Source organism: Marinomonas vulgaris (genome assembly GCF_018145875.1).
Taxonomy (GTDB): domain Bacteria; phylum Pseudomonadota; class Gammaproteobacteria; order Pseudomonadales; family Marinomonadaceae; genus Marinomonas; species Marinomonas vulgaris.
Map to the genome: position 1 here is coordinate 1 of NZ_JAGSSV010000022.1, position 42,414 is coordinate 42,414.

General features: G+C 46.3%; 2 protein-coding genes and 2 tRNA genes. 1 reads left to right on the forward strand and 3 read right to left on the reverse strand.

Going from position 1 to position 42,414, the window contains the following annotated elements:
• The coding region (locus J9B83_RS13145; RefSeq protein WP_211537296.1) for an LEPR-XLL domain-containing protein at nt 1–40,586 on the reverse strand (40,586 nt) is incomplete at its 3' end.
• A gap of 411 nt (nt 40,587–40,997) precedes the next feature.
• Here J9B83_RS13145 and J9B83_RS13150 point away from each other — a divergent pair.
• Nucleotides 40,998–41,750, forward strand: a complete 753-nt coding sequence (locus tag J9B83_RS13150) for a SapC family protein (RefSeq protein WP_211537297.1) — start codon at nt 40,998–41,000, stop codon at nt 41,748–41,750.
• Nucleotides 41,751–42,183: 433 nt separating this feature from the next.
• Here the strand turns inward: J9B83_RS13150 and J9B83_RS13155 are convergent.
• Together J9B83_RS13155 and J9B83_RS13160 are read right to left on the reverse strand one after the other, a co-directional pair.
• Nucleotides 42,184–42,260, reverse strand: a tRNA-Met gene (locus tag J9B83_RS13155).
• 75 nt (nt 42,261–42,335) lie between these two features.
• Nucleotides 42,336–42,412 (reverse strand) — tRNA-Met (locus J9B83_RS13160).
• Nucleotides 42,413–42,414: the final 2 nt, after the last annotated feature.

Here is a 42,414-nt window from a genome sequence, read left to right on the forward strand (position 1 = left end):
GTGCTGCTGTCCGTCGCATCGCTGGCAACACGGCTCACGGTGGTCGTTACGTCGCCAATGGTCAGACCATTGATTTCGGTGACGAAAATTCCGTCTGCCTTCGCGCTGGCCGCTAAGGTACCGACCGCGGTGTTGAACACGTTGGTGCTGATGCCAATGCCGCTGCCTGCGGTCATCATTAAGCCGTTGGCGGTGATCAAACTATCGCCGTCGATGTCCAGGATGTCAGTGCCGGCAATGAGATTCAAACTGCCTGCGCCCAGGTTAACGATCTCGGTCGTGATGTTGCCAGAAGTCGCTTCAAGACGCGCATCGCTGTTGTTCGTGGTGATGGTCGCGCCGTTAGACATGGTCACATTATTGGCCGCTAACACATAGACAGTTTTCGCTGTGCCTGTGGTGTTCAGTGCTGCATTGAGCAACACGTCTTGACCGGCGTTCAAACTGATGTGGCCTGCGCTGCTGGTCACGTTGGCGTTCAAATTCAAATCAGAACTTGTGCCATTAGCTTTCAACAAGACATTGCCAGACGCCGCGATGCCGTTACCTGCATTCGTACCCGCATTAACCGTTAAGTCACCCGCCGTTACCGTGATCACCAAGCCACCATTGCCGGTGGTAACAAGATCTTCTTGCGTACCACTGGTTGCTGTGCTGCTGATTGTTGCATCGCTGGCAACACGGCTCACGGTGGTCGTTACGTCGCCAATGGTCAGACCGTTGGTTTCCGTAACGAAAATACCGTCGCCTGCTGCGCTGGCCGCTAAGGTACCGACCGCGGTGTTGAACACGTTAGTGCTGATGCCAATGCCGCTGCCAGCGGTCATCATCAAACCATTGGCGGTGATTAAGCTGTCGCCATCAATATCATTAATGTCTGCACCGGCAATGAGATTCAAACTGCCTGCGCCCAGGTTAACGATCTCGGTCGTGATGTTGCCAGAGTTCGCTTCAAGACGCGCATCACTGTTGTTCGTGGTGATGGTCGCGTCGTTGGACATGGTCACATTATTGGCCGCCAACACATCGACAGTTTTCGCTGTGCCAGTGGTGTTCAGTGTTGCGTTGAGCAACACGTCTTGTGCGGCGTTCAGGCTGATATGCCCTGCGCTGCTGGTCACGTTGGCGTTCAGAACCAGATCCGCTGCCGTGGTGGCTAGCAAGACATTGCCAGACGCTTTGACTTCATGACCAGAAGCTACCGTTAAGTTACCACCAGAAACCATGACCAATTGTGCTCCACTGGTCAGGCCAGATTGTGCCACGTCTGTCGTTGAAGTAGTGACACCACTCGTGTTCATTGTGCCAATGGTCAAATCAACGCTGCCAACGCTGATGCTGTCAGTTTCCGTTATAAAAGTGCCTGTGCCGCTTACTGTGCTGATGGTTGCTACTGTGGTGGTCAAGTGACGATCACTTGTGCCAATGGCATTTTTAGCATTCAAACGTAGGTTAGTCGCCGTGACGTTCATGGTGCTGCTCGCGGCATTAATGATGCTGCCGGTATCTGCAACCAAGCTCACGTTATCTGCCACCACATTACCCACTGTTAGGTTGGTGGCGGCGTTCAAACGCGCTGAGCTGTTGGTCGCTGTAACGGTCGTGCTTCCTGCTATCGTCAGAGCACCAGATTCAGCGTCTAGGGAGATGGTGCGACCGGTTGATGAAATATCAGCAGAAACACTAAGATTAGTCTTCGCATTTAATACGATATCGCCCGCGGCTGTGGTCACACCCGATAGTGTCGAAGTTACAGGACTCGCAACACCACTATTATCTATTGATTTCACGTCTACCGTGACTGAGCCTACTGTCACTGAGCTGGTATCTCGGACGAATACACTACCATTAGCCGAGTTAAGTGCCCATGTAGTAACGGTAGTTTCGATCGCGTTGCTGCCTTCACCCATACCCTCATGCGCATTAATAGACAAGCCTTTTGCGATCACGTTGGTGCTCGTGACTGGTGCTTGGTTGTCCAGTATTTGGCCTTCGGTGCTGTTCAGCGCCACGTCGCCAGTAGTGCCAGCGTTGATCAAGCTTAGGTTGATGTCATTCACCGCGTCTAGGCGTACATCACCACCCGAGGTGGAGATGCTTGAGCCAGAGGTCATGGTGATTGCGTTTCCAGCTTGAGCGTAAACCGTTGTGCCTGTGGTGGTAATTACACCCGCAAGACCTGACAATAAAATGTTTCCTGAGTCAGTAACGCCCTCTTCTACGGTCGCGATTAGATGGATATTACCTGTTCCACCGACCACTTGACCTTGTATATTGAGGTTGCCTTCACCCGCATTCAGCAAAATAGAACCTGATCCATCTGCGTTAATCGCTCGATTATTAGCTGAAGAAGTACCTTTATTAACTGTTAAGCCGTTGGCTTCAATCACCACCGAACCACCAGATGTGGTCGTCACATCTTCTTGAGTTGCATCGGTTCTCACTGAATCCGTCACGGTGCCATCGGATTTCACTAGGTTAACGCTAATGGCTGCGACGGTATCAATGGTTAAAGCATCGGTTTCGTTGATAAACACACCGTTGACTCGTGAACTCGCGGTGAGTGTGTTTACGGTGGTGTCGATGGCATTTACAGCAGAGCCATCGTTGCCTATACCCACTGTCGCGTTTAGACGTAATGTGTCGGCAATAATGTCTACATGGCTATCGCCACCATCTAAGATGCTGCCAGCCACCAGGCTGATATCACCCGTAGTGCCCGCATTTAAGCTTGATATGGTTAGGATATTAGAGGCTGTTGACGCACCTGTAGGTTTAGCTGCATAACGGATATTGCCATTATCGGTTGTTGTCTGAGTGCCATCGGCCATGGTGATCGCTCGCCCAGCCAAGACATCAATGGTGTTGCCTGATGTTGTCGTACTGACATCGGCGTTTTGCAACACGTCTTGACCCGCATTCAAGCTGATGTGCCCTGCGCTGCTGGTGACGTTGGCATTCAACGTCAAGTTGGAGGTTGATCCGACTGCACTTAACAACAAGTTACCGGTTGCGGTAACCGCGCCGCCCGTTGCTGTTGTAATGCTTTCTGCAGCAACAATCACAAGGTTACCGGCGCTGTTGAGGTTGCTTTGTGCGTTATCAGCTGTCGCCGTTAATGTGGTGCCATCGGTGCCAACTTGTTGGACGTTAATCGCGTTTAAAGTACCGACTTGCAGAGCATCTGCTGCGGTGATGTACAAGCCACCGGTTCCTGTGCCTTTCACGTCTGCCGCCAATGTCGCCACGTTCAGCTTTAGGTGATTGGTGCTAGTACCGGCGCCATTTCCATCGGCGGTTCCTGTGGTCACGATGCGTAATTCATCGGCTGTTAGGTTATTAGTGTCACCGTTAGCATTGGTGATGCTGCTGGCGCTTAAGCTGATATCGCCCGCTGTGGTCAGTTGACCCAGAGCAAGCGTCGTATCTGCAACATAACGGATATTGTTCGCACCGCTGGCCACCGCGCCATCTTTCATGTCGATCGCATTGGCTCGGACATCGATCGTACCTGCACCCGTTGTCGTCATGTCACCGTTGGCGTTTTGAGTGAAAGTATCACTGCTCACTACGCTGATATGACCGGAGCCTGCGTTTAATCCCGCATCCAGTGTGATTTGACCAGTGACATTCAGAAGCACATTGCCGCTGCCTGTCGCTGTTACGCCCGCTGACCCGTCAGTGCCATCATTGACCGTTAAACCACCTGTGTTAACCGTTAGCACGATTGCGCCATCGGCTGTTAGGTCTTCTTGAGCACTGTTTTGATCCGCCACACCCGCTTGTGCGTTCACACGGCTGACGTCGAAGTCAACAGTATTAACAATAAGCGTGTCGCTTTCTGTGACAAACACACCACCGGCACCCGCTTTAGCGGTTAAGGTCGCGACTGTAGTATCGATGTGGTTTGTACCAGAACCGATAGCAGCACCTGCCGTCATGATCAGACCATTTGCGGTGATGTTGGCATCCGTTGTATTGGCCGCATCAACGATAGAGCCTGATGTTCCAGTGATCAGCGCAACGTTGCCCGTACCGGCAGTAATAGTGCGCAGCGCGATACCATTAGTTGTCGTATCGTCAGTCGCATTGGCATTATTCGCTTCTAAACGAATATTACCGTTGTTACTGGTAATGCTCGTTGCAGCCGCCATGGTGATGTCGTCACCAGCTTTCAGGTCAATGGTTTGATTCAGCGTTGTCGCACCGATGTTCGCGTTGACCAAGATATCTTGGCCTGCTTCCAAGCTAGTATGGCCAGCCGTGTTGGTGACCGTACCGCCCAAGGTCAAATCAGAACTCGTGCCATTGGCTTGCAGCAATAAATTACCAGCTGCGCTTACAGTTCCACCGTTAGCAACCGTTGCTGTTGTAATGCTGCCTGCAGCGACAATAACAAGGTTACCGGCGCTGTTGAGGTTGCTTTGTGCGTTATCAGCTGTCGCCGTTAATGTGGTGCCATCGGTGCCAACTTGTTGGACGTTAATCGCGTTTAAAGTACCGACTTGCAGAGCATCTGCTGCGGTGATGTACAAGCCACCGGTTCCTGTGCCTTTCACGTCTGCCGCCAATGTCGCCACGTTCAGCTTTAGGTGATTGGTGCTAGTACCGGCGCCATTTCCATCGGCGGTTCCTGTGGTCACGATGCGTAATTCATCGGCTGTTAGGTTATTAGTGTCACCGTTAGCATTGGTGATGCTGCTGGCGCTTAAGCTGATATCGCCCGCTGTGGTCAGTTGACCCAGAGCAAGCGTCGTATCTGCAACATAACGGATATTGTTCGCACCGCTGGCCACCGCGCCATCTTTCATGTCGATCGCATTGGCTCGGACATCGATCGTACCTGCACCCGTTGTCGTCATGTCACCGTTGGCGTTTTGAGTGAAAGTATCACTGCTCACTACGCTGATATGACCGGAGCCTGCGTTTAATCCCGCATCCAGTGTGATTTGACCAGTGACATTCAGAAGCACATTGCCGCTGCCTGTCGCTGTTACGCCCGCTGACCCGTCAGTGCCATCATTGACCGTTAAACCACCTGTGTTAACCGTTAGCACGATTGCGCCATCGGCTGTTAGGTCTTCTTGAGCACTGTTTTGATCCGCCACACCCGCTTGTGCGTTCACACGGCTGACGTCGAAGTCAACAGTATTAACAATAAGCGTGTCGCTTTCTGTGACAAACACACCACCAGCACCCGCGTTAGCGGTTAAGGTAGTGACTGTAGTATCGATGTGGTTTGCACCAGAACCAATCGCAGCGCCTGCCGTCATGATCAGACCACTTGCGGTGATGTTGGCATCCGTTGTATTGGCCGCATCGACAATAGAGCCTGATGTTCCAGTGATCAACGCAACGTTGCCCGTACCGGCAGTAATAGTGCGCAGCGCGATACCGTTAGCTGTCGTATCGTCAGTCGCATTGGCATTATTAGCTTCTAAACGAATATTACCTTTATTGCTCGTGATGCTCGTTGCAGCCGCCATGATGATGTCGTCACCGGCTTTCAGGTCAATGGTTTGATTCAGCGTTGTCGCACCGATGTTCGCGTTGACCAAGATGTCTTGGCCTGCTTCCAAGCTTGTATGGCCAGCCGTATTGGTAACCGTACCACCCAAGGTCAAATCAGAACTCGTGCCATTGGCTTGCAGCAATAAATTACCAGCTGCGCTTACAGCTCCACCGTTAGCAACCGTTGCTGTTTCTATGCTACCCGCGGCAACAATTACAAGGTTACCGGCGCTGTTGAGATTGCTTTGTGCAGCGTCAGTTGTCGCCGTTAATGGGGTGCCATCGGTGCCAACTTGATTGACGTTAATCGCGCTCAAGGTGCCGATTTGCAGAGCATCTGCTTCGGTGATGTACAAGCCACCTGTGCCTGTGCCTTTCACGTCTGCCGCCAGTTTCGCTACGTTCAGTTCTAGGTGATTCGCACTGGTACCTGCGCCATTGCCTGCATCAGTTCCTGTGGTCACGATGCGTAATTCATCGGCTGTTAGGTTATTAGTGTCACCGTTCGCATCGGTAATGCTGCTGGCGCTTAGGCTGATATTACCCGCTGTGGTCAATTGACCCAGAGCAAGCGTGGTGCTTGCCACATAACGAATCTTGTTCGCACTGCTGGTCACCGCGCCATCTTTCATGTCGATCACGTTAGCTCTGACATCGATCGTACCTGCACCCGTTGTCGTCATGTTAGCGTTTTGAGTGAAAGTATCATTACTTACCACGCTGATATGACCGGAGCCTGCGTTTAATCCACTGTTCAAATCTAGGTTACCAGCTACGGCCTGCAAGCGAACGTTGCCGGTTCCCTCTGCATTAATCGAACTATCGGTTGTTGTCGTGCCGCCATTGATCTCTAGATCACCAGAAGTCACCGTGATAACCAAAGCACCGTTGGCGCTGGTGATTAGGTCTTCTTGAGTGCCGCTGGTTGATTCGCTGCTGGTAGTCGCATCGCTTGAAACACGGTTCACAGTCGTCGTTACGTCGCCAATGGTCAAACCACTGGTTTCTGTGACGAAGATACCGTCGGCTGCTGCGCTGGCCGCTAGTGTGCCGACTGCTGTGTTAAACACGTTGGCACTGCTGCCGATGCCGCTGCCTGCTGTCATCATTAGGCCGTTGGCCGTGATTAAGCTGTCGCCATCGATATCAGTAATGTCTGCACCGGCAACTAGATTCAGGCGGCCTTCAGTACTTCCAGTACCTACAGAGATGATCTCTGTGGTGATATTGCCTAACGTGGCTTCAATGCGTACATCACTGTTGTTCGTGGTGATGCTAGCGCCATTAGACATGGTCACATTATCTTCCGCTAAGACATCAATGGTTTTATCTTCTGCCGTTGCACTGATAGTTACATCGGCCTTTTGCAACACGTCTTGACCTGCATACAGGCTGATGTGCCCTGCGCTGCTGGTGACGTTTGCGTTCAATGTCAAGTCAGAAGTCGAACCGCCTGCACTTAGTAATAAGTTACCGGCTGCGGTAACCGCGCCTGTTGTCGCTGTGGTCGTGATAGAACCCGCTGTGGCTACCAACACAAGGTCTGCGCCAGACGTTACGTTCGATAGGCTGGCATCTGTAGAGACAGAACCTGTGTTATCTGAATTAACTAGTGTGCCGTCTGATTTGACTAGACTGGTGCTGATAGCCGTCACTGCCAGAGACAGGTCTGTTTGCTCAGTAATAAACAGCCCACCCGTCGTTGCTTCGGCCGCTAATTGAGTCGCTTCAAGTGTCAAATGACGATCAGATGCGGCGATAGAAGTGGCTGCTGCCAAACGTACCGTGTTGGCATATAAATCGATGCCTGTATTGGCATTTGCTCCAGCATCCAGTATCGCCCCGGCGGTACTGATCAAGCTGATCTCGCCCCAAGTAGTTTGCGATGTCAAAGCAGGGGCACCAGAACCACTGCGATCCGTTTCAGCGCGTGCATCTAACTGCCCTACTGTGATGTTACCTGTCGACGCTAAACGAATTTGACCTTCATTCGTGGTAAAGACAGTGCCGTCTGCCATGGTTAGGGTGTTATTCATGCCACTTACTTGGACGTTAATGTCTCCGCTTGTACCACCTGTGCCCGTTGTGACATCGGCGTCTGCGGCAAAGTCCATTAAGCCATTGGCTAACAAACTAATATGACCCGTTGCCGTGCTAATAGCTTGATCGATATCCAGTGCGCCATTTTGTGCTTGCAGCAAGATATTGCCGTTGCCCGCGACGCTCAGTGCTTGCGACAAGGTTAAGGCGCCTTTTATCGCAATGAGAACGACATCGTCGTTAATTGCATCGCTGGAATCCGTTGTTACCGTTGCGCCATCTAAAGCTGAGCCCGCTGTGGTGCTAGCGGCGATGCCTGTTGCAGCCACACGTTGTACGACCACATCATCGACGCTAGATAGTTCCAGTGCTGTGCTGTCGGTGACGTAAATACCGCCTTCAGCAACAGACAAAGCCATGTTTTGCACTTCGGTTTCTAGATGATTTGCACCTGCACCGATGGATTCACCGGCACTCATACGTACGCTGTTCGCAAAGATATCAACGGCTGTGTCGCTGTCAGCAGCCGCGTCTGTAATGGTGCCGCTTGTCGCGTTGACCGCTAAAGAGCCCCAAGTAGCCTGACTCGTTAGGGTGGCAGGGTTCGCATTACGATCCGCAAAGGCTCTAAGGTCTACCTTACCCAGTGCCACGCTGGTCGCGGCATCAAAGCGCGCATTACCGGCGTTGGTTCTTACGGTGGCGTTACTTGCCATGGTGATCGCACCAGAGGTTGCCAGAATATCAATGGTTTGACCGGCCGCTAAGGTGCTGATCAAAGACGCATTAGTACCATTGCCCATGATGACCGAGTGTTGTGCCAGTAAACTAATATAGCCCTTTGTTGATTGAATAGTGTTATTGAGCGTGAGGTTTTTATTCATACCTTGCGCATCAAGACGAACGTTGCCCGTTGTGCCGGTAGTGATGATATTACCGGCCGTCGTTAAACCACCGCCGGTCATAGTTAAGACCACATCGCCGTCGGTGCCGCTCATATCGATGCCGCCGCTTAACACGCTTAAATCGGTGCTTTCTGTAATGAATAGGCCACCGTTATTCGTGTTGGTTGCCGTCAAACCACCAATTTGTGTTTTCAGCGCGGTACCAGATTCACCCATGCCGTTATCGGCAGTCAAAGTGACGGTCGCCGTTTCACCTGATAAGTTGTACGTGCCGTTAAAGCCTGATGTCGCGTGGATATAACCCGTTTGACCGACACCTGTACCTGCAGTGTTACCCGCGGTTAAGCTGATCGCGGTTTGGGCATTGACTGTGCTTAGGGTAATGTTTTGACCGGCGGTGTACGCCACCGAGCCGGCATTGGCGTTGGTTGTCACGCCGTCAGCCATAGTGATGTGCGTGTCTGCCGAAAAGGTAATTAAGCCACCCACACTGGTCACATCACCGCTTTGTGCGATATTCGCAGACTGAGAAGTCAGTGTGATGTTACCTGCGCCCGTTGCACTGATGATTCCCGCATTGCTGTTGGTAATCGCCCCATCGGCCAATAAGGTAATCGCACCAGTCGTTGTGGTGATCACCTGATTGATCGTGATGGTCTTGCCGTCGTCCACACGCTTGTAGGTACTGAGTGTCGGGTCTTGCCCAGAAGCATTGGCGCTACTGGAAGCAACTAAGGTAACCAGTCCAGACCCAGAGCTGATTATGCCAGACCCAGCACTGGCTGAATCCAATACGGTAATGTTGCCATTATCCGTACTGATCACCATATCACCTGAACCAGACGTACTTGTTTGATGGAGACGTTTAATGGACAAGTCACTGGTCACATCTTTTGTATCAATGTAGGTATCAAACGCTTGCGTATGCACGCGGATATCACCGTCGCCCGTGTTAACCACATCTAAGGTGTTGATCGCGGTCCACCAAAGTGATGCACCATCTTCGGCTGTTACCGTTAGGTTGTTAGCAATAATAAGTTCTTGTGATTCTGTGTCAGAAGCGTTACTTGCTTGAGTGATCAAGCCAGATTCAGAGTACAGAGTAATATTGGATAACGCCGTATTGTTTGCATTAGACGCTTCCATGGTGTTGGTAATGGTGATGTTGTTCACCGCATCTAAGGTAATGTCACCCAATACTTGTAAGACAAATTCCTTATTGGAGGAGTCTTCTACTGTAATATTGCTGCCGTACACTTCCAGCGTGTCTCGCAACGTAGGTTGCTGAGAGGCGTTCATAGCACCAATACGTATGTTACCTGACCCGTCTTTCGCATGGCCGTCAACATCCTGATGGCCAATGATGATCTTCGTGAAGCCATCGGCAAACGCTTGAATTTCAGTGTTATCAATATTGAGGGTATTGGATGTAACGCTTGAAGGTGGTGTACCCAACTCAATACCATAACCAATGTTTGCCGTACGCAAGGTCACCGTGCCCGTGCCAACAATGGACTCTTGGCCGCCTATAAGGCTGATTTCATTACCCTCCACCAGCATATTGCCACCACCAACTAGATTGACGCCTTCCTTAAACACGACGCTTTCAGCGCCATAGATGAGTAAACTACCACCGTTGTTCAATGTGATCGCTTGATTAAAGGTCACTGTACCTTTTGCATAAATCACCAAGTCGCCATCCACTTTGACCTCTTGGTCAAAAGCAACCGAATTAGCGAACAGGCCTTCACCAAGGCCTCTAATTGTCAGTTTTTCCAGAGCATCGGTGTTACCGACTTTTGTAGAAACAGTAATGTTCCCTGGTGCTTGAAGCACTAGCTCATCGTTAATGCCATCTGCGTTACCATTTAAATCATGGTTTAAAGAAGAGCCAATTTGCATCGCGCCAGAACCGTCAGAACCTGCCGTCATCACACGCTCAGAATCTGACAATGAACCAACAACCTCTACCGAGTCTCCGATAGTAACGTTGTCTGTGGCACTGGTGTCTGCCGCCAACACATAGGTATGCCCAGACCCATCGACGATCAAAGACGAGTTGCCGTTCAGAATAAGATTGGAGTTAACATAAATTTTACCGCCTGCTATAGGGTTACGTAAAATCAAGTTATCTTGCACTACAACATCGGCACTGGTGCCAGTCTCATCGCCAATGTAGATAATACTACTGGAGTTATAGTCGCCTACAATGATGTCTGAGAAACCATCTTGTAAGCGACCAATCTCTGTGTTGTCTAGGTGTAACAATTCGTTCTCTGTAAAGGAACTCGTTGCAGTCAAGTCGCCCAATAAAATGGCACGCTCCGTATCGACTGTTTTAACCGATAACACAGCACCCGAGGAACGAATATCTTCGGTAATTTCTAGGGTATTCGACACAAGAGAGATATCGTCACCACCCGCATCGACTGATGCAGAGATAGTTTGACTGCCACTTAAAGAACGAATATCGGTTGAGCCACCCTTTGAGCCGGTGGCTTTGGCATCGGTAACGACTGCCACTTCACCTGTAGCAAGGATGGACACATTCTGGCGCTCGGAGCTGGATGCTGTGACTTGCGCCGCATCGATGACGATCGCCATTGGGCTATAAGTAAAACCGGATACTTGTTGTCCAATTTGTTCTTTAGCCGTCATTATTAACTGACCACCAGTCTGCAAATAAGCCCCACCAGCATTACGCAACACTTGATTGTTCGCTAAGTGATTGGCCACTTGATAGGCTTCAATTTTAGCCGTGGTGATGGCACCCGTTGCTGTATCAACAACAAACTTACCGTTTGACAGCGCCCACTCAATTTCAGAGTCAAAATTTGCTCCGACCATGCGCCAGTCAGTGTTCACTAAATAGTCTTGATCATTCAAAATCGAGCCAGCAGGGGTAGACAAGCGAATGTCACCCAAACCGTTCACTCGTATGCCCGCACCCAAGGTGATGTTGCCGCCTTCTGCGGTAATCGCAATGGTGTTGTTGTCTGCAGTGATAGTGCTGATGTCAGCTTGTAAATTCACTGTTGAGGCTTCGCCCGCCGCATATAAGGTGATTGACCCTGTGCTAGCGGTGATGCCATTTTCAAGGATTTGCATCGAGCCATTTAGCGTGCTGATGTCAATCAAACCGTCTGAGCTTTGTGCTACTTTGCTGATGTCTAACGCTGAGGTATTTTCTAATTGAATGTTCCCAGCTGAGCCTGAGTTGGTAAGATCCAAGCTGGCGACGTTCATTTCAATCGTATCGCCAGAACCCACACCATCAGCCGCTGTAACGACTAAATTAGCATTGGCTGCATTGATGTCTAATTGACCATCACCACTGTCGATCACGGCACCGCCCGCATCGATGGTGAAATCACCTACATAAGTCGTGCTGATTTTACCCAATGTAATATCGCTATCAGCCGTTAAGCTGACTTGACCAGTACCGGCTTCAACAATGGTTTGATCGTCCATTGTCAATGCACCTGTGCCAGCGTCCATGGTTAAGGCACCTGATACCGAGCTAATGTCTGCATCCGCTGACAACACCAAATCACTCGCCGCTGTCAGGTTAATCGCCCCATCAACAGAGCTGATTGTATTATTTAGATTAATTGCACCCGCCGAGGTGTTAAGCGTTAAGCTCGCCTCACCTGATAAATCTAACGCGCCGTCAAAGGTAATGGCACCGGTGGAATTAAGCTCAACGGCTTTGCCACCGTTGGACAAGGTGTCGACGATGACTTCGCCAGTATTGTTAAGGCTCACAACACCGGAAGTGGTAGTGACACTTAAACGATCAGTATTAATAGTACCCGTTACAGCACCACCCGCTTCAATGGTCATGTTTTCCATGGCCGCTGCAGTTGGGTTTGCAAATGTGACGGTACCAGTGGCTTTAATGGTGAGTTGACCACCATAACCGGTAAAGCTGTTGATGGTGATATCGCCGTCAACGTCAAGCAACACATCGCCACCTGCCAAATCGAGTTCAGAGATCACTAAATCACTTGATTGAGTAACGGTGACATTGCCCGAACCGGTCATTTTGATGGCTAGATTGTTCACATCTGTAGTGATGGTCAAATCGTTTTTGGCTTCGATGTCTAGGCTGTTGGCCGTGACTAAACCACCAAGCGCTACCCCGCCCGTGGCTTTTAGGTTCACTGCGCCACTGCCAACATTGATGGCTTCTACAACCACTAAATCCTTATCTGCAGAAGTTGTGCCTTTATAATGACCAGCGCTTAAGTTGATTGTCTCGTTTGAAGCTGGGGTAGTCGGTAATCTCACAACAGACAGAGAGCCTTTCGCTTCCAACGCAAAGTTTCCAGCAGAGCGCTCTGGTAAAATCAATACGTAGTCGCCATTAATTGACGAAGTCGCTAGATTCTCAATCGTCACACTGGACGTTAATGTGAATGGCGTATTATTGGCATCGGCGGTTAACGTTAAGGAATGGGCATTGGTGTCCGTTGCCGTTACGGTAGCCACAGCATCAGTATCAGCATCAATTTGATTTTTAAGGCTGGTTAATATGCTGTCCCATGTTGAGCCGCTAGCATTGTATGTGGTGGTGCCAAGCGTTACCGAATAGGTGATAGCCGTTGAAGCACTGCCACTAAAGGTGACGCTAGACTCTTGTTTTTGTATGCTGCCTGCCGTTTGTTGGGTGGATGCGGCTACGACAGAGGATACGGTATTCACCACAGTACGCTCTACAGCCACACCAACGATGTTGAATGCCGTGTTAATCTGATCTGCAACCACAGTTAACACACCATCAACGTTGGACGCTGTTACACTGGTATTGGCGCTAGACTCGTTTATCGCAGTGACGAGCTTATCAATCATGGTCGATTGGGTATCGCCCGATACCGCCGTTACCGATATGGTGGCTAAGGTCGTGTTGTCCGCATTTTGAAGCTCGAAGTTCAGTACATCGCCCGCAACAATTGGTTCGCTAGCGTTAAAGGAGAGTTCTTGTAATTCCGTGGCACTCAAACCCGCTGCTTGTGGCGCAGAAGCTACCGCCAAACTAGGGTCAAATTTCCCCGCTACCTCAATCACGAAATCTTGATTATTGCCTTTACTGATCAGCAAGGTGCCAGCATCGTTGTCTGGCGTCACAGTAAAGCCATCTGACTCCATAGCTGTTACTAATAGAGTAAGAATATTCGCTACTGTTGCGCTTTCAGATCCAAGCGCGCTGTAAACCGTGCCGTCTATAATAACCTGATAAGTTTTTGTCGAATCAATAGTTGTATCAAAGGCCACTAAGGATAATTGAGGCTGGGATGCCGTAGCGGTTTGTAAGCTAATGCTTTGGCCATCAAAAGTGGTTGCGACTCCGCTTTGTGCACTCAAAATACCATTGAGCTCAGATAAGCTGTCTCCAGCTGGTAATTGCGCGTGTTTAACCGCCACATTCGACGCCGAAGTAAAGCTCGACTCCCCAGCTTTCGTGACAATCGTTAGGGTGCGTGCCGACGCATCAACACTGATGCTGTCTGTATCAAATTTATCGTTCGTGGCAATGAGAGACTTAAATTGGCCTAAAACGGAACCCCAATCTGCCGTCACAGCTGGATCCCCTTCTCCTACCACCACAGAATAAGACTCACCCGCTACCTCAATTTGATATTGATAGCCCATTTTTGGTGAAACATCACCGAAGGTAATAACATCTGTTTGAGAAGTAGCCGTAGATGAAGTTGCTACCGGCGTATTACCCACCGCTCCTGCCACACCTGTCGGTGTTACTTCGTTGCCATATACAATGTAAGTTGAACCATTCAACTCAACGCTATAAACAGCATCGTCGCTCACCTGGCTTGGTTGTTTCACTATGCTGGTCAAGGTAAATTCTTGGTTTTCAGTGTTCGCCGTTAGCGTCAGTGTGCGAGTATCAGTATCAAACGTAATATTCGTCTCACCAAACAACGAATGCGAACTGACTAATAGTGCCTCCAAGCCATCCATAACATCAGTGAGGACATCACCACTTTGTGCTACATAGGTAATCGTTTGTGCCTGATGGAGCACTGTCTCTGTATCGTTTGTTGCAGTGACATCACTAAAGCTGAGGGAGTATTCGGTTCCTGCTGTAACGGTATGAACCGAAAAAATCACTTCAGATTGCTGCGCTTGCAGATTTCCTGCTTCCGTTACCACTACTGGACCGTTAACCATATACTCGGTTAGATTTTGATTTTCCGTTTCAATCACACTCGGTGAACTCAATGTGAAACTTTGATTTAATTCGCCAGTAACATTAATTTCATTCGTAGTTGAGTTAACCGTCGCCGTTAGAATAGAAGCTTGAGCTTCTAGTTTATAAGCCAACGCATTCATTAAGCTGGTCAAACTAGCTTCAACAACGTTGTCATTAACATTGTCATTCACGGCAACTCTGATTTCTTCACCGTCAAGCATGACTGAGAATTGCGTGCCAGCCACCGGCGTGTAAGCGGCACTAAAGCGCAACTTACTCTCTTGGGAACGATCGCTTCCCGCTTCCTGAATAAGCTCTGTTGTCGTTGAACCACCTGCGCCGCCCGCATTGGCCAAGCCAGTAGTGGTTTGCGTTGTTTTCGAACTGGTAATGCTGTTACCGGAAGAGGTAGTACGCACTTCAATGGAGGTATTTGTGCCCTTGTCTGAAGCAGAAACTAGTTCTGTGTAATTCTCAGAACCAATGCCTTGGCGTAACACGACTTTATAAGCAAAGGCATCCGCATCGACGTTATCATAAGCTAACTTGTTGGCTGTGACGGTTGGTGTTCCTTCATCCTGATCAACAAAAGCCTCCCACCCACTATCACTGTCAGAACCCTGCTTAACACCCTCGATAGAAACAATAGCAGGCAACTCATAGATGGTGCCTTTTGCATCTAGCGTGATAATGCCTGACGACTTGTTGGCGCCTTCAATTGTTGCCGCTTCAACGCTATCGATGTACAGGTTTTTACCCGCTTTTAGCGTAATGTTGTCACCAGAAGCGGTGTTTTGTACATCTCGCACCCACATGTGACCGCCAGAGGCCACGGTGATGGCACCATCACTGGCTTTCATCGATATAACAAACAGGTCATCCGCCTCACTAATGCTTATGTCACCAGCATTGGTTGACGCGATATCGATACTGTTGACCAATGTATTGGCTTGAATCGCATTACTAGCGGTGATTGATAAATGATCTGCAATAAATACCGATGCACCGTCGGAGCTAATCGAGTCGGCACTAATTTGCATGTTACTTTCTGCACCAACAATGCCACCTGTTACGCTCAAAGTACCACCAATATCTAAAGTGACATTTTGTGCTGAATCATAGTCGCTTAAGCCACCAATAAACCCACTTAAAGCCCAGCCTTCAGTCAAGCCCACATAAATATCACGTAGCGCTCTCAATTCGAAGTTTGTCGCATTAAACGAGGTGGTATTAATGTTGATATAACCGGTATCTTGGCTGCTAACAGTAAGGTTTTCGATACCAACGCCATTCACATCAGTGACTGAAATTAAGTTAGAGCTGCCTTTGGCCTGAATAATCACGGTGCCTATTTCGTCGCTGCCTGCTTTAGCAACAATATCACCACTAATAAGAACGTCTTTTTCTGATATCAGCTCTAAATGATCTTTGACTGTGATAGTGCCATCAATCGATAACACTTCACCGGTTTGAATGATGATGGAGTCTGACGTTAAATCACCTGGCAATTGGCCTTGCTTATTACCATCGGTTAATTTATCGCCGTTTTCAGCAAAAGTGGCAGCTGTTGTGCCAAATAAGAATTTCTCACCCGCTCGATATTCCATCGACTCAGGCGCATTAAAGAATTGGTATAAGTCAACTGTGCCTGAAACAGCGCTAAAGCCAATGCCCTTGGTGTAATCAATCCCTCTGCCTACTTCTGGGTTTTTAACTTGGATGTTGCCTGTTTGACTTTCCAAACGCACATACTCTCCACGAGTAAGCGCAGCGCTATCGACGATTAGATTGTTCTCAGCAATGATTTCCACACGGCTGTTATTGTTGAGACTGGTGTATGCATTTAAAACAACCAAACCGGCTGTTTTTTCAAGGTTGCCATCCATTTCGGATAATAAAATATGCCCATTAGTCGTGTTTGCATCCAACTTATTGAGCGCTACTTCTAAGCCTTCAATTCCCGTTGCCGCAGAAATATTGAGGCGTTGAGCGACAATATCAACACCCTCGTCGCTAGAGCCTTCGGTGATTGACCCTATGGTAGAGGTTAAATTAACGATACCGGCAGAGGCGGTGTTAGTTAAGTTTACTGCCTCCCCAGCTACATTTTCGATCGTGCGCGTTTCGCCCGCTTCAAGGTAAATACCTGCTACCAAAGCATTCACGGCAATATTGCCATTGGCTTGGATAGTGACATCGCGACCAGATTTATTTGACTGAAGCGTCAGGCTGTCTACTGTTACCGCTCCGGTGGTGACCAGTTGGTAAGAACCGTCCATCACTTGGGTATCAAACACGGTGAGTGCTCTATTACCTTGAGACATTTGGTCTTGAAACAAGGAAACATCACCCGTGCGTGTCGTTTTAATGCTGACTTGGTTGACATTGGTGTTCAATACAATCGGCGCCATGGCTTCAATGATCAATTGATCAGCGAAAATATCCGCCGAACCCTCTGCGGCACGATTAACCGTACCTTGCGCATTAATAATCACGTCGCCACGACTTGCCGTAGTGATGGTACCAATAGTCACATCGGCATTAATGGCTGTATCTGAGTTCGTATCGTAAGTCGTCAGGGTGATGTCGTTACGATCTGATGTGCCGAGCGCGGCAACACGCGTTACATTCAAGACGCCCCAGTTCGTTACCTCGATTGCCCCGTCGGCGACTTGAACTTCGTTAAGCGTCAATGTGCCTTTGTTTTGCATGGTAATGTCGCCAGAACCCGTCAACTCTAAATTCGCTTGCGATATCTGAGTGTTCAACAGCATCGCATTATCCGCTACGGCATTTAAAGTATGCGCAGTAATCAAGCCTTGTTTACTTGCCGTGACTGTTTGCTCAAAGCGCCCTTCTACAGCAGATATAGTCACTTCTGACAAAGCGCCACCCGCTGTCAATGCTGATTGATCAAGCGTGATGTGCCCACCGTATACACCGGCCGTTAATTGAATGTTGCTGTTATCTGCTGTGGTGGTTAATTGCGCATTAACATTTGCGGTAATATCACCATCTTTAGACGTGCCTTGACCCGCTTTTAATTCGATTGAGTTATCCGCCAGTATACTGGCTTGCAAGGTCATGTTTGCCCCTGCTGATGCGCTGACTGTTAATGTGTTTTGAGTTCCGTCATCGGCATTGGCCTCTGTTCCGATCTGCCCAAGCAATGTCATGTCTTTCGCAGCATTTAAGTCTATATTAACTGCTGTTAAATAAGCCGCATCGGAAAAGAGAACATTGTTGTTCAATGAGGTAAGCGTTAAATCATTGCCTGCCGTTAGGGTAACCTCTGACTCAAAATCCGCCCCAGTCGGCTTAATACCTTTTACTTGTAATTGACCTTGACTGGAAACCGTCAAATCATTATCGGCTGCCATTAAACCGGTCAGTGTGGCTTTTCCACCTGCTTGAATAGTGATATTGGCCGCTTCGATTGAGTTTCCGGTAAAGCTTGCACCAACACCAGTCACATCTTGTTCACCGACAATAGAGCTCGTTATGGTTTGATCTGCAGTAATTTCTTTCGTTTCCCACACGGTTTGATCTTCAAACGTGGTAACCATTAGATCTTGAGTTATTTCGGCATAAACCGGCATTTTTTCATAGAGCGTTGTGGCGTTATAGACCACTTGATAGCTTGTTTGAAGACGTTGATCATAAATATCATGCCACTCAGACGTCCAATCGTAGTTATAATCTGTAAAGTCTTCTTTTACGTTTGCACTTAATTCTTTACGCATCCGCAATTCTGCGCGAATACGGTCACCCGACCCTGAATCATCGTATTCCACTTTTACTTCAATTTGGCTGTACCCTTGAGCGATATAACTATCAATTTTGCTCTTAGTTATGTTTGGCCCATAGTTGCCAGACTTGCTCTTCGATTCGCGGTCGTGTCCATTCCCAACCATAATAGCTGTCTCAAGACGATTATCGTTTTTCCAACTGCCTTGGTCATAGATGGTTGTCCACCCGAACCTAGGTACATCTTTCTCATCATCGTAATCACCCCAGTTAGAGCCATCATCATTATCAACACGTACCTTGCTTTTATAATTCCAGCTTGACCAGTATTTAAATTCGAAGGCAACCTCTTCATGAGTTTGCGCGTCGCCATCTTGGATTAACGATGAGGTGTCGGTTTCTAACGCGGTGAGGTAATTTTCAACTGCGTACAAGTCATCGGTATAACGTCCATTCTGATAAGGGTTAGTTTGGTCTGTCTCTAAATTACTAGTCTGGAAAAACCAATTTGGATCACGGGCCATAATATTGATGTCCGCATCGGTGCGCCCAGCAATGTCAAATGCACGTTGACCATCAAGACTATAGCTTACCTGCCATAGAGCCTCACCCTGATCATCATAGTCATGCGGCTCATTGTAACCGCTAGGATAACCATCTACAGGGAAGTAATAGTCTGACTGTATTTGCTTGTAGTAGACACCAGCCAAATCTTGATATTGCCCTACATACTCCCCCACAGTAACATTTTCAGAAAGGCCATCTAAATCAGTAGCTGACGTCCAATCCCCATTGGATTCACCATCACGTGTTGTATCGCCGGTTAAGTAGAGTGGATCACCTTGACTGACAATTCGAGAAATATCGTCATAGGCGCCCGTTTGCATGTACACGTACTTATCTTGCCAGCCGTCTACTTTAACGTGGAAGTAGTCTTTGGCATCATTTTGCCAGTCAGGTCCTTCCCAAGTTTCACCTGTTTTGTAATGTGGTTTACCCTCTATTACATCAAAAGCGGTTCCCTTGTAACTGCCGGATAACATGGCATCGGAGTAGCTCATCTCGTAAACAGGCATGTAGCCTAGATGATTTAAAACCGCTTGACGCTGGGCGTCATTGAGTTGAGAAAAGGTTCGATAAGCATCAGATGTGTAAACAGCAGTAACGGGGGTTGCCGTTCTATCGGCAAGGGTAGCACTACTAGCAATACCCGCATTATCCCAATTCACCTGATCATTGAAATAGTCGATGCCTTCGATAAAGAATTCACGAAATTTTTCTCCCTCTGGTGCAGATGCATTGTAATAACCTGTCTGTGTTAGCGTCACATCCATGCTCAGGTATTCGCTGCCCACCTCAACATCTTCTTCATCAATTTGCTCTATAGTGGACGTGGTGTGCCAACTGACTACAGGGACTGGAATAGTTCCTACCTCTACTTCCCGCGTTCCCGTAACAACTTGAATGGTTTCACTGATCACTTGGACGATAGGACGTTTGAGCGTTGTTGCTTCAGCGTTTGCTTCAGCACCAGCTTGAAGTTTGAATTCTCCGCCTGTTTTGATGGTGACATCGCCTGTGGCATTTAAATTACCGGCATCTGTAATTTGCACCAATCCGCTGCTTAAAGAAGCTACATCCATAGCACTCTCAAGAGTAACCCGTGTAGCTTGTGTGTTTACCCCTGCTTGCAAACGAATGTCACCAGCGGAGGTCACACTTCCTGATACGCTTAGTTGCGTTCCGGCATTTAATAACAATAAACCTGCAGAATCGGTTACTTCCACCACTCCGGCAATAGACATCAAAGGCGCGGCCAAATGCACCAATGTATCGCCTTTCACAATGGCAGGAATGTTTTGCGGCGAGGTTGTCGATGTCGCCGCGGACAAGGTCATAGACTCACTTGCCTGCATAAATACCGAAGATTGGTCGGCAGTGGCGTAGGTATATCCACCTGACATTACGTTAATTTGTTTGCCTGTGATTTGGATGTCATCCAATACATCAACCGAACCCAATATGGTGACATTGCCAGATGAAGACTTGATCAATGCCGTGCCCACAATAGACGCTTGTGCATCATCTAGCTGGCCGACCTGACCTTGAATATAAATACCATCGTTGGCTGAAATTTGAATGTCACCACCAACGGCTGTATCCAGCACGCCACCAGAAACAAACTCAACACCCTCTAACACCACAGGTTTTAACCAAACACCAAGTTTGGACGTATGAGAACCTCCTGTAATGGAGAGCTGATCATTGGCATGAATGAGGTTATCGATCGAAACCAACGAGTTGGAAGACAAGGTCACATCTGCGCCCACATCTTCTGCTCGAACCACACCACTTAGCTGTAATTGACCGGTTGAATTGATGGTAACACTTGAATTTGTATCACCTTGAACGTCACCAAAAGTGGCGTCCGATGTAATAGAACTGGCTTTGGTCATCGAAACGCCGACACCATCAGTATCTTGCCCAGCTCGCAGTTTAATTTGACCTGTAGAATGCAAGTTCGCACCGATATCAATCAGAGCATAACCGTTTGCTACATCTAATCCTTCCCCACCAATATATATGGCGGTATCTGCTCTTAAATCCAAAATACCATCTGTACCCGCCCAAGCAGAGGTGTTGGCTTCAAAATCAAAATCGCTCCCTGCTTTAAGACTACCAACTAATGACAGAGAATTGGCATTAAGTTTAATTTGGCTATCATTGGCTGCTGAGTACAATTGCGCATCTGCACCGATAACGATTTGACCAGTCGCTGTCATTTCTAATAGTCGATCCGCTTCTAAAACCGCACCATAAGATTGACTGTCGCCTGCTGTAGGGTTGGTATTCCCCACTAAAATATCTCGTCCAGCTTGCGCGGTGAGTCGCTGACTCGCCGTTGATACACCAATGCTGACATTGAAGACACTCAAGTCACGACCGGCACTCATTAACAAAGAGCCGCCCAAATCAAAATCGCCACTGATTAAGGCATCCTGCGTGGCTTGAATTTCTACTTCGTAATCCAAAAGGCTATCTGTCGCTCGGACGCTTTTCAGTACGCCCTCGATCACAACGTTATTGCCTTTAAGGCTTAATTCACTGCTGGTTTCAATGTTACCCGCTTCTTTTGCAAGCGTTAGCGTGCCACTTTCAGCGATAATGGTTACTTCTGAAAGACCAGCGTTGTCCTGTCCAATATTTGAGTTAATGGTGACATCATTCAGGCCTGTGATCAGAATACGGCCACTGTCGCCCGTTGATAACAATCTAGAAGAGGAGTGAGTGTAGATACTCGTGACACCAGCCTCTACACCCGTTCCTGCGTTGATGATAATGTCACGGTCGGCAGTTAGGTCACCTTTCACTTGGATCGAGCGGCTGGCGTTAATAATAATATCGGCATCACTGCCCGCTGCGATTAAGCTTCCTTCTAATACAGAATCCCCTATGGGGCTGAGTTCAATATTCCCACTGCGCGTTTCTAATGTTCCTAACGCTTGCAACTGTAAACCACCACCAGAGCTGCCACTTAGGAAGTTAATCGCTTCGTATCCAACAATGTGGTTATTAATGATGACTTGACCACCTTCCGCACCGGCTTTGCCTAAGTTCAGTACTGAACCAACTTGACTGGCATCTAGGGCATAGTTGCCATTAGATGAGACATTTTCGGTGGCCACTTGAGTAAAACCTAAACGATCCAAACCAACCGAATCACTTTGCTTAAGGGTAAATTCGTAGAAACTCGTGAGTTTTAAGCGACCATCTTCAAGACGTAATTGAATATGAGTGTCATCAAGTGTTTGTGTTGAATTTTCGGCAGGTGAGCCAGTTAATGATTCAATCACGGTAAACTGGGTGTTATAAAGTGCAGCGTTAATGTCTTCAACCAAGCTACTCGCACCCGAGTTATCTAAAGTATCTTCACGATTAATAGTGACGATACCTGCTACTTTGTGAGTGCCTAAATCGACTTCAATATTAAAGCTGATGTCATCACTGATATCGCCATCAGAAAACTCAATAAACCCATCTGCAAATATTTCATTACTCCAAGCGGCGGCTAATACCGTTAGGTTGCCGGCGGCACTTAGGTTGATAGTAGAGTTTTCTAATCCTGTTTTGAGTTTACTTGTGCCATAAACCACTATCCCTTGATCTTGATAGTTGTCTACGTCTGCTTGAGCGCTGTATCCACCGCGTATATCGATGGTGCTGCCCGCGTATAAGTCACGACCCAAACGAACCTGACCTTGGGTAGCTTCTATGGTGATTATTGAGGCACCATCACCATAAGTGCTTGTTGTGCCTAAATATTCACCACGATCATCATAATGATCCTGAACTTCACCGCCGGCTAAGATACGTCCAAATAATTGCGCATCGTCTGCCGATTTTATGTAAATTTCGCCAGCATCATTATTGGTGACGACTCTCGCACCACCTGGCATCTTGATGCCAATACCGTCGTTATCTCGTCCAGCCCCACCTTCAAGATTAATCTGCTGATTGGCTCGTATTGTACCGCCAACCTCAACTGTACCACCTTCTTCCGTATTAGCTTGGCCACCTAAATACAGCTGTCCACCCGCTTTTAAATCGATAATAGAATCTTCTGTTGACCAATCGATTCCTGGGTTTTCCCCTAGTACACTGTTGCCGCCAGACAAGAGATTGCCTACCAATTCAGCGTGTCCTGTAACGTCTACTTTGACCAAGCCTCCTGACCCGTCTGACGTCAAGCCAGCAGCTGTTAAACCACCAGCAGAGGTGACTTTGAGCGACACATCATCATCCGCTCCCATCACCGATGTGGTGGTAAGTACTACCGATTTACTGGCCGCCACGGCACTGTCAATGTGAATCCGCTCACCGGCTTGAATGAACACATTGGAATCACCTTGACCTGCCCAAGTCACACCCGTGTTACCAACGTCTCCACCGGCCACAACCGTGCCTGTAACAACAACATCGTAAGCGCCGGTTAAGCGAATATCTGTCGCTTCTTGTGAGGTATTCAGGCTGGCTGTTTCTGCAATATAGATACTCTGGCCATCAGAGTTTTGTCCGTCAGCGCTGAATGTAATATTACCGGTAACGTTGGCAAATCCTTCCCAATGTATCCAGCTATTTGTATCGAATGTTAAATCCGAATCAGCGCCATTTAGGTTAATATTACCTCGTACGATGATATCGTTATCACCTGAAATAGTAATATCTTGATTATCCGCTAATGTGGTTAGGGTTCCTGTCAATAGGAAGCCGTAACCGCGCTGGCCCACTAATTCATGGGGCTCTTGAATCAGTACCTTATCAATTACGCCATCATTGTCTTCATCATCTGCAAATACTATGTATTCGTTTTCACCATCGCTAAGCAACCAACGGTCACTGTCGTTATCACTGGCCGTATCTGCTTGATAATGATAGCCATCAATAAATGTCGTCATCAAATGCGACTGCCCTAAGGAAGCATCTGGCTGCACTTTGTAATAAACATTTTGCTGATACCATTCAATATTTAAGGCTTCTAATACGGCAAATTGTTGAGCGCTGGTCAACTTCGTTTGATTTTGTTCCAGCAATTGAGCATCGCTTAACTCTGTACTAAATAATGCGTCGGCAGCAGGAGAAGTACGCTGAGACCACACTATTTCGCTATTTCGATAATCGTAAGCGTCTAATAAACCGTAGGATTCACCTGTTAAACTCGTTTCACCTTGAACAAAACCAAGCGTCAGGTCGTTATTGTTATCGTTAATCCATACTTGACCGTTGAATCGGACATAACCTACTTCTTGCAGCACTAGATTTTGCTGCTCTGTAGAGAGGTCACTCCAAACAACATCATCTGCTGGACTTTCTAAGGAAGCAGCATCCCAATCAATCGCACTAAGCAGAAAATCCGTGCCAACTTCAAGATACGAAACAACTTGTTTTTCTCCAAGCTCAGGATCTGCATCGTAGTTAACTAGAACTTGCTGTTCGTACAATGAGTAACCAAGCTCTTCAGCAACCGTTTTACGTTGCTCGAAAGTAAGCTCTTCAAAATCAGCGAAAGCACTTTCTGGTTCGCCAGGGCCACCCCAGTCAATTAAGTTGTAGTCAACTAGGTTATCAAATGACAAACCGTTAACCATTTTTTCACCTACAAGCGCATCAGCGTTGTAATAAGTAATGCCATCAAACACTTCATAACCAAGACTTGCTGCCACATTTTGTTGTTGTGACAACGTTAATGAGCTGAATGTTGCCTGATCTGAAGGTGCTGAGCCATTCCAAACAATGTCGGTGTTTTCGTAATCTGTTACGACTCCTTGGGTAAACTCCGTTAGTACTCTTTTATCTGTCTCTGCAGACAAGTTCGTGAAGTAATAACCCGTTATTTCTGTTTTATAACCCAAATAGTTAGCAACCAACTCCTTTTGAGCCGTGCTGAGGCGTTCAAAAATAGTATCGTCATCTGGCTGGCTTAATATGCCCCAGTCAATTTCTCGTACATCGTATTCTGGGAAATAACCAAGATACTTGGCTGCATCAATTTTTTGATTGATCGTTAAATCTTTTAGCGTTGTTTCTGCAAGCGGAGCGCCATCGTCTCCCCAAGTAGCATCTTCATTGAAGTAATAGGCTCCAAAAGTACTTCTATAATCATCCAGTTCGCTTTCAAGTTCTTGGCGTTCAAACTCGAATGTAGGTTCTACGGTATACCCTAATGATTGTGCTACCACAGCTTTTTGAGCACTGGTTAAACTATCAAAGCTTGCTGTGGTTTCCGGAACTTCAACACCGTAAGCAGCCCAATCTATTTGGCTATTCGAATAATCAGCTGACTTACCTTGAACAAGGTCTGTTTTGTAGGTACCAGTGTTTGAGTCAAAATAAATTGAACCGGTTAACTTGGTGTAACCCAAGGAGGCCATATGATCAGCCATTGTTTCTGAATCAATCTCACCAACTGTTAAACTTTCATAGAAAGCTTGCGAGTCTTCTTGATAAAAACCACCATTTTCATAGGTTGTATACCCTAACTCTGCGGCTATTTGTGATTTAGCCTCGGTAGATAGGCTAGAGAAAGGTTGGTAGTTAGCTATCGAGGTAACAGAGGCTGTTTGCGAAAGCTGCAAACCTTCACTTTCTAACAAAGTTTGTAAGCTTTGTGAAATGGACCCTTCTTGTAACGCTTCTAGAAGGGTGACATCTGTTGAACTTACCAAGGTGTTACCTGGTAAGGTATCAAAATAATCCGCGTAATCGCTTAGAGTATCACCATAGTTAAGTGTCATACCGGCTGCGGTGGTCACTGACCCTGAAAGACGCAGTTCACCTTGGGTATCAATGGTTAGGTTTGCGTTATCTGCAATTTTGACAGGAATAGGCGTAGAACCTTCATAATCAAAGCGCGCTCCAGCAAGCACAGCGGACCCTGATTCGATGTACAGATATTCATTCGAAAAGAGATTAATCGCTGAGTCGTTTCCACTTGCAAGCAGCACACCGCCTTCAAGCAGGGCGAAGCCAGTACCCGCATTAATGTTCATTTGCGAACGTAGCCCTGAAACCTCCATGCCAGCTGCTGATATAATGGAACCTGATGAAGTTAACTGAAGAATGCCATCCTCTTCGTAAACCTCTACAGAAGATCCTTTATCCGCTGTAATTGAGTTTATCGCTGCGCCATAACCGACTAACCCATCTTGACCCGTAGACCCTGTAACATTAACGTCTAAATTTTCTTGTGCTCTTAACCAACCCGATATCACGATTTGCTCGGTCAAGTTGATGTCAATCTTATCAGCGGCCACACCTGAGTCAGGGGATCCCATGCCATCGTGAATGTTGTTACTTAACACCTCCATTAGACGAGCATTAAATTGGATGTTTTGTGTTGATTGAACATCACCAACAATGTTGATGGTGTCTGCAAAAAAGTAGGCTTCGTCTTCTAGGCGAGCATTAAAGTCAAAACCGCCAGCTTGCGTGCGATCTTCTATGTCTCCAACATACATCACCACACCATCACCACTATGGCCAAGTGTGATTAAATTAAAGCCATTTTTAAGTGCGGACAGGTCGGTCATACCCAAATCCATGAAACCTGTTTGCCCTGCATCTGAATAGTCATGACCATAATAGGATTGGCCGGCAGATCCGATTCGGTAATTTTGTGAGGTGGTTTTTGACTGAATTAGGATGTTGCCCGTTCCGATAACTTGATTGTTACCAGAAATAAAATCTAGATCATCGGCAATTAATCGAATGTTACCGCCGCCGACTACTTCTAAGGCACCGGTTGTTAGAGAAAGCAAGCTTTCTGCTGCGGCTAACTCCACATCTAGCTGACCTGCAGCTATATAGAGACCACCATTAGTTCTATTTCCCTCTAGCAGTGTAAGGCTATCATCTTCACGCAGGGTAAGACCGATGTAATCTCCAGCGCTAGCCAGATTGACTAAGGTAAGGGCTTCTAATTGAGAATAGACGATACCTTTGATACCGTCGGCTTGAATATTAAAATGACCTTGCGGTGCAATTAAATCCGCTTCGGTTAAATCCAGCAAGCCATCTGCTGTGAGGTGAAGATCAACCGCCCCCCAACTTGCAGCATTATCAGACACTATATAAGTATTTGTTGATTCATCTTTGATTTTAACTTGATCTAAAGCATCATCAAACTTAACAACACGTTGGTCGTAACTAAAACCATGATCTTGCATACGCAAAGCTTGAACCGTGGTTAAAGTATCCATCACTAGTTGATCTAAACCGCTGCCACCCGTAATGTTCAGACTACCTAGCCAATCTGCACTAATCGTGTTTTGACCCGCTTTGATTTCAATGTCAACACTCAATCCGTTATCAATACGAACTGTATTCGTTCCGCCCAGAATAGTAAGTTCAGTTTTATTCGCATTGTTGATGATTATGGTGTCATTACCCGTACCAGCAGTAATGGTATTTTTACCCACTCCCATATCAACTACGGCACCGGCTGATCCACCACGGTAGTCATCATTTCCTATTCCACCCAGAAAGGTCATGTTCGCTACATCACCGTTAATGAATGTATCGTTACCTTTACCGCCTTGAATAACACTGCCAGCACGGCCACCAAAAATCATAAAGGTGTCGTTACCAATACCACCGTCTAGTTCAAGTTGCGCATCAACTCCTTGCCCAATTATTAGCGTATCGTTACCTTTGCCACCTACGAATATGATTTTTTCAACGCCTGTATGTTCTTTAGTTTCCCCTAAAGCCCGAACAGAAACGGCACCTGAAATGGCATTGCCTTCGTTATCAGTAATGGCATCAACGGTAAAACCTTCATGGTAAATATCCCCATACAATTTACCGCCGCTATCACCATAACGGTCCACCACATCGCCTGCATTTAAATACAACACATTACCAACTTGTGTTGTTATAACTGGAGGCGCACCCCAACTCCAAGTTTTGCTACCTGAAACCGAGATGCCTGCAACTTTTGCAGCAACATCCAAAGTTGCACTGCTCGCTGTAAGCTCAATTGCCCCACTAAACCCGGCAAGTGTTTCATTAATTTCAAAGAAGCCCATGTCGATACTGATATCAAGCGAACCATATACGCTAGCAGCAAAGAGTGAATCACTAAATGTCATCGACATACCGGCACGCAATTGAATAATGGCTAAATCAACGTTGAAATCAACAGCACCAGTTATTTCAAAATGACCATCAGATTGAATATATCCACTGACATTAACAGAGACAAAGCCAAAGAAATCGATACTTGCTTGGTCTAGTCGAATTTCAAACACATCATCTACTAGACTCATCCCACCTTCGAAATCAATATCAAAAGCTAGAATTTTGATTGCACCATCCAAATCCAGTTTAAAGGTCGTATCACCTTTAATAACATCACCGTCTAAAGTGGTGTAATCGTCTGAACCTGTATTAATCTGCAGTATTGCTCCAGCACTGATACCAATCGCAGCAATACCTAACTCAACTGAGGTTTCCGCCCGCAATGCAAAACGGTCCTCTGTGATCGCCGCATCACCTTCGAAAGCAACAGTACCAAAGGTACCTAAATCCAGTGCCATATCCAGAGACGCTTGGAAGCCTTCGTTATCAATTAACAAATCCATGCCACCGGAGAGTGTTATCGCACCTGCAACCTCAATTTCAGCTGAACCTGAAATACGCAACATTTGCTTATCAATCGCGACGGTTTGAAACTCGCCCGCTAACACCTCTCCGTCATTGTTTAACTTTAATGCTCGAACATTTTGTGATGTTCCAGTCGTGTTTATTTGTAACAGTGCGTAGGCGCTAATTGAGAACACACCAGCGTCAATAATAGTCGAACCACCAATGGCTCCCAACTGTAATGAGCCGTATAATCCAGCATCGCTACCCGTTGCAAAGCCTAAGGTACCCGCTACCGATACTGGTTCAAGTAGCGGCACAGTGCTGGTCATATTCAGGTTAACTTCGGTATTCTCAGTGCTCAATAAGATGGAGAAATCACCCTCCATAGACATAGCACCACCCAATAAACTAAAGTCACCCTCACCCTCTAAGGAAACATAAAAATCGACAGGGTCAGTTTGATTTGGCGGTATATTAGAAATAGTCAGTGTTTCTGAACCGACTCTATCCTGAAAAGCTTCTGGAACGTCATAAATTAAATCTTTACCCGTCGCATTGAGGATAAATTCCATTTTATCAACATTCAGCTCAGCAACACTGCCAAAGCCAATAGAGGCATCCTCTAGCAATGCCTTAGTCGCTACCCCAGAGCTATTAACCATTAACAATACTTGAGCACGCGCTACATCTAAACCAAAGCCATCGGGTCCAATTTTCGCCGATGCGTCAACAAATAAATCGAGCCCTTCATCCGTGATTTCTAGTTCGAACACACCATCAAGATACAATAAATCAAATACATTCATTTCAGCTTCGCCTTGAAGCTGCAACAAACGCTCGTCGAATGACAAGACGATAGGATTTTCGCTGTCGCCGGTTTCAATGTAGTAGCCGGCAAACTCAGGACCATCTTCTTCTAATTGATAAGTAGATTTTGAGAAATCGACAACGGCGCCATCACCACTCACGGTTTGGTTAAGATTTAGGAAGGTGTCTGTAATTTCCGCTGTTAAACCATCAATACCAACAAAGCCACCTTTATCGAGGCTTGCTTGCACAGCGGCGTATACTGCAGGGTCGTCTGATGAAGTATCAAACATGAAGACAGCGCCGACTTCTAAGTTTTCGACCGCCAGGCCAAAGGCACTGCTGTTGGTTACCGTACCGTCTACGCGTTCCGTATCAGGGTTTTCTTCCCAATAGCCACCAATGCCATAGAAACCATACACATTGGTCATGCCGACAGACAAGGAATTCACGTTTCGTGTTTCGCCGTTACTTAACGTAACTGTCTCTGATCCACGCTTAGTAAACGCCATAGAGCCAGACGCTTGCATAACGCCAGCGATATCACCTTGGAAGTATTCGACTTTCGCTTGAATAATCTCTTCGCCGAAGTCCAAGTAAACAGGGTTATCGTCGCTACCTGTGTCGACAATAAGACCTTCTTCTCCCCAATGACCAGTTGCAGAGTTGGTGTTCACGATATTAGTGAAATCCACATAAGGCATTGGAATGAAAAGAGAAGCCGCGGCTACTTGCTTTGGCAGTTTTTCAATCACAGAGGTGTTGATGTTGACTTCGACGTTTTCTACTTTGGCGTCTAAAATAGGGTCCATGCCGATCAACTCAGCACTTTCGACTGTTGCTTTGGCGGCAATATAAGTCGGCATGTAGTCTTTTACTTGATCGGGTAAATCCAAGCTAGCAAAGCCAGACGCCTTCATGACAGCGATACCGAATGTCGTGCTGTCTAATTTAAGACCAACGCCACTGTCTGATCCGCCCACGCCAGCGAAGCCGGTAAGATCATAGCCTCCGATCGTCATGACATCGATGTTGTGTACTATGGTCTCTGGTGCACCAAGGGTACTTAATATGCCAGAATTAACTGCTACTAATTCATAGGTCGTGCCTTTGGAAAAGGCAAGCGCACCGTCTAATTCTAAAAAGCCAGCCACATTAATGTGGGCATCTTGCACTCGTGCTGCTATTTCCAGTGAGTTGTCAAAATCAAGTGCGATGACATCGCCGCCTAAGGTAGCTAGCTCTAGTCCATCTTCGCCATACGACGCTTGGTAATCTATGTAAGGGGTTTCGGTACCCTGTGAACTTTTTCCTCGGTTAGTAGAAACACTAACGCCAGCCAATGTGGCTTCAAGTACATCACCAAAGCCAACCAATCCCGCTTCTGCAATGTCTAACTTAAGAGTGTCAAAAGTGAAATCATCATTTTTAAAATGAGCAAAGCCAAAATCCACATCGGCGGCGTAAACACCTACAGCGTCACTGTCGCCCTCGCCAAAATACGGCGTGCCCAAGCCAACGAACGCATCGATATTAGCACCCGCGATCGTAATATAGTCAAAACTCGTGGTGTCTTTTGTCCCAGCCAATAAGCCAGCACCTTCAATAACCATGTCGTCCTTCGTACCAATGGCAAAGGACACATCACCCGATATATGCACAAAGCTGTCGATGGCAAACAAAGCGCCTTCAAGATCAATGCGAGCCATTTCACCAAGTGAGCCAGATAGGTCGATAGTAATAGAGTCGCCGTTACCTCCAATATCAGCGCTAATTCCTCCTACGTTCCCGCCAAAACCGGTTGGAACCACAAGATTTTTAGCCGAGTAGTCAATCACTCGCCCTTTGGAGTCGGCGGTATTAATCAGCAATTGTGCTTTATCAATACTTAGATCGACTCCTGGCACTCCCACCATGCCAGCAAAATCAGTGCTGCCTTGTACTGTGACCCAGTATTCAGAGCTAAACTGACTAAAGACTAAGGCCATAGCAAAGTCTAAATCGTCAACCGCTAAGCCAACACCATCGTCACGAGATCCAGCCCCTGCAAACACATCAATATCTGTGTAAGCAAAAGTAAAGTAAGTAACGTCTTCTATTGTGCCATCACTTAAAATCAGTGTATCGAATTCCAAAACAAGTTCGAACTCGTCTTCTACTTGTACTAATCCAAATAGATCAATATCAAAACCGGATTCAAAACTGAAAATACTGCCTTTTCCAGCCGACAATTCACCTGGATCAAACGCTAAATCAAGGCTACCAAAGTTGATGTCTGATTTATCTAAATTGATTCCAACAAGATCACTAGGCAATTTGTAATACGACATATTCAAATCTGTCGCATCTAATTGAAGACCATCAACACCGACAAAGCCGAAGGTATCGACATTACCTTGCATCATGGTCCATTGGCGTGAAGAATCACTGCGGTCTACGTAAATGCCTAACCCAAAATCTACACCTTCAGCTTTGAAGCCAAATTCATCCGCGGTTTGATAACCGAAACCGACAAAACCGGTTGCGTCTTCGGCCGTTAGGGTTAGTGCATCGACATCAAGATTCGTACTGTCTGCAAGGGTAACCGTGGTGGTTTGCTTTTCAAACGCAAACGCGCCGTCCACGGCCATAACACCCAATAGATCAACAGACAACTCACCGGCTACCTTGATCGCTTCGCCTTTCATATCAAAAACGATGTTGATAGCGTCTGCTGAATCTAAATCAAGGCCACCCACTTGCACTCCAAAACCAGAAGTTAAGGTTAGTGGTGCATCGGTGTAATCGATTGAGCGGCCAGATACAGAAGCCGTATTAATAACAACTTCCACTTCATCGGCAGACACTTCAAGTACATCGCTGCCCTTAAAACTCACACTGGACGAAGTGGCTTTGGCGCTAACCCAGAACTCTTCAGGATTGGTCAATTGAATCGCAACGCCTAAACCTAAGGAAGCATTGTCAATTTCAAAACCAACATCGTTTGCACCTGCAAAGAAGTCCATGCCTTCTTCAGCAAAGGTCATCAAGGCAACGGTTGTTTGCGTACCATCATCGAGTGTGACATTGAAAAAGTCTTGAGACAGGCTAACGTGGTAATTTATGTCTAAGAAATCAAGCGCAGAAAGGGTTAAGTCACCATCAATGGCAAAGCTTAATTCTTGGCCATAACTTAAATCAAAATCGGCATTTTCAATCGATGCTTCAAAATCATCACCCAACTCAAACGCCATGCCAAAATCAGACCCACTGGCCTTTAAGGTTCCACTCTCAGCGTAAAAACTGATATCGCCTGTGATAGAGATAACATCGAAAATATTCGCGTTTAAATTTGTCGCTTCAATGGCTGCCTGATGCTCATTGGCTTTGCCTACTAAACCGGTAGCAAACAAGTAACTCACACCACCTAGGTTAATCTCACGACCCGCCACCACAGACGGAGCACCATAGGTATATTTCAATAAAGCTGTATCGGCAGAGATATCCGCCAAATATTCAATGCCCGCTGAAAACTGACCATTCTTTGTTTCTATTCCGTAACCTGATGTTGTCCAAACAGCCCCCACATCGGCACCTTCAATACGCACATATGCAGCACCAACATCAATGGCGGCGGTGACATTATTACCAACAGCGTATAATTCGGAGCCTGTTTTGCTAAAACCAAAATCGCCTTTGAGAACAACACTATTTTCTAAATTAACATTGAAGCCGAACACAGCAAAAGTGGCGGTATCCGCCGCTATATCTTGACTAAAGGCATAATCAAGGTCGCCAACAGAAAGTGTCTGGCCCTGTGTAATAGACGTTGTTGCGCTGGTGTATTGGATAGCAACAGAATCAAATGGAAGCAAAGACATGCCAGCGATGTCAGCGTCTAACTGACCATTTTGTAACTCAAACGCCATTTGATCGCCACCGACCAAAAGACCAAAATCTGCCTCGGTCAAGGCTAGACTGGCCACACCTTCTACGCTCAATGAAGCGGTTATTCCGTTGCCTACTGCAACAATGTTTTCACCTGACTTTTCAAAGCCGAGATCACCGCTTAGAGTAACAAAATCAGACACTTCAGCATTGAAGCCTTGAACCGTGAACGCGGCTGTTTCTTCGTCTATGGCATCACTGAAAGCATATTCAACTTGTCCTACCGACAATTTACGGCCGGAAGCGACCGTTGTATTCGCCGATGTATATTGAACAAATACGCGATCCGCTGACACGCTGGCTAACGCGGCAATATTGGCAGCAAAGGCGCCGTCAGACAGTTCAAAAGCAGTTTGAGTACCTTTACTGACTAGGCCAAATGTGGCACCAGTAACCGATACTGAAGCAACAGACCCAGCTGACAATTGAGCCGATACATTATTACCGACAGCAATAAGTTCATCGTTAGACTGCTTGAAGCCGACATCGCCGCTCAAGGTAATGAAATCGGCAACATTGGCCTGTAGACCAACTACAGAAAAGGCTACCGTATTAGCGATTAAAGCGTCTTCAAAAGTATAAGAAATATTGCCGACGGAAATTTTAGTATCCGCCGCAATGCTTGTTGTTGCATCAGTGTATTGAATAAACACACTATCCGCCGTGACTGACGCTAAAGACGCAATATTAGCAGCGAACGAGCCTTCAGATAATTCAAACGCACTCTGACCTTGACCTGAAATCAGACCAAAGGATGCATTCGTCAAACTAACGCCTGCTAAATCACCTGCTTTTAAAGAGGCACTGACGTTGTTACCTACCGCTATGATTTTTCCATCTTGTTTCGCAAAGCCGACATCGCCACTAAGCGCAACAAAATCATCTATGCTGGTACTGAAACCCTGAACACCAAATGCTACCGTGTTGCTGACGATCGCTTGACCAAATGTGTAACTGATTGCCCCAACACCAATGGTTGTATTGGCTGCAACTAAACCAGTCGCATTAGCATACTGAATAATCACGCTGTCAGCAGTAATCAACTCCAGTCCAGCAATGGCTGAACCAAATGCACCGTCGCTCATTTCAAAAACGGTACTCTGACTACCAGTAATTAGACCAAAACTCGCGCCACTCAAAGACAAATAATTGTTTTCATCTGCCGCTAAGCGTGCATCAACGTTGTTACCAACAGCAATTAAATCTGACCCTGTTTTTTGGAAGCCAAAATCACCTGAAATGCTAATAAAATCGCTGACATTGGCACTAAAACCCTCTACACCAAAGCCTATTGTCTCAGCGTCAATGGCTGTTGAAAAAGTGTATTCGGCTTCGGCAATATTTAAGGTTGTATCCGCTTCAATTGACGTGGTTGCATTGGTGTATTGGATAATAGTGCTGTCTGCGCCAAAGCCGCCTAAACCATCAATACCAGCAGCAAAGGCACCGTTTTGCAGTTCAAATGCTAAAGTGCCTTGGTCATCCGCGATGAGACCAAAATCTGCGCCAGAAACACCCACATAGGCCGACCCAGCTTCTAAGCGTGCTGTTGCTTCTTGCCCGATCACTAACAGCTGATTTTGGCCGTCTTTTGTGACTTGAGAGAAAGCAAAGTTACCAGATACACCAACAAAACCGGCCACGTCCATTTCAATGGTGGTCGTAACTTCTAAAAGCTCACCCTTATCACCCGCTAAATCAAGGTCAACCTCAACCCCTGGTACAATCTCTGCAGTGATAGCATTTTCACCGGCAAAATCCAGAACTGACCCATCTACCGAGCTACTGCGATTAACATTCACCGCAATATTGCTACCAGACATGGTAATTGGATCAATACCTTCCAGACTCAATGAGGTAGCACTAGCTTGTAGGGCCGTCCATTGACGAGCCTCACCTTCTGAATCACGCTCAGAAAACAGACCTAAAACGAAGTCTGTTTCTGTTAATTGCAAGCCAATTTGATTATCTGAGCCACCATTAACACCAGCGAAGGCGTCTACAGAACCGCCAGCGATAACCAACTGATCGACATCAATATCATTGCCATCTGCATCTTTTACAGTACTGATGGCTTTATCAATATAAAAACCACCCGCTACCTGAACAAAGCCAAATACGTCAAGCGTCAAATCTGCGCTGATCGTGGTCATTTCGCCACGAGAGCCATCTAAATCAAGTGTGTAACTCGTATCAATGCTCGTCACTACTTCCAGTTCAGAGATTGCAAAATCTACAACTAAATCAGGATCAACATCGCCAATCAAATCATCTTGAGCAACCACAGCACCTTGCTGGTTCACAACAAGTTCAGTACTAACTGGCTGATAAGCATAACTCACACCCAATAAACCTAGATCGACACCACTTAGTGCTCCACCAAAGGTAATATCCCACACACCATCATCGTAATTTTCCACACTGATTTCAGCACCGACAATACCGAACAACGCAGACTCTAAAGCGGTTGTGATCGTGTCAGAGTTAGCGTCAGCAAATGACAAATCTGCTGCAGTGTAAGCCGTTCCAGCGTAAGTCAAACTTAATGTAAAGGTACCGTTTGCTTGCGTGTCTACAGTCAATCTTTGTGTTTCAGACACCGCAGGCGCCGTGGATGTAACGGCAACATCACGAACCAAGCCTTCCTGTTGCAAATCAAGCTCAACGGAACCCAATAACGGCGCCACATTGGTCGTAATGGAAGAAATGTCTTTACCGCTTAATTCACCGGCAAAGGTAATTTGCCAATTACCATCTGTAACAACAATTTGCACATCAGCGGATGGAAAGTCTGCATTTAAAGCACTTTCAATAGCGCTCTTTAAATCGCTTGAAGTTGCTGAAAAATCAAGGCTATTTGTCGTGTATAACTTGCCATCAACACTCATAGAGAGTGTTAATTGTCCATTTGCTTCATCAGAAAATTGTACATTTTGTACTTCACTGACGTTTTCAGTCGTCGTCGTTGTGGTTTTCGCTGACCCTTCTGTCGATGATGTAATCGTTACATTGACGCCATTTGTCGAAGTTACTGCTATTAAATCAAGGTCTTGAAAAGCGTATTTACCACCGAATTTAATATAATAAGCAGGATCCTTTGCAGTAGAACTCTTATCAAATGACACATACACAGCGCCTTTGCCTAATGCGCTATCGAATGCTTCTTGTAATTTAAGGGCGTTGTTGCTGATGTTGCTAGGTGTAAAAATTAGGCTACCCAGTGATATATCATCCATGGATAAAGTGTAAGTTCTAAAGCTGCCTGTTGAGCCTGAGAACTGCAGCTTTTGAACTTCACGAACGTTACTGCCAGTGGACGTCGTGCCCGTAATAACAACGCCACCTGAAGTGACTGTCTGTGTCGTTGTCGTGTAACTTGGCACAACAAGTTTGGCGGTTAAACCACTGATTGCTTTACCTTGTAAGTCACCAACAAACTCAACCACAAACCCAGCAGCACGGGTGCCAGAAACCGTCACATTGCCATTACCGATTGCATCAAAGGAGGCGATTTTTTGAGTAAGTTCAGACACCCACCCAGCGTCTGTCATGGCCGTCGTTATTTCTATATCAACTGACTCTTGACCATAAACGAGAGTGAGAGTCCCTTCGCTTGCTTCTATATTTAGCTTGTACTGGGCATTTTGAGAAACCGCCTCAAAAGTGACATCGTCATAAGCCGCTTGACCTTGGGTCACCTCAGCCACATTCGTAATAACATCGGGAAGTCTATTACTGACCAGTAAACCGGAATAATCGACCCCTGATAATTCACCACCAAAGGTGATAACAAAGCCTGCATCCTGAGTGCCTGTCACGCGAATATTGCCATCGACATCCACAACACCGGCTTGCGTTAGCAAGGCTTCCAGTTTGTTTTTAATGTCATTACGAATAACACTGTTCGAACGGTTCGCTGCGACAACAACGAACGCTTGCTGAGCTAAGTATTCAAAAACCAGTTCGCCACTAGTAAGATCTGTATTCAGCGTTAAAATAGTATCTAAGACTAAATCTGGCTGAGCAACAGGCTCACCTTGTGTACTTAGATTACGGTTAATAGCAACGGACATACTGTCTGCAGAAACCGTTAAGCCATCTACACCGACAAAAGCCGCACTGGTCACACTCGATTGCAATGCCATCCATTGACGCTGGTCGTTACTCGCGTCAGTCATAAGCGCTAACGCCATGTCTGCGCCGGTTAAATCAAACCCTAATGCATCACTGGTATTGCCATTTAGCCCAACAAACGCTGACACATTTGATGTGCCCAATGTGAGTAACTCTACTTCAACCTCTTGACCATCTGACAAGGTGACATTTGTTGTCTTACTTTCAATTGCAAAACCACCTTGCACAGCAAAAAAGTCCGCGACACTGACATCCAGATCACTGGAACGTAAAGAGGTGTAGTCACTGCTTGTACCGTAATCAATCACACCGATCACGTCACCAAAGTCGACTGTCTGTGATCCGGTTCGATTGTAATAGAGTTCAAAAGTACCACTTAGTGTCACATCCGTAACACCAATGAGTGTGGCCACACCCGTTGCATATAAAGCATAGGTTGTCGATGTTTCACTGGCTTCAAAAATAACCATCGCCAAATCAGCGTCTGAAACACGAGCATTGACGTCGTTGGTACCAAGATAAGCGGTTACGTTGCTACCCGTCATCATCATAGCGTTGGTGCTATTAATCACTTGACGAGTGAAACTAAAATCACCTGATAAGCCTACGGCTCCCTCAATATTGGCACGAAAACCTGTCACATTAAGCGCCATGAAAGGCGAGCCAATGGCACCCGCTGCCATGGTTAAACTGGATGTTATTTCGCCAACGGTCAATTCTCGGTTAGTTTCGCTGTAATCCGTGAGACTGGTGTTGTACTGGAAGCGAGCCGTATCCGCCCAAATAGTATCGGTAATAAAGCCTGCCCCTTCGAGCACAAGATCACCTTCAACGTCCAAAGCAACGGTTGAATCGCTGCTTAACAATAAGGCAAGATCCCCATCGGTAACGCCAGCATAAAAATCACCCAAACCAAATAGGGCTAATACATCTTCCCCAAGAACGATAATTTCATCGCCAGACTTAGAGAACCCCACTTCACCATTGAATTCGAAGGTGTCAGCTATGCTAAAACCGACATCGCCATAAATTGAAAAACCTTGGTTTGCAAGATCAAAATCAAGGGACAGATCATCAAGATCAACGCTTGGAAAAACGAAGTTATCCATTGCGGCAGAAATAGACAACTCAGGGTCTAAATCAAAAAGGTTGAAGTTAAAAGGCAGACTTAATGGCAGCACACTCATGCCCGCCACCAATGGTGTGACACCATCGGCTTTTGTTAAGCTAACATCACCCACTTTCATACTACCAACAGCGCCGAATTCACCAGTAATGTTGGCCACTAAAGCAGCACCTTCTAATCCAGAAAAACGCACCATAGCCCCGGCAGAATCATCGCCAACGGTTAAAGACGTTTCACCCTCTTTAAGAGACAATAGCAATACATCTTGTGCACCTTGACCCTCGACAATCTCTAATTGGCTTTGTGTAAAACCAAACTGACCAGAAAGGTTGTAAGCGACTCCGCCTTGGGACAAGCCAAGCGCCAAATTAGCATCTACTGCGAAAAAATCATGGTATTTTGAATCAGAAAAATCTAAGGAAAAATCACCTATGGTTTCTTCAACTGACTCTCCCATGGTATTAAATTCTAGACTGACATCGTTTATTTCATCGATTAGAATACCTGGCAAAGCAGTGCCATCAAGCTTAGTCAAATCGAGCGTATTGGCTGCTAAAGCACCCGCCAACCCTCGATCGTCAATAAGCAAAGCACCTTCGATTCCATCCAGAGACAACGACAAGCCTGAAGCACCTTCACCAACGGCCATATCAATGGCACCATTTTGAATGGCAACTTGAACTTCATCTCGCGATATTGGATTAATCGACATTGATGCATCAGCGGTTAATGTTTGTTCAGCCACATCAATGCTTGCATAACCATCCAAATTCAAAAAAGCTTCTTTCTCACTGTGATCTTGTGTGAAACCACCAACAGAAATAGGGTTACCACTTAAATCCAACAAGTCATCGCTGCTGTCGTGAATAGCCTGTCCATAGGACACACTCAAGCCATCAAAACTTACATTAACGTCATCAGTCACACCAGATTTAGCCGTGGCTGCGGTTGCATCCGCATAAAACCAGCTGCGGTTGTCTGCCAAATCAGACGTGGTTAAATAGCTAATTCCTAGATCAAAACCTTCAATATCCAATGTGAACATATCATCCACGGCGAAGCTTGCGCTGCCGCCATCTATGTTTAAGTTCCAGATATCGAATGAGGTAGAAATATTTTGGGGATCAAGAAGGGAGAGGTTGGTTGTGCGGCTTATTGAAACATCGCCGTTTATATCAAATCCAGAGAAGGATAAATCGCCAGTAAAGGAGTACGAAGCAGAAGAGTTAAAATAGTCAATGTTAAGCAGCTCGCCATAAGTATTTTGCTGCTCTGTTCCTAAAATCTCACTTAAAAAAGTGGAGCCTGTATCAATGGCTTTGGTAACAAGTTTCAATTCCGTCGCTGTCTGCTCAACATCAAAATACAAATCTGTTCCAGCAATAGCCAACCCTTCTATGGTATCGAAAGCTCCAGAAGACGTACCATATGTCATAATGGTGAACTCGTCACCGGCATTAGGCTTATAGCCATTTAGCAACTCAATCGACATTTTGCCGTCAAATACTAGATTATTGGCCACATTAATTTGGTCGTACTGACTTCCAGCCGTTAACCCTTCTAATTCAATTGTGATTAATGAATTATCTGTATTTGTCAGGCTGTCGTAACTTTGCGAACCAGGGGAATAACCCGGAGACAACTCACCTGCATTAATCACATTAAGGTTAGCGGCGCCACTACCACCTAAGACTTCATTCTGCCCAATAACAAAGTCACCACCACTGATGTACATGTCCGTTGTGATGTTGGCCATATTGAAGGGCGTATCACCCACTTGAAATTCAGAATCTGCTTCTGGCTGTTCGTATATGGAAGCTTGCTGAGACGCTGACTGATTCAGCTGTTGGAAGCTTGCCAAGGTGTACTGCTCGGAGAAAGCATCGAGCGGGCTATTTGGCTCCATCAATCGCGTACTCGCCACTTGCATGGCACCAAAGACTGGATCACCCGATAGAAGAATACGTGACTCAAGCGCTTCGACTTTAAAAGCATTCTTGACAAATTGAGCTAATAACTTTGGCTTAGCAAACATATGGCAACCTTCCTAATGTAGATCTCTTTTAAGTAAGATATTGAACAACTGGCTAATCTGTCATCACCACCCATCATTTAAATGGTGGCATTTCAAAAAACGGCAGCAGTCGGACAACCTAAACTTTTTAGAAGAGACTATGTAAAAGCAGAATAAATTTAGTCCATTATAGCTCCTCATTTGTTACAACATAAACCTTTAAATCAACGCTTTCTATTTTATGACGTATATTTTTGTAACACGCAAAAAAAACGCCCTAGGGCGCATAAATACTGACTCTAGACTGTCGCATTACTGAAAATAATGTCATATTATGAGGATGATCACGTGCTTAAAGCACCACAACACACGTGTCAAATGTGCTTAAATTTCGTAGCATTTAACAAAATCGTGATGAATTAAGGAAATTTTATGTTCAGCAAACTGACACCTATTAACAAAGACCAACACGCTAGCTTAAAAGTCAAACCTATTGAAAACTTTGGCTTTGCTAGCAAATTTCACATTGCATCCGTCATGGTTCACGAATTTGTTCGTGCTGCATCGGTTTACCCTATCGTTTTCCTAGAAGACAAAACACAAGACGAATTCCGCCCTGTTACTCTTCTTAGTCTTGATGCTGGTGAAAACCTATTCGTAGGTGAAGACGGTAAATGGCAAGCCTCTTATGTTCCTGCCATCATTCGTCGCTACCCTTTTGCATTAGCTAAAAACCCAGAGCAAGACAACTTCACAGTTTGTGTTGACGAAGACAGTGAATATGTTGGTACGGAAGAAGGTCAACCTTTATTCAACGAAGAAGGCAAACCAACAGAAGTAATTGAAAATGTAAAACGCTACCTTGGCGAATTGCAGCAAATGGAAGCCTTTACTAAAGCTTTCTGCCACTTCTTAGCCGAAAATAACTTGTTCACTCCTTTGAACATGCGCGTTCGCGCTGCAGATCAAATTAAAAATGTAACAGGCTGCTACGTTATTAACGAAGAGCGCTTGAACAACCTATCAGATAAGAAGTTCCTTGATATCAAAGAAAAACGCTACTTGGCTCCAATCTTCTCTCACCTAACATCACTTTCACAAATTGAGCGACTAGCTCTTCTTAAGCAAGGTGTTAGCGCAATTGAAAGCCCAGCCAGCGCCGAAGCAGAAACCAACCTTCAGTAATTAAGACAAATTAGTCTTTCTAGGTTTCCCCGCTAGCCTGGTTTTAGTTATCTACTAAGATCAGGCTACTATGTATACAGAATACACTATCGTCCTTCCCACCCCATCAAAGCAAAAACCGGCAACTCCTTTGCAAAGCAGTTCACGTCAAAATAAACGTTTTGGTAACAGATTCGCCACATGGAATATCAAGACTATTTAGTCTCTTTTGACTGACGATTTATAAAAAATCTAAAAAAGATGACATTGAAGGTCAGAAGGAAATATTTAATCAATCTGGTGACTGCAGCAAGCGTGTATTGGTGTAAAAACGAGAACATATAATGACTCACTTTACAGACAAAACACTACAAAGACTTATCGAAATAAAGCAGGGTATTTTAAGTAAAGCACTGATATGGAAGGATATTTTTTTAAAAAGTATAATTTGAAATGGTTGCGGGAGCCGGATTCGAACCAACGACCTTCGGGTTATGAGCCCGACGAGCTACCAGACTGCTCCATCCCGCGACATGCTAAGCTATTGATATAGTTTAGGTTTTTATCTTTTTTGACGTTGAATTGTTGTGACCAAATTAACTTATATGGTTGCGGGAGCCGGATTCGAACCAACGACCTTCGGGTTATGAGCCCGACGAGCTACCAGACTGCTCCATCCCGCGAC

Bases quoted from the DNA above. Each gene is read 5' to 3' on its own strand.
- J9B83_RS13150 (WP_211537297.1), top strand. From the start codon at position 40,998: ATGTTCAGCAAACTGACACCTATTAACAAAGACCAACACGCTAGCTTA.